The organism is Tardiphaga sp. 709 (assembly GCF_032401055.1).
Taxonomy (GTDB): domain Bacteria; phylum Pseudomonadota; class Alphaproteobacteria; order Rhizobiales; family Xanthobacteraceae; genus Tardiphaga.
Genome location: NZ_CP135529.1, coordinates 4904569 through 4960996, shown reverse-complemented (window position 1 = coordinate 4960996; position 56428 = coordinate 4904569). Strand labels below are relative to the sequence as shown.

General features: G+C 61.6%; 57 protein-coding genes (1 of these 57 cut by a window edge). 22 read left to right on the top strand and 35 right to left on the bottom strand.

What is annotated here, in order from left to right:
- The 13 genes from RSO67_RS24100 to RSO67_RS24040 form a co-directional block, all read right to left on the bottom strand.
- A protein-coding gene (locus RSO67_RS24100) for a methyl-accepting chemotaxis protein (protein ID WP_315840885.1) crosses the window boundary here: on the bottom strand, window positions 1-233 show its start. 1453 nt of this gene lie to the left of the window's left edge; the window shows 233 of its 1686 coding nt (coding positions 1-233); it begins with the start codon at window positions 231-233; its stop codon lies off the left edge, out of view.
- Between the two features lie 179 nt (window positions 234-412).
- Window positions 413-2101 (bottom strand): cache domain-containing protein, encoded by a 1689-nt coding sequence (locus tag RSO67_RS24095; protein ID WP_315840884.1) that lies wholly within the window; start codon window positions 2099-2101, stop codon window positions 413-415.
- Window positions 2102-2393: 292 nt separating this feature from the next.
- Window positions 2394-4073, bottom strand: coding sequence for a methyl-accepting chemotaxis protein (locus tag RSO67_RS24090; protein WP_315840883.1), 1680 nt, complete (start codon window positions 4071-4073; stop codon window positions 2394-2396).
- Window positions 4074-4272: 199 nt separating this feature from the next.
- Window positions 4273-5862, bottom strand: a complete 1590-nt coding sequence (gene serA / locus RSO67_RS24085) for a phosphoglycerate dehydrogenase (RefSeq protein WP_315840882.1) — start codon at window positions 5860-5862, stop codon at window positions 4273-4275.
- A 213-nt stretch (window positions 5863-6075) separates the two neighbouring features.
- Entirely contained in the window at window positions 6076-7248 is a 1173-nt protein-coding gene (locus RSO67_RS24080) for a phosphoserine transaminase (protein ID WP_315840881.1), read from the bottom strand.
- 79 nt (window positions 7249-7327) lie between these two features.
- The gene (locus RSO67_RS24075) at window positions 7328-7597 is read right to left on the bottom strand and encodes a hypothetical protein (RefSeq protein ID WP_315840880.1); all 270 of its coding nucleotides are present in this window, start codon (window positions 7595-7597) and stop codon (window positions 7328-7330) included.
- A gap of 248 nt (window positions 7598-7845) precedes the next feature.
- Window positions 7846-8028, bottom strand: a complete 183-nt coding sequence (locus RSO67_RS24070; protein WP_315840879.1) for a hypothetical protein — start codon at window positions 8026-8028, stop codon at window positions 7846-7848.
- Window positions 8029-8242: 214 nt separating this feature from the next.
- On the bottom strand, window positions 8243-8707 hold the full coding sequence (locus RSO67_RS24065) for a GNAT family N-acetyltransferase (RefSeq protein ID WP_315840878.1): 465 nt from the start codon (window positions 8705-8707) through the stop codon (window positions 8243-8245).
- The gene (locus tag RSO67_RS24060) at window positions 8704-9285 is read right to left on the bottom strand and encodes a glutathione S-transferase family protein (protein ID WP_315840877.1); all 582 of its coding nucleotides are present in this window, start codon (window positions 9283-9285) and stop codon (window positions 8704-8706) included. The genes RSO67_RS24065 and RSO67_RS24060 overlap by 4 nt, the downstream gene beginning before the upstream one ends.
- Window positions 9286-9390: 105 nt before the next feature.
- The gene (locus tag RSO67_RS24055) at window positions 9391-10227 is read right to left on the bottom strand and encodes an outer membrane protein (RefSeq protein WP_315840876.1); all 837 of its coding nucleotides are present in this window, start codon (window positions 10225-10227) and stop codon (window positions 9391-9393) included.
- Between the two features lie 153 nt (window positions 10228-10380).
- Window positions 10381-11250: an outer membrane protein gene (locus tag RSO67_RS24050; protein WP_315840875.1), complete on the bottom strand. Its 870-nt coding sequence runs from the start codon at window positions 11248-11250 to the stop codon at window positions 10381-10383.
- A 471-nt stretch (window positions 11251-11721) separates the two neighbouring features.
- Window positions 11722-13068, bottom strand: coding sequence for a phosphoglucosamine mutase (glmM, locus tag RSO67_RS24045; protein ID WP_089261706.1), 1347 nt, complete (start codon window positions 13066-13068; stop codon window positions 11722-11724).
- 250 nt (window positions 13069-13318) lie between these two features.
- The gene (locus tag RSO67_RS24040; protein WP_315840874.1) at window positions 13319-13516 is read right to left on the bottom strand and encodes a hypothetical protein; all 198 of its coding nucleotides are present in this window, start codon (window positions 13514-13516) and stop codon (window positions 13319-13321) included.
- A 123-nt stretch (window positions 13517-13639) separates the two neighbouring features.
- Here RSO67_RS24040 and RSO67_RS24035 point away from each other — a divergent pair, with 123 nt between their 5' ends.
- Entirely contained in the window at window positions 13640-14779 is a 1140-nt protein-coding gene (locus RSO67_RS24035) for an alpha-hydroxy acid oxidase (protein WP_315840873.1), read from the top strand.
- A 7-nt stretch (window positions 14780-14786) separates the two neighbouring features.
- On the opposite strand, the gene RSO67_RS24030 is transcribed toward RSO67_RS24035, so the two are convergent.
- The 10 genes from RSO67_RS24030 to RSO67_RS23985 all read right to left on the bottom strand — a co-directional run bounded on the left by RSO67_RS24030 (window position 14787) and on the right by RSO67_RS23985 (window position 24934).
- Window positions 14787-15488: an alpha/beta hydrolase gene (locus tag RSO67_RS24030; protein WP_315840872.1), complete on the bottom strand. Its 702-nt coding sequence runs from the start codon at window positions 15486-15488 to the stop codon at window positions 14787-14789.
- 124 nt (window positions 15489-15612) lie between these two features.
- Complete coding sequence (locus tag RSO67_RS24025) at window positions 15613-16242, bottom strand: hypothetical protein (protein WP_315840871.1); 630 nt, start codon at window positions 16240-16242, stop codon at window positions 15613-15615.
- A gap of 72 nt (window positions 16243-16314) precedes the next feature.
- A complete protein-coding gene (locus RSO67_RS24020) occupies window positions 16315-17160 on the bottom strand; it encodes a shikimate dehydrogenase (protein ID WP_315840870.1) in 846 nt (281 codons plus the stop codon).
- Window positions 17161-17302: 142 nt separating this feature from the next.
- Window positions 17303-19042, bottom strand: coding sequence for a SulP family inorganic anion transporter (locus tag RSO67_RS24015; protein ID WP_315840869.1), 1740 nt, complete (start codon window positions 19040-19042; stop codon window positions 17303-17305).
- Window positions 19043-19097: 55 nt separating this feature from the next.
- Window positions 19098-19385 (bottom strand): helix-turn-helix transcriptional regulator, encoded by a 288-nt coding sequence (locus RSO67_RS24010; RefSeq protein WP_315840868.1) that lies wholly within the window; start codon window positions 19383-19385, stop codon window positions 19098-19100.
- Between the two features lie 249 nt (window positions 19386-19634).
- The gene (locus RSO67_RS24005; protein WP_315840867.1) at window positions 19635-20141 is read right to left on the bottom strand and encodes a hypothetical protein; all 507 of its coding nucleotides are present in this window, start codon (window positions 20139-20141) and stop codon (window positions 19635-19637) included.
- An 11-nt stretch (window positions 20142-20152) separates the two neighbouring features.
- Window positions 20153-22216 carry an elongation factor G gene (locus RSO67_RS24000; protein ID WP_315840866.1) on the bottom strand — a complete coding sequence of 688 codons (2064 nt, stop codon included), beginning with the start codon at window positions 22214-22216 and terminating at the stop codon, window positions 20153-20155.
- 196 nt (window positions 22217-22412) lie between these two features.
- Window positions 22413-22883, bottom strand: coding sequence for a DUF992 domain-containing protein (locus RSO67_RS23995; RefSeq protein ID WP_315840865.1), 471 nt, complete (start codon window positions 22881-22883; stop codon window positions 22413-22415).
- 201 nt (window positions 22884-23084) lie between these two features.
- Complete coding sequence (locus RSO67_RS23990) at window positions 23085-23612, bottom strand: DUF992 domain-containing protein (RefSeq protein ID WP_315840864.1); 528 nt, start codon at window positions 23610-23612, stop codon at window positions 23085-23087.
- A 119-nt stretch (window positions 23613-23731) separates the two neighbouring features.
- Complete coding sequence (locus RSO67_RS23985; protein ID WP_315840863.1) at window positions 23732-24934, bottom strand: pyridoxal phosphate-dependent aminotransferase; 1203 nt, start codon at window positions 24932-24934, stop codon at window positions 23732-23734.
- A gap of 217 nt (window positions 24935-25151) precedes the next feature.
- Here RSO67_RS23985 and RSO67_RS23980 point away from each other — a divergent pair, with 217 nt between their 5' ends.
- From RSO67_RS23980 to RSO67_RS23965, 4 genes are all read left to right on the top strand, one after another.
- Window positions 25152-26402, top strand: coding sequence for a glycosyltransferase family 87 protein (locus tag RSO67_RS23980; protein WP_315840862.1), 1251 nt, complete (start codon window positions 25152-25154; stop codon window positions 26400-26402).
- Between the two features lie 181 nt (window positions 26403-26583).
- The gene (locus RSO67_RS23975; protein WP_315840861.1) at window positions 26584-27237 is read left to right on the top strand and encodes a glutathione S-transferase; all 654 of its coding nucleotides are present in this window, start codon (window positions 26584-26586) and stop codon (window positions 27235-27237) included.
- A gap of 140 nt (window positions 27238-27377) precedes the next feature.
- Window positions 27378-27551, top strand: a complete 174-nt coding sequence (locus tag RSO67_RS23970; protein WP_175367576.1) for a hypothetical protein — start codon at window positions 27378-27380, stop codon at window positions 27549-27551.
- Window positions 27552-27633: 82 nt separating this feature from the next.
- Window positions 27634-28797, top strand: coding sequence for a PQQ-dependent sugar dehydrogenase (locus tag RSO67_RS23965; protein WP_315840860.1), 1164 nt, complete (start codon window positions 27634-27636; stop codon window positions 28795-28797).
- Window positions 28798-28804: 7 nt separating this feature from the next.
- Here RSO67_RS23965 and RSO67_RS23960 read toward each other — a convergent pair whose 3' ends face one another.
- The gene (locus tag RSO67_RS23960) at window positions 28805-29161 is read right to left on the bottom strand and encodes a DMT family protein (protein ID WP_068731204.1); all 357 of its coding nucleotides are present in this window, start codon (window positions 29159-29161) and stop codon (window positions 28805-28807) included.
- Between the two features lie 260 nt (window positions 29162-29421).
- On the opposite strand from RSO67_RS23960, the gene RSO67_RS23955 reads away from it, so the two are divergent.
- From RSO67_RS23955 to RSO67_RS23945, 3 genes are all read left to right on the top strand, one after another.
- On the top strand, window positions 29422-29964 hold the full coding sequence (locus RSO67_RS23955) for a PAS-domain containing protein (protein ID WP_410001775.1): 543 nt from the start codon (window positions 29422-29424) through the stop codon (window positions 29962-29964).
- Between the two features lie 223 nt (window positions 29965-30187).
- Entirely contained in the window at window positions 30188-31042 is an 855-nt protein-coding gene (locus RSO67_RS23950; RefSeq protein ID WP_315840859.1) for a lysophospholipid acyltransferase family protein, read from the top strand.
- A 96-nt stretch (window positions 31043-31138) separates the two neighbouring features.
- Window positions 31139-32083 (top strand): aldo/keto reductase, encoded by a 945-nt coding sequence (locus RSO67_RS23945; RefSeq protein WP_315840858.1) that lies wholly within the window; start codon window positions 31139-31141, stop codon window positions 32081-32083.
- A 131-nt stretch (window positions 32084-32214) separates the two neighbouring features.
- Here RSO67_RS23945 and RSO67_RS23940 read toward each other — a convergent pair whose 3' ends face one another.
- Window positions 32215-33444 (bottom strand): DUF1501 domain-containing protein, encoded by a 1230-nt coding sequence (locus RSO67_RS23940; RefSeq protein WP_315840857.1) that lies wholly within the window; start codon window positions 33442-33444, stop codon window positions 32215-32217.
- Window positions 33441-34934: a DUF1800 domain-containing protein gene (locus tag RSO67_RS23935; protein WP_315840856.1), complete on the bottom strand. Its 1494-nt coding sequence runs from the start codon at window positions 34932-34934 to the stop codon at window positions 33441-33443. The genes RSO67_RS23940 and RSO67_RS23935 overlap by 4 nt, the downstream gene beginning before the upstream one ends.
- Window positions 34935-35056: 122 nt before the next feature.
- On the opposite strand from RSO67_RS23935, the gene RSO67_RS23930 reads away from it, so the two are divergent.
- Entirely contained in the window at window positions 35057-35260 is a 204-nt protein-coding gene (locus tag RSO67_RS23930) for a hypothetical protein (protein WP_315840855.1), read from the top strand.
- A 54-nt stretch (window positions 35261-35314) separates the two neighbouring features.
- On the opposite strand, the gene RSO67_RS23925 is transcribed toward RSO67_RS23930, so the two are convergent.
- The 4 genes from RSO67_RS23925 to RSO67_RS23910 form a co-directional block, all read right to left on the bottom strand.
- Window positions 35315-36787 (bottom strand): GGDEF domain-containing protein, encoded by a 1473-nt coding sequence (locus tag RSO67_RS23925; protein WP_315840854.1) that lies wholly within the window; start codon window positions 36785-36787, stop codon window positions 35315-35317.
- 175 nt (window positions 36788-36962) lie between these two features.
- Complete coding sequence (locus RSO67_RS23920) at window positions 36963-37658, bottom strand: glutathione S-transferase family protein (RefSeq protein WP_315840853.1); 696 nt, start codon at window positions 37656-37658, stop codon at window positions 36963-36965.
- Window positions 37659-37680: 22 nt separating this feature from the next.
- Window positions 37681-38391: a glutathione binding-like protein gene (locus tag RSO67_RS23915; RefSeq protein WP_315840852.1), complete on the bottom strand. Its 711-nt coding sequence runs from the start codon at window positions 38389-38391 to the stop codon at window positions 37681-37683.
- A 192-nt stretch (window positions 38392-38583) separates the two neighbouring features.
- Window positions 38584-39360, bottom strand: coding sequence for a DUF4394 domain-containing protein (locus tag RSO67_RS23910; protein WP_315840851.1), 777 nt, complete (start codon window positions 39358-39360; stop codon window positions 38584-38586).
- Window positions 39361-39513: 153 nt separating this feature from the next.
- Between RSO67_RS23910 and RSO67_RS23905 the strand changes: the two genes are divergently transcribed.
- Window positions 39514-40092, top strand: a complete 579-nt coding sequence (locus RSO67_RS23905) for a sigma-70 family RNA polymerase sigma factor (RefSeq protein WP_315840850.1) — start codon at window positions 39514-39516, stop codon at window positions 40090-40092.
- On the top strand, window positions 40089-40853 hold the full coding sequence (locus tag RSO67_RS23900; RefSeq protein ID WP_315840849.1) for an anti-sigma factor domain-containing protein: 765 nt from the start codon (window positions 40089-40091) through the stop codon (window positions 40851-40853). Before RSO67_RS23905 ends, RSO67_RS23900 begins: the two co-directional genes overlap by 4 nt.
- Before the next feature lie 90 nt (window positions 40854-40943).
- Here the strand turns inward: RSO67_RS23900 and RSO67_RS23895 are convergent, their stop codons facing one another.
- Window positions 40944-42134 carry a hypothetical protein gene (locus tag RSO67_RS23895; protein ID WP_315840848.1) on the bottom strand — a complete coding sequence of 397 codons (1191 nt, stop codon included), beginning with the start codon at window positions 42132-42134 and terminating at the stop codon, window positions 40944-40946.
- Window positions 42135-42613: 479 nt separating this feature from the next.
- Here RSO67_RS23895 and RSO67_RS23890 point away from each other — a divergent pair, with 479 nt between their 5' ends.
- The 5 genes from RSO67_RS23890 (at window position 42614) to RSO67_RS23870 (ending at window position 48176) form a co-directional block, all read left to right on the top strand.
- The gene (locus tag RSO67_RS23890; protein WP_315840847.1) at window positions 42614-43678 is read left to right on the top strand and encodes a hypothetical protein; all 1065 of its coding nucleotides are present in this window, start codon (window positions 42614-42616) and stop codon (window positions 43676-43678) included.
- Window positions 43679-43786: 108 nt separating this feature from the next.
- Window positions 43787-44179 carry an EF-hand domain-containing protein gene (locus RSO67_RS23885; protein WP_315840846.1) on the top strand — a complete coding sequence of 131 codons (393 nt, stop codon included), beginning with the start codon at window positions 43787-43789 and terminating at the stop codon, window positions 44177-44179.
- 40 nt (window positions 44180-44219) lie between these two features.
- Window positions 44220-47234 (top strand): excinuclease ABC subunit UvrB, encoded by a 3015-nt coding sequence (gene uvrB / locus RSO67_RS23880; protein WP_315840845.1) that lies wholly within the window; start codon window positions 44220-44222, stop codon window positions 47232-47234.
- A gap of 346 nt (window positions 47235-47580) precedes the next feature.
- Window positions 47581-47706 carry a hypothetical protein gene (locus RSO67_RS23875; RefSeq protein ID WP_283805439.1) on the top strand — a complete coding sequence of 42 codons (126 nt, stop codon included), beginning with the start codon at window positions 47581-47583 and terminating at the stop codon, window positions 47704-47706.
- Between the two features lie 26 nt (window positions 47707-47732).
- Complete coding sequence (locus RSO67_RS23870; RefSeq protein ID WP_315840844.1) at window positions 47733-48176, top strand: hypothetical protein; 444 nt, start codon at window positions 47733-47735, stop codon at window positions 48174-48176.
- Window positions 48177-48715: 539 nt separating this feature from the next.
- On the opposite strand, the gene RSO67_RS23865 is transcribed toward RSO67_RS23870, so the two are convergent.
- A complete protein-coding gene (locus tag RSO67_RS23865; protein ID WP_315840843.1) occupies window positions 48716-49525 on the bottom strand; it encodes an ABC transporter substrate-binding protein in 810 nt (269 codons plus the stop codon).
- 211 nt (window positions 49526-49736) lie between these two features.
- Here RSO67_RS23865 and RSO67_RS23860 point away from each other — a divergent pair, with 211 nt between their 5' ends.
- Window positions 49737-50441 carry a GrlR family regulatory protein gene (locus RSO67_RS23860; protein WP_315840842.1) on the top strand — a complete coding sequence of 235 codons (705 nt, stop codon included), beginning with the start codon at window positions 49737-49739 and terminating at the stop codon, window positions 50439-50441.
- A gap of 3 nt (window positions 50442-50444) precedes the next feature.
- Here RSO67_RS23860 and RSO67_RS23855 read toward each other — a convergent pair whose 3' ends face one another.
- Window positions 50445-51467: a S1C family serine protease gene (locus RSO67_RS23855; protein ID WP_315840841.1), complete on the bottom strand. Its 1023-nt coding sequence runs from the start codon at window positions 51465-51467 to the stop codon at window positions 50445-50447.
- A gap of 198 nt (window positions 51468-51665) precedes the next feature.
- Between RSO67_RS23855 and RSO67_RS23850 the strand changes: the two genes are divergently transcribed.
- Window positions 51666-52985, top strand: coding sequence for a dicarboxylate/amino acid:cation symporter (locus tag RSO67_RS23850; protein WP_315840840.1), 1320 nt, complete (start codon window positions 51666-51668; stop codon window positions 52983-52985).
- Between the two features lie 9 nt (window positions 52986-52994).
- On the opposite strand, the gene RSO67_RS23845 is transcribed toward RSO67_RS23850, so the two are convergent.
- Window positions 52995-53309, bottom strand: coding sequence for a (2Fe-2S) ferredoxin domain-containing protein (locus tag RSO67_RS23845; protein WP_315840839.1), 315 nt, complete (start codon window positions 53307-53309; stop codon window positions 52995-52997).
- Window positions 53310-53343: 34 nt separating this feature from the next.
- Window positions 53344-53523: a hypothetical protein gene (locus RSO67_RS23840; protein ID WP_089261775.1), complete on the bottom strand. Its 180-nt coding sequence runs from the start codon at window positions 53521-53523 to the stop codon at window positions 53344-53346.
- A gap of 147 nt (window positions 53524-53670) precedes the next feature.
- Between RSO67_RS23840 and RSO67_RS23835 the strand changes: the two genes are divergently transcribed.
- The 4 genes from RSO67_RS23835 (at window position 53671) to RSO67_RS23820 (ending at window position 56201) form a co-directional block, all read left to right on the top strand.
- Complete coding sequence (locus RSO67_RS23835) at window positions 53671-53946, top strand: hypothetical protein (protein ID WP_315840838.1); 276 nt, start codon at window positions 53671-53673, stop codon at window positions 53944-53946.
- A gap of 193 nt (window positions 53947-54139) precedes the next feature.
- Window positions 54140-54571 carry a nuclear transport factor 2 family protein gene (locus tag RSO67_RS23830; protein WP_068731173.1) on the top strand — a complete coding sequence of 144 codons (432 nt, stop codon included), beginning with the start codon at window positions 54140-54142 and terminating at the stop codon, window positions 54569-54571.
- A gap of 310 nt (window positions 54572-54881) precedes the next feature.
- Complete coding sequence (locus RSO67_RS23825) at window positions 54882-55589, top strand: hypothetical protein (protein WP_315840837.1); 708 nt, start codon at window positions 54882-54884, stop codon at window positions 55587-55589.
- Between the two features lie 171 nt (window positions 55590-55760).
- On the top strand, window positions 55761-56201 hold the full coding sequence (locus RSO67_RS23820; protein WP_089261783.1) for a hypothetical protein: 441 nt from the start codon (window positions 55761-55763) through the stop codon (window positions 56199-56201).
- Window positions 56202-56428: the final 227 nt, after the last annotated feature.

Sequence of the window (56428 nt, the reverse complement as noted above, 5' to 3'; positions counted from 1 at the left end):
AATTCAGCCATCGCGGCTTCCTTGGTGAGCTGGCCGGCGTCGACTTGCTTTTGCAGTCCGATCGCCACGCTGCGCGCGGCATCGACGAAGTGGCGAAGCTCCTCGATCCTTGAGGTCATCATCTCGCGCTGAACGAAATATCCCGCGAGAACGCCGGACGCGCACAGACCAAGCAACATGACACCCACCAGAATACCTAGCTTGGGCGTGATCGTCAGATTACTTATCTTCACAATGAGTTCTCCAAAAAAGGTCGCGGGGGCAAATACCAATTGAGGAGAAGAATACCGAACAGACCTTTTTTTGTTCTTTACAAACCAAACCCGCAAATCATCGAGCCTGTGATACTTGATGATGAGCAACGATTGCAGCGCTACAAGATCTCGCTCTCCGCGAGAGAAGAGGAAAGGCCCTACGCTGCGCGAACCTTCGCGAGGAATTCATCCACCGCCTTGCGCAGGATGCTGGATTGGCCGTCCAGCTCCTTCGCATTCGACAGCACCATGCCTGCCGCCTGCCCCGTTGCTTCCGCCGCTGCGCTGACGCCGCCGATATGAGCGCTGACCTCGCTCGAGCCAGCGGCAACCGACTGGATGTTGCGCGCGATCTCCTGCGTGGCCGACCCCTGCTCTTCCACGGCCGACGAGATCGTCGTGGTGATCTGGCTCATCTGCGCGATCGTACCGGTGATGGCGTTGATCGAGTTGACAGCCTCCTGCGTCGACGCCTGCATCGCTGCAACCTGCGCCGAGATTTCCTCGGTGGCCTTGGCCGTCTGGCTCGCCAGTGCCTTCACTTCCGACGCGACGACCGCAAAGCCACGGCCGGATTCACCTGCACGTGCCGCTTCAATGGTCGCGTTGAGCGCAAGCAGATTGGTCTGCGAGGCGATGTTGTGGATCAGCTGCACGACCTCGCCGATCTTCTCAGCGCCGCTGGAGAGCTGCTGCACCGTCGCATTGGTGCGCTCCGCATCGCCCACTGCCTTGCTGGCGATGTCGCTCGACGCCGCCACCTGACGCAGCACTTCGCTGACCGATGCCGATAGTTCTTCAGCCGCGGCGGCAACCGTGCTCACATTGTCAGATGAGCGCGCCGATGCCGCACCGACCGTCGATGCGCGCGAGCTCGCGTCGCTGGCCGTCGCCGTCATCGACTGCGCGGTGCTCTGCATACCGGCCGCAGCGGTGGAGACGGAACGCACGATGCCGTTGACGCTGCGCTCGAAATCATCGGCGAGGCTCTCCATCGCCGCACGGCGTTCGGCAGCAGCACGGGCCTGCGATTCCACCTCGATCTTGTCCAGCCCGCGAATGCGCACCGCATTGTCCTTGAACACCTGAACCGTTGCGGCCATGGCGCCGATCTCGTCGCCCCGATCGACGTCGGGGATCGCTTCATCCAGCGCACCATCGGCGAGACCGCGCATGCGCGCGCCAAGCCGGCGAAGCGGAATGGTGATGCTGCGGCCAATCATCCAGGCAAGCGCGCCGAGAATGACAATGACCGCGAGTGCCGCGATCATCACGGTGCGCGCACTCTCCCAGAGCTGTACCTGCAAGTCGTCGATATAGACGCCGGTGCCGATGACCCAGCCCCAGGGCTCGAAACCGACGACATAAGAGAGCTTCGGCTGCGGTGCGTCCTTGCCGGGCTTGGGCCACAGATAGTCGACGAAGCCAGCCTTCTGCTTCTTCACGACATCGGCGAATTCGACAAACAGCCGCTTGCCGTTCGGATCCTTGTTGCCGGAGAGATCGCTACCGTTCATCTCGGGCTTGATCGGATGCATCACCATGCGCGGCTGCAGGTCGTTGATCCAGAAGTAATCGCCATTGCCGTAGCGCAGTTTGCCGATACGCGCCGCTGCGGTCTTGCGCGCGGCCTCGTCCGACACGCCGCTACGCTGAATCGTCGCGTATTCTTCCTGCGCGATGCCGAGCGCCAGCTCCGTAAGATGGGTCAATTCGCTCTGGCGCTGCTGCTTGAGGGAGTCGCCGAGGGTGTTCAGCTGCATCCAGGCCAGCCCGGCGAGGCCAAGAAAGCTCAAGCCAATGATGCTGTAGAGGCGAAGGCCGATCGAAATTTTCAAACGATTCATGGGAAGTATCCCTGTAAGGCGCGCTGAAATAAGCGAGTCACCATCGCAGGGTGTAGTTTCGAGTTCGTGAAGTGGTGTGTAGTTCCGTTTTTGCAACCGCGGTTACAGGTTACCTCGAATGCGCTAAAAGTCCCGCAACAGGTAGCTATGCACCTATATGAACTATCATTGTGCAGATTTTAATTTGGTGGTGCAGCGATACGACGCAGCGGCCGAAGCTCAATCGTTCAGGCAAGTCCCAGCCTGGTAGCTCCCCGAGCACAGCGAAGCCGCGCTCGGGGAAGGATTTGACTCAGGCCGCCCTCACCTTGGTGAGGAAATCGTCGACCGCGGTGCGCAGCATGCCGGACTGGCTCTCGAGCTCCCGTGCATTCGACAGCACCTGCGATGCAGCCGAACCGGTTGCTTCGGCTGCGCTGCTGACGCCGCCGATATGATTGCTGATCTCGTTCGCACCGGCCGATACCGACTGAATGTTGCGCGCGATTTCCTGCGTCGCCGTCCCCTGCTGCTCCACCGCGACAGAGATCGTGTTGGTGATCTGGCTCATCTGCGCGATGGTGCCGGTGATGGCGCCGATTGATGCAACGGCCTCGCTGGTCGATGCCTGCATGGCGGCAACCTGCGCCGAGATTTCCTCAGTGGCCTTGGCGGTCTGGCTGGCCAGCGCCTTCACCTCCGACGCGACCACGGCAAAGCCGCGACCGGACTCGCCGGCGCGTGCGGCTTCGATGGTCGCGTTCAGCGCCAGCAGATTGGTCTGCGAGGCAATGCTGTGGATCAGCTGCACGACCTCGCCGATCTTTTCAGCGCCGCTCGACAGGATCTGAACGGTGGCATTGGTGCGCTCGGCATCGCCTACCGCCTTGCTGGCGATCTCGCTGGAGGCCGATACCTGACGCAGCACTTCACTGACTGACGCTGACAATTCCTCCGCAGCCGCCGCAACCGTGCTGACATTATCGGACGAGCGCGTCGAAGCTGCGCTGACCGTCGCGGCGCGCGAGCTTGCATCGCTTGCCGTCGCCGTCATCGACTGCGCGGTGCTCTGCATACCGACTGCGGCGGTGGAGACCGAGCGGACGATGCCCGTCACGCTGCGCTCGAAATCCGTGGCCATCGCCTCCATGGCGGCGCGGCGCTCTGCGGCGATACGGCCCTGCGCATCCGCCTCGACCTCTTCGAGCGAGCGGATACGCAGCGCATTGTCCTTGAACACCTGAACCGTCTTGGCCATCGCGCCGACTTCATCGCCGCGGCCGACGCCGGGAATTTCCTCATCCAGCGCACCATTGGCGAGCGACTCCATGCGCGATCCCAGCATGCCGAGCGGCCTGGTGATGCTACGGCCGATGAGCCACGCGATCGCACCCGCCACTGCGGCAATGGCCAGCATGGCCAGGCCGAGCGCCCAGATGATCGGCTTCAGATGGGCGTCGAGGTCATCGAGATAGGCACCGGTGGCAATGAACATGTTCCAGCCAGGAAGCGCCGCGGCATAACCCATCTTGCGCGACGGAACCTGCTCATTGGGTTTCTGGAATTCGTAGGTCAGAATCTTCGTGCCGTTGGCTGCGACGCCGTCGCGGAATTCACGCGTAATGGCAACGCCGCTGACCTTGACGTCCAGCCGGTTGGATCCCGCCTTGAAGCCCGGCAGATGAACCACCTCGCCGTCCATCGTGTAGATGAACAGATAGTTGCCATTGTCATAGGTCATCGGCTCGATGCGGCGCACCAGCTCGGCGGTTGCGGCTTCCTTGGTGAGCTTGCCTGCTGCGACATCTTTCTGGATGCTGGCCGCGACGTTGGTCCCGATTTCGACGATCGACTTCAGCTGCTCGGTTCGCGCAGAGAGCATCTCGCTCTTGACCATATAGGCGGCCAGAATGCCCGCGGCGCAGAGGCCGATCATGGTGACGGCCACCAGAACGACGAGCTTGTACGTAATACGGATATTGGCGAGCTTCACGGCTGTATTCCCCCGGGCGTGCGATTTTCGATCGCTGATTCCTCGGAGTAAAATGTATCGGGGTAGTGTTCCCAAATCCTTACACGTGCGGGCGGGGGCAACCTGCCGCGCCGACCTGAATGTGAAAATTTTCCGCACAACGAAAAATCCCCGCCTTTCGGGCGGGGATTTTGGCAATGTCAGTTCAGGTGAGGGACACTCAGAACGTCAGCGCCTTGGCCTGTTTCACCTGCGGCAGCGCCTGCACCTTGCTCAGCACATCGGCCGGCACAACGCCGTCGATCTCCACCAGCGCGATGGCGTCACCGCCCTGCTCGTTGCGGCCGAGATGGAAGGTTGCGATGTTGACCTTGGCATCGCCGAGCAGCGAGGCGAACTTTCCGATGAAGCCCGGCTTGTCCTCGTTGGTGACGTAGATCATCGACTTCCCGAATTCGGCATCGACGCGGATGCCCTTGATATCAACCAGCCGCGGCTTGCCGTCATGATAGACCGTGCCGGACACCGAGCGTTCCTGCCGTTCGGTGATAACCGTAACGGTGATCAGGCTTTCGTAATCGCTCTGCGCCGCGCGTACCACTTCATCGACCACCATGCCGCGCTCCTTGGCAACGGCCGGCGCGGAGACGACGTTGACGTCGCCGAGCATCGGCCGCAGCAATCCGCTCAGTGCAGCAGACGTCAGGGCCTTGATCTTCATTTCGGCGACCGCGCCTTCATAGGTGATCTGCACCTTGGCAATTCCGGTCTCGGTGAGCTGACCCGCGAACGAACCGAGCTTCTCGGCGAGTTCGATGAACGGCTTCAGCTTCGGCGCTTCTTCCGCGGTGATCGACGGGAAGTTGACCGCGTTGGAGATGGCGCCCGACAGCAGATAATCCGACATCTGCTCGGCGACCTGCAGCGCGACATTCTCCTGCGCTTCGGTGGTCGATGCACCCAGATGCGGCGTACAGATCACATTGGGATGGCCGAACAGCACGTTCTTGGTGGCCGGCTCCTCGACAAACACGTCGAAGGCAGCACCGGCGACATGTTTGGAGTTCAACGCATCGACGAGCGCCTGCTCGTCAACCAGACCGCCGCGGGCGCAATTGATGATGCGCACGCCGGGCTTCATCTTGGCGATCGCTGCGGCATCGATGATGTTCTTCGTCTTCTCTGTGAGCGGCGTGTGCAGCGTGATGAAGTCGGCGCGCTTGAGGAGGTCGTCGAGTTCGACCTTCTCGACGCCGATGTCCTTGGCACGCTCCGGCGACAGGAACGGATCGAAGGCGATGACCTTCATGCGCAGACCGAGCGCGCGGTCGGCCGCGATGGCGCCGATATTGCCGCAACCGATCACGCCCAGCGTCTTGCCGGTGATCTCGACGCCCATGAAGCGGTTCTTCTCCCACTTGCCGGCCTGCGTCGACGCATCGGCCTGCGGGATCTCGCGGGCGAGCGAGAGCATCAAAGTGATCGCATGTTCGGCCGTGGTGATCGAATTGCCGAACGGCGTGTTCATCACGATGATGCCCTTGGCGGTCGCCGCGGGAATTTCGACATTGTCGACGCCGATGCCGGCGCGGCCGATCACCTTCAGGCGTGTCGCCCTTTCAAGGATCTTCGCGGTTGCCTTGGTGGCCGAGCGAATGGCGAGTCCGTCATAGTTGCCGATGATCTCGGCAAGCTTGTCCTTGTCCTTGCCGAGGTTCGGCTGGAAGTCGACGTCGATGCCGCGATCCCGAAAGATCTGCACGGCGGCGGGAGAGAGAGCGTCGGAAATGAGAACTTTTGGGGCGGTCATGGATGTGATCCTCGAAATGGGAGCCAGTGTAGGCGCGACAAACGCAGCAGGCTCCTTCTCCCCGTACTCACGGGGAGAAGGTCGGGATGACGGGCCGCTTGCCGACCCGTGAATGCCGAAGTGAGGTGAACCGAGTGCCTTGCCCCTCACCCGGACATCGCGCTACACGCGATGTCCGACCTCTCCCCGCCCAGAGCGGGGAGAGGTTAAGAACTACGCCGCCTTGGCGAGCGAGGCCTTGGTTTCGGCGAAAGCCCAGTCGATCCACTGCGTGAGGATCTCGACGTCCTTGGCTTCAACCGTGGCACCACACCAGATACGCAGACCGGCTGGCGCATCGCGATAATGCGCGAAGTCGAAACCGGCGTTTTCCTTCTCGACAGCCGCGACCAGCTTCTTGGCGAAGTCAGCCTGCGCGTCCGGCGAGAGCGCGGTGATCGCGGAATCAATAACCTTCATGCACACCGACGTGTTGGAGCGGATCGCGGGATCAGCGGCCAGGAAGTCGATCCACGGCGTCTTCGCTTTCCAGTCGGCGAGCGCCTTGGTGTTGGCGTCCGCACGCGCGATCAGCGCCTTGAGGCCTCCAACCGACTTGGCCCAGCCGAGCGCATCGAGATAATCCTCGACGCACAGCATCGACGGCGTGTTGATGGTCTCGCCGACGAAGATGCCTTCGTTGAGCTTGCCGCCCTTGGTCATGCGGAAGATCTTCGGCAGCGGCCACGGCGGCGTATAGCTTTCGAGACGCGCAACGGCGCGCGGCGAGAGAACGAGCATGCCATGTGCAGCTTCGCCGCCGAGCGCCTTCTGCCAGGAGAAGGTGACGACATCGAGCTTCGCCCAGTCGAGCGGCTGCGCGAAAGCGGCCGAGGTGGCGTCGCAAATGGTCAGGCCTTCGCGGTCAGCCTTGATCCAGTCGGCATTCGGCACGCGCACGCCGGAGGTGGTGCCGTTCCAGGTGAAGACGATGTCCGAGCTCGGATCGACCTTCGACAGGTCGGGGAGTTCGCCATAGCCAGCATGCAGCTTGGTGACGTCCTTGAGCTTCAGCTCCTTGACGATGTCCGAGACCCAGCCCTCGCCGAAGGATTCCCAGGCGATGGTGGTGACGGGACGCGGCCCGAGCAGCGACCACAGCGCCATCTCGACAGCGCCCGTATCCGATGCCGGCACGATACCGATGCGGTAATCTGCGGGCACTTCAAGCACTTCGCGCGTCAGGTCGATCGCGAGTTTGAGCTTGTTCTTGCCGATCTTGGCACGGTGCGAACGACCGAGAGCTGCGTCAGAGAGTTTTTCGGGGGTCCAACCGGGGCGCTTGGCGCAGGGGCCGGAGGAGAAATGCGGCACGTTGGGCCGCGAAGCGGGCTTCGCTGCAGTCATATTCTATCCTTCCAGATAGCTAGCCTCCCGTTGGGGGGAGGTGTCCCGCTGGCGTGGATATGGGAACCAACCCGGAGCGTCAAGCGACTTCCGGGCTATCACGCGTGATTGATGGCGTGACGATATCGCCCGCCGCCGCGTGATCAGCCACGGACGGGGCATCCCCGGGCATCGCGAGATCGACTGACGATGGAGCTTCGGCTGGCATCAAAGGCACATCGTTCAGTAACTCGGAGGCATCGACTACGAGCTGCGCGGCACGGCGCCGGCTGCCGACTTTCATGACGCTTTGATCGTCGACCTTCACGACATAGTCGCTGCCGACCTTCTCGATCGAATAATTGCTCATGAGTCCTTCCAACGTCCCCGCGCACAGGGATACGTCGCCCGTCCCCGCACGTTCCGAAACAAATCCCATCAGCGCTTTGCTGGTTTACGGGTCATTAACCGGAACAACGAGGCGCACAGCCACATGATACCGGCGCTCCTCCTCGTTATTCACCGCTCAAGAGCGAACACGGGCGGTCAATGAAAAAGGCAGCGATCGCTGCCTTTGCGTTTGAGGTTGCAGCTCACTCGCTCTTGTGAGCGAAACGCCTATCGTCCGACCTTGCCGGGAAAACCCGGCGCATTCGGATTATCGCCAGGTAAGCCGCTCGGCGACGCGCCGGTGCCGATGCGTCCCGGCGTCGTCGTGTTCGGTGCGCCCGGCTGACTCGTACCACCGCCCATGCCTGTTGTACCCGTTGCGGGAGGCGGCGAGACATTCGGGCTCGGCATCTGTGTCACCGGAGCGCCCGTGATACCATCCGTGCCGGCCCCTGGGCGGAAGCGAATGTGGTCGAGGCCAGAAGCGAGGCAACGATGATGGCGGAAAGACCGAATCGGGATTGCATGGACAGCTCCATCATTGATTGATGCTGCTGATGATGATGGGCAACCGCTGGCCTCGTTCGTCGTTCCGACACCGCACGGCATCGTGATCGCGCGTGGCCTAGAAGCGGAACGTCATGCCGACATGGCTGTCGGCGAAACCGAGCCGCTTGTAGAAGCGCTGAGCATCGACCCGGGTCTGATGCGTCAGCAGCTCGACGAGTTTGCATCCCCTCGCCTGTGCCTCGCCGATGGCCCATCGCACCAGCAGTTCACCGATGCCCTGGCTGCGCAGCGTCGTCGACACACGAACATCCTCGATGAGCGCTCGCGAAGCGCCCTGCGAACTCAAGCCCGGCAGGATGCAGAGCTGCAGGCATCCGACCACGCTGCCGTCGCCGCCCTCTGCAACCATCAACTGGATATTTGGGTCACGTGCGAGTTTATCGAAGGCCTCGTAATAAGATTGCGGCAGCGGATCCTCGATACGCTCGCGGCCACGGCCGAGCGCATCATCGGCCAGCATCGCCACAATTGCAGTGACATCGTCGCGCTGCGCCGGCCGCAGTACGACCTTCGTGCTCATACGATGCCCAATGCCTTCTCGCTTTCGGCGATCCAGCGCCTGATCGACGCGTAACCGTCGAGATGAAAGCCGCCCTCATGGGCCACGCGCGTATAGGCCAGCAACGACACGTCGGCCAGCGAGACGCGATCTCCGACAAGGAAAGGTGATGTCGTCAGGTGATGCTCCATGCGAGCGAGTGCGAAATAGCCGCGCTTGAGCTTTTCGGGATCGAGATCCGAAATCGTCTTGCCGAGATAGACGATCTGATAGCGGCACACCGCGATATAGGGCTCGTGGCTGTATTGTTCCCAGAACAGCCATTCATCCATTTTGGCGGCGTCATAGGCGTCGGTCGGGATCAGATCGCTGCCACACGCGAGATAGCGGATGATGGCGTTGGATTGCGCAAGTGGGCGGCCGTCGTCGAGCACGACGGTCGGCACCTGACCGGCGCCGTTAAGCGCCAGAAACTCCGGCGTCCGGCTCTCGCCTTTGCTGGTATCGACATCGATCCACGCATAAGGAAGTTTGAGGTGATCGCTCACCCACTTCACCTTCAGGCAATTGCCGGAATTCAGATCGCCGTAGATTTTCATGATGACTGCCCCGCCGCAATGGACGGGGTAAAGCATCACCTGCATCGAGACATGTCAACAGCGAGACGTCCTGCAACGAGGAGACCGCGCCGCGACGTCGTCAGATCAGAACCTGTAGCCTACACCGGCGCGTACGGTGTTGATGGTGGTATCAATCGCGGATGTGAAGCGGATGTATTCCCATTCACCGCGCAGGAATAGACCCCCGACAAGATTGACGTCGACGCCAAGGCCCGCAGTGTATCCGTAGATCAGGCGGCTATATTGCCCGTTAACTTGCGTGAGCGGCGTCTTCGCACCGAGAAGGCTCGCCGGCGTTGTCGATGCGGGACCTGCCGTTTCCGTCTCGCGAATCGACACCGTTCTCACGGTATCGGCCTGGCCGAGCGCAAGACCGCCGAACATATAGGGCATGAAGCCGCCCCAGACGTAGCCGGCGCGTGCGCGGAAGGTTCCGATGTCATTGATGGTGATCGAGCTGGACGCCGATGACGTGACGGAATGGTAGTCCCCGTCCGACAACAGCATGTAGCGGCTCATGCTGCCTGACGAAGCGCCGCCGAACTTGCCGTGCAAGTAGCTCATTTCAAGGCCGATCACGACGTCGTCCCACTGGGAATTGTAACCGGCAAAGGCGCCATAGCCGTGACCGTGAGCGGACTGCTTCGTAAAGCTGAGCGGCCAACTCGACACGCCCATCTCACTCTCGATCAATGTGTTGGAGAGCAGGCCTGCAGTCATTGCTGAATTGGAGCCCGTGAACTTCTCGTCGGAAGTGCCGTATCCGGCCTGCCCGCCGACATAGAAGCCTTCCCAGGTCGGACGGTCGCGGCTCAGTCCCTCAGGGAACGAACCGCGCAGCGCCGGGAACTCCGGCATATCGGCGGCTTGAGCGGTTTGCACTGCGCCCAGCAGCGCTGCAGCGATCAGAAGTCTACGCATCACGACAATTCCTCAACTCACCGAACTGTCCCGATCATCCGCTGTTAACCTTAATCATTGGTTGCAATCATACCGTCCGCACAAAACAAAACGGCGCGGGAAGCTCCCGCGCCGTTAAGGTCTCTTAAGATAGTTGAGGCAATCCGCTTAGCTTTAGCCCTTGCGGATCAACGGCGGCGGCGCATAGGCCGGCGGGCTGTCGAGATTCCAGCGCACGCCGAGCTTCAGGTCATGCGAGGTGATGTCCTTGAACTGCATCGCCACACCGCGGGTGAAGCCGTCATAGGTCGAGACCGGTCCGGTCTGGCCATCGCCGAGGTTCATGTAGCTGTAGCCGAGTTCGACGGTCATTGCCGGATTGACCTTGTAAGCCAGGCCCGTGTGCAGGGCCCATGCGAAGTTCCACTTCGATGCTGCCGGTGCGCTTGCGTAGCTTGGGAACGGGCCGCCGATGAAGGGCACGCCGCCGGCGGAACCGACATTGATCGCACCGTTATCCGTGTAGTTCGCGATGTTGACGCGAGCCATGCCGACGCCGGCGCCGACGAACGGGGTCACGCACCACCAGGTGCCGAGATCGACGTAACCATTGGCCATCACCACCCATTCGGACTTGGTGGCGTTGTAGTTGTTCACGCCGGTACCGACGAGGCCGCTCGACGGGAACGTTACGTGATCGGTGCCCTTGAAGTTCGAATTGCCGCGATACTGGCCGGTGATGTCACCGCGGAACCAGTTATTGAACTGATAACCGACACCGAGCTGGAAGATGCCAGCCGTATCAAAGGCAGTGGTCTGCTGAAGCGAGAGGAGATTGGCGTTGCGACCGTCACCCATCTCGATGTTCTTGACGCGCTGATTGCTGAAACCGATATCGCCGCGCAGGTACCAACCACCGAAATCTTCGACCGGCGGCGGCGCATACATCTGAGGCGGTGGAGCAATGGGCATGTCGGCAGCGAAAGCAGCGGTCGACATCAGGGAAGCCGCGCCTGCGGCCAGAATGAATTTAACGCTACGCATTGGCTTCGTCCTTTTGGGCCAGTGAGACAACTAATGGAGGCCTCACACTCGAAAACTCACAATCGGACGATGACACCAACTCCTTAAGCGGCGCTTAACCCTAACTTTTAAGGTTGATATTTGGTGACGAAAATGCACGCAAATTCCATCAGGCCACTGCGTCGCCACAGTTACTAACAATGTCTTGCTATCAAAACGCGCTGCAATGCGCCGCGGCATCGCCAGGTGTTAACGAGGACTTACCTGCCAGGAGCCTTCGACTCTGACCGGATTAGAACCGAGGCTCCGGCTTTTTGTTGAGACGCGTTTTCTTGATGCGAACCGGTGCCCACTTCGCTCGAAAGCGCTCCAACGTGAGCTATCAAAATGCGGAAGAGCCGCCTCACCCGATAAATATTCGGACAAGACGGCTCTTCATGTCAGCTCGGCAGTTCGCGCTGGCGCCTCGGCCAGAGCGAACGAACAGGAAGCTTACGCTGCGGCCGCGTGGCCCAGCGCGTCAACGATGGAATCCACCACTTCCTCGACCATCACGCGGTCATCGCCCTCTCCCATCACACGGATGACCGGCTCCGTGCCCGACGGGCGGATCAGGAGACGACCATGACCATTGAGGCGCTGTTCGCCGGCAGCGATGGTGGATTTCACTTCCGCATCATCGAGCGGCTTGCCGCTGCGATAACGCACATTCTTCAGAATCTGCGGCAACGGATCGAACAGGTGGCAAACTTCCGACACCGGCCGACCGAGCTTGGTCACCACGGCCAGCACCTGCAGCGCGGCTACGAAACCGTCGCCTGTCGTCGCATGGTCCGACATGATGATATGGCCCGAGGGTTCGCCGCCGACATTGTAGCCGTGCTGCAGCATCTGCTCGAGCACATAGCGATCACCCACCGCCGTACGGATGAGGTCGATGCCCTGCCCCTTCAGGAAGCGCTCCAGACCGAGATTTGACATCACGGTAGAGACGATACCCGGCTTGGCAAGCCGTCCGTCTTCCTTCCAGCTCTGCGCAATAACGGCGAGCAACTGATCGCCATCAACCAGATGGCCACGCTCGTCGACCATGATCAGCCGATCGGCGTCGCCATCCAGCGCAATGCCGATATCGGCGCGCATCTCGCGCACCTTGCGGCTCAGCGCTTCCGGCGCAGTCGATCCGCATTCCTTGTTGATGTTGAAACCGTCGGGCTCGACGCCGATGGAGATGACGTCCGCGCCGAGTTCCCAGAGCGCCTCCGGCGCCACCTTGTAGGCGGCGCCATGGGCGCAATCGATGACGACGCGCAAGCCATCGAGGCTGAGATTTCGCGGCAGTGTACGTTTGGCGAATTCGATGTAACGATCATGCACCCCGTCGATGCGGCGCGCCCGACCGAGGCTGGCGCTCTGCGACAGTCTCTTGTCGAGATTCTCGTCGAGCAATTCCTCGATCTGCTTCTCGACATCGTCCGACAGCTTGTAGCCGAGCGGTCCGAACAGCTTGATGCCGTTGTCCTCGAACAGATTGTGCGATGCGGAAATCATCACGCCGAGATCGGCGCGCATCGACTTGGTCAGCATCGCCACGGCGGGCGTCGGCATCGGCCCGACCAGCAGCACATCCATGCCGACCGACGTGAAGCCTGCCACCATCGCATTTTCGATCATGTAGCCGGACAAACGGGTATCCTTGCCGATCACGACACGATGACGGTGTTCGCCGCGCTGAAACACAAGACCTGCGGCCTGCCCAACCTTCAGTGCCAGTTCCGGCGTGATCAAACCATTGGCGCGGCCGCGAATGCCGTCTGTCCCGAAATATTTACGGCTCATGGTAACCCCCAATGCCCTCGCGTCTTGCGCGAGGACTCAAAACCCTGTCTCAGGCGACTGACCCATTGGCAGCGCCATATATGTGACGGACTTATAAGGCTCGGGCCCCTAAAATCGCTTCAAAAAATATGATGAATCATTACCAAGGCCCGGAACACGTAATTAACGACAAGCCATTGATATTACTTATATACCGCACCTTTGATGTAACGCCTTCGAGAGAACGCCGGCTTACGGAACCCGGCCCAGCTCAGTCCTTTCGTTTGATATGCGCATCCGCCTTTGAATGGGCAGGCTGGGTCACACTGACCGGATCGGAGCCCGGAAAAGTCTCCTCCAACCCTTCGTCCAGCGCAACTTCCAGCTGTCGCTTTTCTTCGTCCGCAGCCGCCTTGCCTGGAGCCTTGCCGACCCCGTGGCCTGCTGGATTTGTCTTGGAGCCGGACATTCTGGCCTCCTTCAATTTCGACGACATCCCGATGACAAGGATGATATGGCGGACCGCCTAACCATGCTAGATGACACCGAAACAAGCAAATACAAGCAAAGACAAGAACGGCTGGGACATCTCATGAAGCATATCACCTGCATCGAAGATCTTCGCCTTGAGCATAAGCGCAACGTGCCAAAGGCGTTCTTCGATTATGTCGACCATGGCTCCTATAGCGAAGACACGTTCCGCGCCAATTGCGAGGATCTGCAAAAGCTGAAGTTCCGCCAGCGCATTCTGGTCGACATCGCCAATCGCGACACCTCGACGACCATCCTCGGTGAGAAGGCCACCATGCCGCTGATCTGCGCGCCGGTCGGCTCCACCGGCATGCAATATGGCGACGGCGAAATTCACGCCTGCCGGGCGGCGCAGGCGGCGGGTATCCCCTATACGCTCTCGACGATGTCAATCAATTCGATCGAAGACCTCGCCGAGAATGTCGAGAAGCCATTCTGGTTTCAGCTCTATGTCATGAAGGATCGCGGCTTCATCAAGGAGCTCATCGAGCGCGCCATCAAAGCGAGGTGCAGCGCGCTGGTGCTGACTGTCGATCTGCAAGTGATCGGCCAGCGTCATGCCGACATCAAGAACGGTCTGTCCGTGCCACCGCAGCTCTTCAATCTGAAGAATATGATCGACTTCGCCAGCAAGCCCGGCTGGCTGATGCGCACGCTGAAAGCCAAGCGGCGCAACTTCGGCAACATCGCCGGCTTCGTGAAGAACACCGACGATCTCGGCTCCGTCGCGCAGTGGACAGCATCGCAATTCGATGCGTCGTTGAACTGGAAGGATCTCGACTGGATCCGCAGCATCTGGCCCGGCAAGATCGTGATCAAGGGCATTCACGATATCGAGGATGCCCGCGAAGCCGTGAAGGTCGGCGCGCAGGCGATGGTCGTATCCAACCACGGCGGACGTCAGCTCGACGGCGCACCGTCGTCAATCTCGGTACTGCCGGGGATCGCCGATGCCGTCGGCTCGGAGATCGAAGTGATGTTCGACAGCGGCATCCGCTCGGGGCAGGACGTGATGCGTGCGCTCGCCCTCGGCGCGAAGTCCTGCATGATCGGCCGCGCCTATATCTACGGCCTCGGTGCCTATGGCGGCCCCGGCGTGACCAAGGCGCTGGACATCCTGCGCAACGAACTCAGCGTGACCATGGGCCTGTGCGGCGTGAATTCGATCGCCGAGATCGACAGGCACGTTTTGGTGCAGTAAGGCCTCGTCAGATCGCCGCGTCGATCCACGCGGCGATCGTATCGACGACTTTTTGCTCGATGCCGTAATAGCCGTGCGGAGACAGCGACCCGCAATCCGTGGACGAGCGCTGATCTCCGCCACTGACCCTGATGACCTTGACGCGCGGCGCGCCAGTCATCGCTGCTGCGATCTTGTCGGCGTCTTCCGGCGGTGCGACATTGCAGCGATCGTCTGAATTGGCGACGACGAGTGCGGGCACATTGACTCGTTCAGGATGCGCGTCGAACACCGTCTCGTGGCTGCCACCAAGGCGCGACACCGACTCAGTGAGCACGATACCCGCGATCTGACCATCACGCAGATTCGCTGCGCCGTTCATCGCCGCAATCGTGCCTTGGCTGGTCCCGAGCAGAAAGACCGGTCCCGGCGCCTGCGCATGAGCCGCAGCGACAAGATCGCCGACAAGTGCTGCATATTGCGGCGAGCTGCGCAGCCCGCGCAGGTTCTGATTGTCGAGGGCGTCAGGGATAAGCACCGCGAAACCCGCAGCATTCCAGAGCACGCGCGAACGGACGACGAAGTTGTTACCGTGCGCTATGTCGCCATCCCGGGTGATGCCTATATCGCCCGCTCCGCCAGGCAGCATTACGATGGTCGCGCGTGGATGCGATGGACTGACATAGAGCGCGCGCTGCTGATCCCCGCCATGAACAGGTAGGTTCAGCACGCGCTCTGTCGGAGCAAGTGTCTGCGCAGCAACGAATTGCAGCGCAGACAAAAACAGAGATGCGAGGATTAGGCACGGTGTGAGGAATGGCCTGCGCAAGAGCTTCTCCGCTGTTTCGAATTTCTCACATCGGCGGCGTCAGCCCATCCAGCCCGACATTGACCCGCGCCGTCTCGAACGTGCCGTCATCCTTCTTGGTGGCGCCCATGATGATGATCTTGGCGCCAGGCTTGAGTTCATCCTTGTTGCCCGGCACGAATGTCACGATCGGCGTGTCAGGCGTCACGGTCACTTTCTTTTCCCCGTCCTTGTACTTCACCGTCACCGTCTGGCCATCGGAGGCCTGGACCTTCTGATCGACGGTGGCATTGGTCATGCTGCTGTTGGGGCGCAGATCCCAGGGGCGCGAACCTTCGCCGGTGCCGCGCATCGCTTCCGGAAAGATATGGATCGCGATGGCCTTCTGCGACCCATCGGCCTGTGGCATGCCGGTCACGCCGATATAGGAGCCGGGCTTCACCTCGGCCATTGTCGTTCTGGCTATGCCGGTGACGGTGACATTGTCCGTCATCTTCACTTTGCGCTCATCGCCTTCGCGCGTCTTGATCGTCAACACCGCGCCATCGACGGCTTCGATGGCACCACGGATGCGCAGAGGTTGCGGCTGCTGCGCCGATGCAGCGGAGATCAGCAATGAACCAGCGAGAAGTGAGCCCGCGAACAAGCGAGCCGACGTCGATAAGATCTGAACCATAGGGGAATTTCCTTTGAAGGCAGCGCCCACCGCTGCAGATGGAAACCCCAAGGCCAAATGGCTATTCCCCGCTCACGCCACTGTGAGATCGGCCTCGACGAGGCGACGCAGTTCCGGCGTCACATCGGGGCGCTGCCCGAACCAGAGCTCAAAGCCGCGCACGGCCTGATACAACAGCATGCCGAGTCCGTCCGCCGTGCGGAGGCCCCGCGCGCGGGCGGCGGCGAGCAGCGGCGTATCGAGCGGCACGTAAACGAGATCGGCGACGACCGCCTGGTCAGGCAACAGATCGAGGTCGATGATCAATGGCGGCTGGCCGTTCATGCCGAGCGACGTGGTGTTCACCAGCAAGGATGCGCGCGGCAACATGCTGGTGACATTCTCCCACGCCAGCGGCACCACCTGCGAACCGAATTGTGCGGCCATCGCCTCGGCGCGATCGAGACTGCGATTGGCGACATAGACATGTTTGATTCCGCGTTCCAGCAGTCCGAACACCACTGCACGCGACGAGCCGCCAGCGCCGAGCACCAGCGCGTCATCGGCATGGTCCCAGTCGTGCGCGCAATGATCGAGATTGTCGATGAAGCCTTCAATATCCGTATTGGTCGCGCGCAGCGTACCGTGATCGTACCATAGCGTGTTGGCGGCCCCGACCGCGCGCGCGCGGCGATCCGGCGCGGTGAGTTTCAGCACGCGCTCCTTGTGCGGGATCGTCACGTTCGCGCCGATGTAACCATGCTTGGACAGGTTCATCACGAATTCGGCCACGCCTTCCGGTGGAATCGACTCGATACTGTAGCCGCCCGGAATATCCATGCTGCGCAGCCAGTGATGGTGGATCAGCGGCGAGCGCGAATGCGCGGCAGGCCAGCCGATCAAACAGGCGGCGCGGGGCTTGGTCTCGTTCGGCATCATTCATCCTTCGCTTCAAGCGGAAGCGTGCGTAGCATAAAAATCATGCAGGGGCTCTTAATCATCCGACAGTTTTGCGGCGCACAGCAAGTCCGACAACCATGCAGACGATCAATACTGCAGCTGCGAGCAATTGCCGATGCCATCAGCTCGACGCCTCCTGGATCGCTGCAGCGCGTCGGGTCTTGATCTCGCTGACGGCCGCTGCAACATCCGCACGGTATTTGACCAGCGGCGGTCGCGCGCCGTGGGTCAGCAGCGCCCGGCGCACGCCCTGCGAGGTGCCGGTGAGAATCACGCGGACGCCTTGTCGCTTTGCCTTCTCGGCAATGCCCTTGATCGCGTTCGCAGCAGTGGAATCCAGGAAGGGGACCGCGGCAAAATCGATCACGAAAGCCTTGTGGCGATCCGAGAAGCCGTCGAGCACCGAACCAATGGTCGAGGCCGCGCCGAAGAAGAACGCGCCGGTGATGCGATAGACCATCACATCCGGATCGCTCGCCAGTTTCGCATCGTATGGTGCGCGATCGCCATTGGCATCATCCGCGCGATCGGCAGCGACCAGCGGCCCATCAGTCTCTATCCCCGTGATCTCCGCCATGCGGTTGATGAACAGCACGGCGCCAAGCGCGAAGCCGACCAGGATGCCCTCGGTGAGATCGCGAAAAACCGTCAGCAGGAACGTCGCCAGCAGAACCAGCGCATCGCCCCATGACGAACGCAGCAGCGTGTTGAACTCATGCTTCTCCGCCATATTCCACGCCACCACCGCCAGCACGGCGGCCAGCGACGCGAGCGGAATATAGCTCGCCAGTGGCGCTGCGATCAGGATGAATGCCAGCAGGAACACAGAATGCAGCATGCCCGAGAGCGGCCCATGCGCGCCAGCCCGGACATTGGTCGCGGTCCGCGCGATGGTGCCGGTCACGCAGATTCCTCCAAACAAGGCTGCGCCGATGTTGGCAACGCCTTGCGCCACCAATTCGCAGTTCGACCGGTGCCGCCGCCCGGTCATGCCATCGGCAACAACCGCCGACAAAAGCGATTCGATGGCGCCGAGCAGCGCGAAGGCAATCGCATCGGGGAGGATAGCCTGCAATTTGGCAAGGGACATCGCGGGCAGCGTCGGCAACGGAAACGATTGCGGAATGCCCCCGAAGCGGGTGCCGATGGTTTCCACGGGCAGCGCCAACGAAGCTGCCGCGACGGCGCTCGCGACCACCGCGATCAGAATGCCGGGCCATGATGGCCGCAGCATCCTGAGCCCGACAATGATCACGAGCGAGACGATAGTGATGGCAACGGCCGCAGCGTTTACCGTCGGCAACGCGGAACCCAGGGCCTCCAGCTTGGGAATGAGATCTCCCGGCTCCTTGCCAGTCAGCGTCAACCCCAACAGATCCCTGATCTGGCTGGCGAAGATGATGACGGCGATGCCGGCTGTGAAACCGACCGTGACCGGATAGGGAATGAACTTGATGTAGGTGCCGAGCCGGAGATAGCCCGCCGCCATCAGAAAAATGCCCGACATCATGGTGGCGAGGATCAGTCCGTCGATCCCATGGCGGCTCACGGTGGCAGCCACCAGCACGATGAAGGCGCCAGCTGGGCCGCCGATCTGAAAGCGGCTTCCACCCAGCGCAGACACGAGGAAGCCGCCGATCACAGCGGTGACGAGGCCACGATCCGGCGACGTCCCCGAGGCAATGGCAATCGCCATCGACAACGGAAGCGCGACGATTGCCACCGTCAAGCCAGACAAGATGTCGGCGCGCAGATCGGCGATGCCGTAGCCTTCGCGCAGTACCGTGATCAATTTCGGCGTGAACAGTTCGGCGAAGGTCGGCTGATGCGACCCCCGCGCGCGATTTCTGGAAATGTCCATTCCCGACTCGCCCCTGTCACTCGCCGCGAATCTCGATCGAGGCCGCGGCCCGTTCTCAATCCGTCAGCTTTGGCTCTTCAAGTTTCGGTGGTGGACCGGGCTGTTTCAGCCTCACCCCTCGTCCGCCGGAATCGCTGCGAACGTTCTCGCCGATCAAATCGACGCCTGAGCGATCGAGGGCATCGACAACCTTGATCAGCGAATCCACCACGCCTCTGACGTTGCCATCACTCGCTTCCATGCGCTGAATCGTAGGCAGCGAGACGCCGGCCAGTTCCGCCAGCCGCTTTTGATCGATCCCCAGCAACGCCCGCGCTGCGCGCATCTGAAACGATGTGATCAAGCTAAGCTTCCTGTTTAGAGAGTCTTATATCAAATACAAAACGTCTTCAATGATGTTTAAAACATCATTGAAGACGTTTGAAATGGTATAGCGGGCAAGCGCAGAAGCGAGCGCAAGATTGCTCGGCGAAGTCAGCATTGTTCTGGATCGTCCCCCGCCAAGTCGTCACATCTTGTTCAAGAGCGATATCAGATGGGCAAGGGGCGTTCGGGATAGGCAGCCATATACTGGCGACCGGAAAACGTGCAGCTACGGACCGATCCCGGCCAGGTTCGCCAAGAAATCATCGACGGCGGTTCGGTCACCGAACCTGATCTTCGCGTTCGGGAATTGCGCGAACAGTGCCTGATGGCCGGCAAACGACGTGGGCGTCGATCGCTGCCAGTAGTCCTCCGCCCATCCGAGAAAGTCGGCATGCTCCTCGGCTGTCGCGCCGCGCAAGGGGCCACGCACGGCCAGACTGTCGCGGCAGACCTGCGGGCTCATGTCGAGCCAGATCAGCGCGGTCGCTCGCGGAAACGCGGCTTCCGCCAGCCAGCCATAGACGCCTTCGATGATCCAGTTCGGCTTGGCGGCAAGGGCAGCAACCCGCTCCTTTGCTTCCTCCTCGTCGCGCTTCGCACCGACCCTGTCCAGCCAATGGATATGATCGAGATCGGTCCGTTCGCCGCCGACGCGGCTTTCAAGCTGCCGCGCCAGCGTGCTCTTGCCCGAGCCGCTATTGCCGATGATCACAACCCGCGGTCCAAGCGTCATGGGCCACTGTACTAAGCTGCTACCCGATGCGCCGCAACGATCTGGTCGGCAGTGCGGCCCGAGACTTCGGCCATATGGTCGAAGCTGCGGGTGAAGCTGCCGGCACCGGCGGTGGCCGATCGGAGTTCAACGATCAGATCGCCGATCTCCGCTTCCGGCAACAGCGCGCGCACCGTGTCCCAGCCCGGCCAGTTGTCCCGGGTGTCGAAACCGAGGATCTGGCCGCGCCGTCCTGACAGGATGGCGTTGACCTTGGCCGTGGCCTCGGTGGGACAGACGATCTCCACCGTATGGATCGGCTCCAGCAGCACCGGCTGGCATTGCGGCAGCGCCTCGGTGAAACCGATGCGGGCAGCCGTCCGGAACGCCTGATCGGAAGAATCGACGCTGTGATAGGACCCGTCGGTGAGCGTCACCTGCACGTCGATGACGGGGAAACCGAGCGGGCCACGCTGCAGCCCGTCGACGACGCCTTCCTGCACCGCGGGAATGTAGTTGCGCGGCACCGCGCCACCGACCACCTTTTCCTGGAATGCAAAGCCTTCGCCGCGCGGCAACGGGCCAATCTCAAGCACAACGTCGCCAAACTGGCCGTGACCACCGGACTGTTTCTTGTGCCTGCCGCGCTGGGTGATCGGTTTGCGGATGGTCTCCTGATAGCCGATGACCGGCGCATGGGATTTGACGTTGATGCCGAAGCGTTCGTGCAGACGCTCCATCGCCACGCGCAGATGCATCTCGCCCTGCCCCCACAACACCACGTCATGGGTCTGCGCGTTATTGACCACCGCAAGTGACGGATCTTCCTCGGTCAGCCGCAACAGCGCCTGGCCGAGCTTGACGTCGTCCTTGCGATCGGCCGACGCCAGCGCCATAGCCAGCACCGGCGACGCAGCCACGACATTCACCAGAGGCGCCGGCACGGTCTTGCCGGTCGAGATCGTGTCGCCGGTCCTGACATGATCGAGCTTGCCGAGCGCGACGGTCTCGCCCGCTTCGGCCGATGCGCGCTTGCTGTCATGTCCGCCGCTCGCCGAAAGAATGCCGGAGACGCGCCCGCTTTCGCCGGGCGAGGACAGCAATGTTGCACCATCATCGAGATGACCACTCAGCAAGCGCGCGTAAGACAGCTTGCCGCCATGCTGCAGATGGCTGCTCTTGAACACGTAACCGATCGCATCCTTGCTGTCGGGCACGCCGAGACGCTTCGCCGTCTCGGCCACGCCGGGTGCCTCATGGCGTAACGCCTTCATCAGCCGCAGCACGCCGTTCTCGCGCATCGCCGAGCCCAGCAGCACCGGACAGATCAGGCCTTCGCGCAATTCGCGCGCGAGATCGTCGAACACCGCGTCGGCCGGCGGCGCGATGTCGTCAAGCAACTGCTCCATCAGCGCGTCGTCGTGATCCGCAAGCTTCTCCAGCATGGAGAAACGCGCTTCCTTCTCGCGGTCGAGATCGCCGCCTTCGAGCTTGATGACCTCGGACGCCTTATGCTCGCGGTAGACGAAAGCGCGCTCCAGCGCTAGATCGACGAAACCGGCGACCAGGTCGCCGTTCCAGATCGGGATCTGCCGCAGCACCAGCGGCACGCGCGAGGCCGGCTGCAATGTGGCTAGCGTCTCGCGCACACGCTTGTGGGCGCGGTCGATCTTGTTGAGAAACAGAAATCTGGGAATGCCCAGGTCTTCGAGTTCGCGCAGGATCAATTGCAGCTGCGGCAATTTTCGCGCATCTGCCTCGCAAACCACGATGGCTGCGTCGACGGCGGGCAATGCCGCGCGCATGTCATGTGCGAACTCCACCGAGCCCGGACAGTCGATGAATGTGTAGCTGTCGCCCATGAAAGTGGTAGTGGCCGCGGTGAGGCCGACGCCCATCTTGTGGGCTCTGGCTTCCGCATTGGCATCGCCGATACTCGTACCGTTATCGACGCTGCCGGCCCGCGGGATCGCCCCGGTACGGGCCATGATCGCTTCAAGCAGTGTGGTTTTTCCGCTCTGGAAGGGGCCCACCAGCGCAATGCACCTTGCGGCATTGCCTTGTGGACCGCGGGGACTTCTCAGGTCTTGTCCCATTGCCGCCTCCTTGTCTGGAGCTCGGCCCGTGATTGGGTCGGCCATCGATGCTCGACCCGGTCCGGACATTTGGCAAGACGGAAACGTCGCTGCGATGCGGCAGGCACAATCAAATGTGGTGGGATCGCGATACGAAAAATCCGGCTCCGCATATGGCGAAGCCGGATTGGACGCGTTCAAGCGACCGTTGTGGCGATCAGCGGCCTGGGCGCAGTTCCAGGCTTTCGAGACCGGCGGCAACATTGAGACCGGTCGAACCCTGCAGGCTGAGCGGCTGCAGCGCGATCGAATTCTGCGAACCGCCCACCAGCACGTTGGCGCCGAGGCCGACACCGAACGAGGCTGAACCCTGTGCGCCGGCATAGTTGCCGGACAGATCGCCCTGACCGGCATAGTTCACCGGTGCGAACACGGCCCATGACAGTGCGGTTTCCTGGGTGATGCCGAGATCGATACCCACCTTACGGATGGTTGCGACATAAGGCTGATCCGGACGGCCGGTACCGGTAAGGACGCAGCCGAGATTGGTAACCGACCCAACGACGAAACCGACACTGGCGCCGCCGCGGCAATTCAGGACGCCGAGTTGAACGGGCTGCTGGGCTTGCGCGCTGAAGGCAACGAAGGTCGAGGCGGCAAGGCCGAGAAGGAGCGAAAGGCGGCTCATCGAGTGATCTCCGGGTGAACGGTGTGATGCAGGGATCCTTGACGCGGAGGCTTCAATCACATCCGCGTCAACTGAACTATCCATAGCCAATGATACCGCTCAATGACAGCGCCACGCATGTGGCGCGCGCAACAAAAAAGGCCCGCTCGCGCGGGCCTTTTCGTTAACCTTGCCGATCGCTTACACGATCGCAGCAATCACTTAGCGGTGGCTACGATGACCACGCTTGTGGCGACGATGACCGCTGACCGGACCGGTCGCTTCCAGTTCGAGCTGAACGATGCCGCTGGCGACGTTCAGACCGGTCTGGCCCTGCACCGAGATCGGCTGCAGCGAATAGGTGTTGCCCGGACCGCCAACGAGGAAGTTGCCGCCGAAACCGAGGCCAACCGATGCGTTGGTACCAACGCCGCCGTAGCTGCCGGCCAGTGCGCCGCGCGGCACGCGGGTGGTCGGAGCGAATGCAGCCCACTGCACCGTGGTGTTTTCGGTGAAGCCGAGATCAAGGCCGAAACGGCGGATGTTCGCGACGTAACCTTCGGCGCGGCCACCGGCGCTCTGGAAGACGCAATTGAGGTGCGCATTCGAACCGACCACGTAGCCGACGTTCTGGCCGCCACGGCACTCCAGCACGCCAACCTGAACGCTGCCAGGCTGCTGTGCATTTGCGGTCGCAACCGACGCCGCAAAGGCCACGGCCGTCAGGCCGAACATCTTGGAAAGTCGCATAGTGTTACTCCACCTTGGGGATTTTGATAGCGGGGGGACAAGAAGGAAGCGCCGTGTCGAAAACAAGGCGCTTCCTGGAATAAGCCCCGAAATCGTCAAAAGTTTCGGGGCAGGTTTTGTTACCGAAGATTTCCGCAGAAGCGCTGGATGCGCTTGCAGGCATCTTCGAGATCGGACGTTTTCGTCGCGTAGGAGATGCGGAATGCCGGGCCGAGGCCGAAGGCCGAACCCTGCACCACCGCCACGCCTTCGGTTTCCAACAGTTCTGTGACGAAGTCTTCGTCATTGGCAATAACCTTGCCCGAAGGCGCAGTCTTGCCGATGGTGCCGGCGCAGGACGGATAGACGTAGAACGCGCCTTCGGGACGCGGGCAGTTGATGCCCGAGGCCTGATTCAACATTGCCACCACGAGATCGCGACGCTCCTTGAACACGGCATTGTTCTTCGGGATGAAGTCCTGCGGACCGTTGAGCGCTTCGACGGCTGCCCACTGCGCGATCGACGACGGGTTCGAGGTCGACTGCGACTGGATCGTCGCCATTGCCTTGATGAGCTCGGCGGGACCACCGGCGTAACCGATGCGCCAGCCGGTCATGCAGTAAGCCTTGGAGACGCCGTTCACGGTCAACGTGCGATTGAACAAAGACGGTTCGATCTGTGCCGGCGTGGTAAACTCGAAGTCGTCATAGACGAGGTGCTCATACATATCGTCGGTCATCACCCAAACGTGAGAATGCTTCACGAGGACATCGGTGAGTGCCTTGAGCTCCGACTTCTTGTAGGCGGCGCCCGTCGGGTTCGACGGCGAGCACAGGATGATCCACTTGGTTTTCGGCGTGATCGCCGCTTCCAGCGCGGAAGCCTGCAGCTTGAAGCCGAATTCTGCGGTGCAGACCACGGACACGGGCGTGCCGCCGGCCAACGCCACCATTTCCGGATAGCTCACCCAATACGGCGCCGGGATGATGACTTCGTCACCCGGGTTCAGCGTCGCCATCAGCGCGTTGTAGAGCACCTGCTTGCCGCCGGTGCCGACGATGATCTGGTTCGGCTTGTAGGTCAGGCCGTTCTCGCGCTGAAACTTGCCGATAATGGCTTCCTTCAGTTCGGGAATACCGTCCACGGCGGTGTACTTGGTCTTGCCGGCCTCGATGGCGTGAATCGCTGCCAACTTGATGTTCGCCGGGGTGTCGAAATCGGGCTCGCCCGAACCAAGGCCGATGACGTTGCGGCCGGCTGCTTTCAGCGCACGTGCTTTATCCGTCACCGCGATCGTCGCGGACGGCTTCACACGGTCGAGCGCAGCGGACAAAAACGACATCATCTTCTCCTGAGAAAGGTCGCTGACCCGCGGTCGGCGACGTCAAAATGGCTGATCCTGCTGGGATCGGCGCACCCTAGTGCGTGCGACGTTGCATCGCAAGAAGCTTGGGCAAAAACACATCTGGAAGTGATGCAATTCAGCAAGCGTTAAACGGGGGCCGGTAGCGTCAACCGCACGCCGCAATCGACGATTTGAGCCAAAATGCACCCTTAGAATGATCCGGATCTGGCAGCACATTGAAAGCGGCGCATGGCTGACCCTCGAACGCGTGCGGGCTTACAGCCTGATCGTGCTCGCTCTGGGCATATTGGCCGTCGCCGGCTGGATTGCGGTCTCGGATGGCGTGATCGACCGCAACGGCAAGCCGATCGGGACCGATTTCTCAAGCTTCTATACCGCGGGAGCGCTCGCCCTCGAGGGCAAAGCCCACGATAGTTATACGGTAGCGGCGCACTACGCGCGCCAGCAGCAACTTTTCGGCAGCGATACCCCCTATTACGCCTGGTTCTATCCGCCGATTTTTCTGCTGGTCGCAACTCCGCTGGCAATGCTCCCCTACCCGTTCGCGCTTGCTATCTGGCAGGGCGGCAGCTTCGTATTCTACCTGTTCGTGATCTCGGCGATCCTGAAACGAGCTGCCCTGCCTGATGCGGTCCATCGCTTGTGGCTCCCGGTAGCGATGGCGTTCCCAGCGGCATTCATCAATCTCGGTCATGGTCAGAACGGCTTTTTGACCGCGGGCCTGTTCGGCAGCGCCCTGCTCGCTCTTCCGCAGCGCCCTTATCTTGCAGGCATCCTGTTTGCGCTGATGGCCTACAAGCCGCAATTTGCCATTGTCATTCCGCTGGCGTTATTCGCGGCGGGCCAGTGGCGATGCATTGCTGCAGCAACCATCACCATCATCGCTCTCACGTGTATCACGACCGCCTTGTTCGGCATCGACTGCTGGATCGCTTTCGCATCCGTTACCGAGACATCGCGTCAGCTCCTGCTCGAACAGGGACAGGTCGGATTCGAGAAACTGCAGAGCGCATTCGCGGCAATACGGATGTGGAGGGGAAATATCCTATCCGCGTATCTCGTCCAGGGCATCGTCTCGATCGCCGTGATTGCCAGCGCAGTCTGGGCGTGGCGCGTCGCACGTGACGCAAATCTCAAGGCCGCAATCCTGTTGATCGCAACCCTTCTCGCTTCGCCGCACGTGCTTGACTACGATCTGATGCTTCTCGGTCCAGCCATTGCATTCATGATCGTAACCGGCTTCAGCACAGGATTTCGCGATTATGAGATCAGCCTGCTCGCATTGACCTGGATCATGCCGCTGCTGACGCGCAGCATCGCCGGCGCCATCGAACTGCCGCTCGGCTTTCTGGTGATGGTCGTTTTCTATATCATCGTGGTGCGGCGCGCACTCGCTAATAACAGCACATCGCAGCACCTTCACACACAGATCGCGGCAGCGTGATCTTCCATTGCGGAATGCTGCCTGACATACATTTTTCTCAATCCAGACTGCCGCAGCCGTTTTCGACTTTTTCCATTCCTTGGGCCTTGCGACAGGCTCGCATCAGCATCATTGTCTAACCGCGATACGCGTTGGCCAATCGCGCAGTTGCCTTGACCTGAAATGAATTGAACATCTGCGAATGTACAAACTCTATTCGATGCAGCGCTCTGGCAATAGCTACAAGGTTCGCCTTGCGCTGGCGTTCCTGGACGCGCCTTATCGCGCCATCGAAGTGGACATTCTGCGCGGCGAGAGCCGTACCCCGGAATTTCTGGCCAAGAATCCCAGCGGCCAGGTGCCGCTGCTCGAGATTGCCGAAGGCCGCTATCTCGCCGAATCCAACGCCATCCTCTGGTATGTCGCCATCGGCACGTCTCTGGCGCCGGAATCGCGGATGGACCGTGCCGAAGCCATGCAGTGGATGTTCTTCGAGCAGCACGCGCTGGAGCCGAATCTCGGTGCTGCCTATTTCTGGCTATGCCTGGTGCGCGGTGGTCGCGACCTGCAGACCCACGCGCTGGAAGACTGGATGGAGCGGGGCTACGCCGCGCTGCAGGTGATGGAGAATCACCTCAAGATCCATGACTTCTTCGCCGCGGGCCAGCTGACCATCGCCGACATCGCGCTGTACGGTTACACCCACGTCGCCGAGAAGTGCGATTTCGACCTGTCCAGCTTTCCGTCGATCCGCCGCTGGCTGCGACTGGTGGAGACCCAGCCGGGCTTTATCACCATGGACTGGCATCCGACATCGTCGGAATACGATACTTTGGACGTAGTCGCCGACGCTTAGGTCCTGAAATAGCGGGCATAAACGCCGTGAATGCCATTTTCCTGCCATAGTTACGGCCAATCCCGCCCAAATCTCGCCTGCCGCAGCTGCGAATTTGTAGCACGCGGGTGATTCGCCCGCGATTTGAAGGATTTACGGCCATGATACGGTCGCTTCGCGTGGGTGCAGGATTTCAGGCGCGCCCCACGTCCATCGCATCCACCCGGTTGACCCACGCCGTCGCGGCGTCGCTCGCGGTTGGTTGTCTGTCGCTCTGCGTCATTCTCGCCCTCACCGTGATGTCGATCCCGGTGGCGAGTGCGATGCCGCTCTGACGGTCCCCACAACTCATAAACACTCAGCCGCGATGCCGCGCATCGCTTATGCAACCTGCGACTCCGTGATGGAGCCATACCGATGAAAAGGCCCGTGATCTGGGTCACCGTCACGTTGACGGCGGCTATCGTCGTGACCGCGAGCCTTCTGATCGCCACGACCACCCGTGGCGAAAATACCTCGTTCGGCTCGTCGGCCGGCAGGCTCGAAGTACAGACCGTCGCCTCCGGCCTCGCTTATCCATGGGCACTGGCGTTCCTGCCCGAGGGCCGCATGCTCGTTACAGAACGGCCCGGTCGCATCCGTATCGTCTCGCCGCAGGGACAGTTGTCGCCTGCGGTGAAAGGCGTGCCCGAGGTGATGGCCGTCGGCCAGGGCGGTTTGCTCGATGTCATCACCGACAAGAACTACGCGCAGAACACCACGATCTACTTCTGCTACTCGGAACGTTCGGGCAGCGGCGGTCGCACCGCCGTGGCGCGCGGCAAGCTCATCGACGGCGCTGCGCCGCGCCTCGACGACATGAAGGTGATCTTTCGCCAGGACGGCCCGCTGTCGTCGGGCAATCACCACGGCTGCCGTATTGTTCAGGCGCCTGACAGCAACCTGTTTGTTACACTCGGCGAACACTATAGCGGCCGCGATCAGGCGCAGAGTCTCGATAATCATCTCGGCAAGCTGATCCGTATCGCGCCGGATGGATCTGTGCCGAAAGACAATCCATTTGTCGGCCGCGACGGCGCCAGGCCGGAGATCTGGAGCTACGGTCATCGCAACCAGCAAGGCCTCGCCATCAATCCGGCGACCGGTGAATTGTGGGAGACCGAGCACGGGCCGCGCGGCGGCGATGAAGTGAACATCATCGACAAGGGCAAGAATTACGGCTGGCCTGTGATCGGCTACGGCATCGACTATTCCGGCGCGAAGATCCACGAAACCACGTCGAAGGCGGGCATGGAGCAACCCGTGAAATACTGGGTGCCGTCGATCGCCCCGTCCGGCATGACGTTCTATACCGGCGATCTCTTCCCGCGCTGGCGCGGCAGCCTGTTCACCGGCGCGCTGGCCGGCCAGATGCTGGTACGGCTACAGCTCAACGGAAACACGGTCACGTCCGAAGAACGCGTCCTGCAAAATCTCAACGAACGCATCCGCGACGTCCGGCAAGGACCGGACGGCGCACTGTGGCTGCTGACGGATAGTTCAGCGGGACGGATTCTGCGGATCACGCCGGCTGGAAAGTAAGCGGTCGTTACGACCACTTGTGGAAAATGAAGAACGCCCCGAGCGCGATGAAGGCAAAGCCCAGCGCGTGATTCCAGCCGAGCGGCTCCTTCAGATACAGCACCGAAAATGCAGCAAACACGACCAGCGTGATGACTTCCTGCATCGTCTTCAATTGGGCGGCATTGTAGACCTCGCTGCCCCAGCGGTTGGCGGGCACCGCCAGCCAATATTCGAAGAAGGCAATGCCCCAGCTCACCATGATGACGAGGGGCAACGAGTGATCCTTGAATTTGAGATGGCCATACCAAGCGAAGGTCATGAAGATATTCGAGGCCAGCAGCATCAAAATCGGCAGCAGCAGCGGCGGAATGGTGAAGGGCATTCGATCGGGGTCCTTTTAAATACCGGCGCTAACATTCAGGGGCCGGCGCCGGTTCCGGTGGCATCGATAGCATTTGAAGCGAACAAGGGGAAAATGATGCCGGGCTCTTCACGCGCCGTTAGCTATACCGCCGGGAAATTGTGGGCCTTTTTGCAACCAGAGGCCAACCTGCGTTTCTTACCTTTGTACGGACACAGGTACAGCCGATGCAGTACGATTGGCGACTGATTCTCGATCCGGGAATTGAAACGGCGATCATTGTGATCGCAGCCGTTGGAATCACTTTGGCAATCCGCCTCTTTCGGCTGCGACGCGCGGCCCGGGCCCGCGAGAATGAGCAGCAAGCCACCGCCCAGCGTCTTTCGGCTGCGCTCGACCGGATCGATATCGGTATCGTGCTTCTCAATGCCGACACCCGCGCCGAATTCATCAACCGCGCCTTCCGCGACTACTTCACGCTCCCCGACGAGAAGGCCGACAGCAAGCCGCCGCTGATCGCGCTGATGTATCACGCGCGCGATATCCACGCTTACGCCCTCCCCGACGACGAGGTCGACAGCTTCATCGCCAGGTGCGTCGAGATGATCCGCGCCGGCACTTCCACGCCGACGACGTTGCGCCTCTCCAATGGCCGGGTGCTGCGGCTGAGTTGCGCCGTGCTGCCCGATGGCGGACGGATGCTGAGCTACACTCCGGTGACCGACCTCATTCGTCACACTGACGACCTCTCCGAGCGCGACTATTATCTGGCGCTGCGCGAGGGCGACGTGTTCGGCTCCCACCGGCTGGATGCAGCCGAATAGGGCGTAACGCCACCTGTGGATATCCCGGGTTGTCATGGCGATGTCACTCGCCCCGGCTAGGCTCCCCATGCAGCCGGTTGCTTCCCCCCGTCGCCAATCGGGTGCTTCCCCAGCGGTCTCCGTCAGTTGCCGCGCTGACCGGGACCGCTTCTTTTTGCCTTGGTTTCTTTTAATTCATGCAACTGACTTTGCCTGCGGAAGTCGGCCCCGGTATAACAAACCCATGATCCGTTTCGCCGCCGTCCTGCTCTCCTTGACCATGCTGACGCTGCTGCTGGCGCCGTTTCAGCTGATCGCACTGGCCTTCGGCCTGCGCTGGCAGCAGAGCATTCCGCATCTGTTTCACCGTATCCTTTGCGCGCTGATCGGCGTGCGCATTCACGAGGTCGGCAAGCGGACGACGGACACGCCGGTATTGATCCTCTCCAATCACGTCTCATGGCTCGACATCATCATCATCGGCGCCAGGGCGCCCGTGGTGTTCGTCGCCAAAAGCGAAGTTGCCAAATGGCCGGTGTTCGGCTGGCTTGCCAAATTGCAGCGCACGATTTTTGTCGAGCGCGAACGCCGCCAGAAGACCGGCGCGACGGCGCAGGAAATCGGCAACCGCATGCTGTCCGGCGACGCGGTGGTCCTGTTCGCGGAGGGCACTTCCAGCGACGGCATGCGCGTGCTGCCGTTTCGCTCGGCACTGGTCGGCTCGGTGCATCACGCGCTCGGCGATTCCACGCATCACAAAGAGATCACGGTGCAACCGATGTCGATCGCCTATGTCGGCTTCGGTGGATTGCCGGTCGGCCGCGCCTTTCGCGAAAACGTGGCATGGTATGGCGACATAGATCTGATCCCGCATTTCATCGGCATCCTGTCGTCGGGCGCCATCGACGTCGTCGTAAGCTGGGGCGAGGCCGTCGCCTATGACATGTCCGCTGATCGCAAGACCATCACGCGTAACGCGGAAAACGCCGTGCGGCGCATGACATCCGCAGCCCTGCGCGCCGGCCCGCCGCGGAAGACGCCGACCGCCCTGCCCGCGCCCGAAGCTCAACCGCCCGAGTCCGCTTCCGCCATCGCCTGAGCGCCCGCGCGACTGCCATGATGCAGAGCGTCTTGCTGCGTGACGAGGCGCGCGCCATAACCTTGGTCCGCGCTTCCCTCACAAGGCACACTCATCATGGAAATCCGCAATCTCGGCCGCTCCGGCCTTCGCGTCTCCGCCGTCGGTCTCGGCTGCAACAATTTCGGCCAGCGCACCGATCTGGAGACCGCGCGCAAGGTCATCCACAAGGCGATCGATCTCGGCATCACTTTGTTCGACACCGCCGACATCTATGCCGGCATGGGTGGCTCCGAGACGGTGCTGGGCGAAGTGCTGGGCGATCGCCGCAAGGACATCGTGCTGGCGACGAAATACGGCAAGCCGATGAGCAATGACGGCAGCAAGCAGGGCGCCTCGCGCCGCTACATCATGAGCGCCGTCGAAGCCAGCCTGAAGCGGTTGAAGACCGACTATATCGATCTGTATCAGCAGCACGATTACGATGCGCTGACGCCCATCGAGGAGACGCTGCGCACGCTCGACGACCTCGTCCGCCAGGGCAAGGTGCGCTATATCGGCAATTCCAACTTCCCGGCCTGGCGCATCGCCGAAGCCGAGATGGCCGCGCGCCAGATGGGCGTTGCGCCTTTCGTGTCGTGCCAGGACGAATACAGTCTCGTCGTCCGCGACATCGAGAAGGACCTGCTGCCGGCCGCGCAGCATTTCAATCTCGGCCTGCTGCCGTTCTTCCCGCTCGCCGGCGGCATGCTGACCGGTAAATATGCCGGCCTGAAGAACGTCCCCGCCGATACGCGCTTCGGCAAGACCACCTATATGCAGGAGCGCTATCTGAACCCGCGCAACATCGCCTTGGTGGATCAACTGCAGGCCTTCGTCAGCGCGCGCGGCCATTCGATGCTTGAGCTCGCCTTCTCGTGGCTCGCCGCCCGCCCGCAAGTCTCCAGCGTCATCGCCGGCGCATCATCGCCCGAGCAGATCGAGCAAAATGTGAAGGCGGCGCAGTGGAAGCTGACGGCGGAGGAGATGATGGAAATCGACAGGATTACGTTGGCAACGTAGCCCAGCAACGCGCGTCACTACAATTTCTGTCATGGCCGGGCTTGTCCCGGCCATCCACGTCTTGACCACTGTCGATTTAGCAAAGGCGTGGATGCCCGGGACAAGCCCGGGCATGACGAGTTCTTCTGTAGCTACCCCACCAATCCCTTGGCCGGCTTCACCAGCGCACTGTCAGGAAACACCTGCTCGGCCAGTGCACGCTCGCTGATGCCGAGATGATCGTGGAGCACGCCCTTGAAGATCGCACGCAGATCCGTGGTCGGGGCGAGATCACGGGCTTCATAGAGTTTGCCATTCGCAAGGCCCGGCCAGTCCGCAATCACCCGGCCGCCCTTGATCGCGCCGCCAGCAAGCAGTGCAATCGTGCCGGTGCCGTGATCGGTGCCGGCGGTGCCGTTGATCTTGGCGGTGCGACCGAATTCGGTGGCGACCACGACAATGGTGTCCTTCCAATGCGGCCCAAGCCCGCTCTCGAATTCCGCCAGCGCGCCATCGAGACCGCCGAGCAATTGCGCGAGACGTCCGACCGGCCCACCCTCTTGTGCATGGGTATCCCAACCGTCGAAGGCCAGTGCCGCGATGCGCGGTCCGTCATCCGCGGCCATGAGTTTCGCTGCGCCGCGTGCGACCTGACGCATCGCTGCCACGGCATTGCCGCCGCCCTTCGGTTTCATCTCGTCGCCAACGGCGATCTTGTCGAGCTTCAGGCCCTGCGACAGTGCCGTCGCCAGCGCGGGATCGCGGTCCTGATAGAGTTGCATCAGCCGCATCGCCGTATCATCGGCCGCATTGGGCAGATTGACCGGCGCCCAGCCGACGGTCGGCGCGGCGCCGCGCAGCACCAGCGGCGTGGTCGGTCCGATCGCAAGACCCGACGAGACGCGCTCGCCACGCGGTAGCGCTTCGATCGCGCGGTTGAGCCAGCCGGACTGCACGCGGCCGGGGCCAGCATAGCCGCTCTCCAGCACGTCCTGGCCGTCGAAATGCGAGCGCTCGCGATAGGACGTCGCCACCGCATGGACCACGGCCGCTTTCTTGTCGCGATACATCCGCGCGAATTCCGGCATCGCCGGATGCATGCCGAAGAACGAGTCCAGCGCGATGGCCGCGTTGGGTCCGTCCTTCGCCAGCGCGATCGAGCCGTGCAGGCCCGCGTAATCGGGATCGCCGAGCGGCGCGACGGTGGCGAGGCCATCGAGCGCGCCGCGCAGGATGACGACGACAAGGCGCGGATCGCGCGCGTCCGCAGCGCGCGCGAACTTCGGGATATAGGCCCAGGCGGCAAAGGCTGCGCCTGACAGCAAGAGCGAGCGGCGCGTCGTGCCGAGCGAGGCCCGGCTTTCACAGCAGTCCATCATCATCTCCTCTGGAATTCCGGCGACATCAGCAGCAGCGTCAAGGCCTGTTGCCGCGTCTCCGCGCGCGCGATCGTCTGTCGTGTTTCGGATGAGGCCGCCTCGCCGGCGACCACGTCGAGCATCTCACGCGGATCGATACTGTCGGGAATGCGCGACGAAACCTGTGCCGCGAGATCGAGCCGCAGCTTCATGCCTTCGGGCACCGCCCAGGCGGCATTGCCGTCCGGAAAACCGTTCGGCCCCGGCGGTGTCCAGAACGGCTGGCCGAGCGTCTGCAGCCCCGCAAAGTAACGGCCAGGATCTTCCGGGATACGTGCCAGCAATCGACCGGTGGAAATCAGATATTCATAGGGCGTGCGCAGCTTGGCCATTGGCATCTGCCAGGCCTCATTGGAATCGAGCAGCGCCAGCGCCAGCGCCTTCAGATCGCCGTCGGTCTTTGTGAACACGCCTTCCAGCCGCGCCAGCAGTGCCGGCGGCGGCGCATCAGCCACGAAATGCTGCGCGAATTTCCTGGCGATGAATTTCGCCGTCGATGGATGGCGTGCGAGATCGGCGAGCGCGGCTTCGCCCTGCGTCACCCCGGTGTCGTCATAGGTCTTGTCCAGCAATTGCTGCGGCCCGGGCTCATGCGCATTGGCGTTGAAAGCGAAGCTGCCGGGGGTGCCGATCTTTCCTTCACGGCCGGCAAAGGTCCAGCCGGTGATGATCCGCGCCAGCGACGTCACATCGGCCTGTGTGTAACCACCACCGACACCGAGCGTATGCAGTTCCATGATCTCGCGCGCGAGATTCTCATTAAGTCCGCGCTTGCCCCTCTCACCGGCTTTTGAATTCGGGCCGATCGACTGCTGGTTGTCGAGAAAGAACAGCATCGCCGGATGCTGTTCGACGGCTTTCAGCATGTCGGCAAACTTGCCGAGCACGTAAGGGCGGATCGCCTCGCGTTCGAATGAGCCAGCCCACATCCGCGCCGGGTCGCCCTTGCTGGCCGAGATGCAGAAATGGTTCGACCAGAACACAACGAGGCGTTCGACAAAGCCACCCTCGGTAATGGTCGCGCGCTGGATCCGCGCCAGCGCTTCTGCACGATAGGTCTTCTGCACCACATTGGGCGGCAGCGCGACGGCCGGCGGGGGCTTCGCCGCATCGGGCTGCACTGTCATGGTGGTGTTGCCGGTCATGGCTGGCGCTTCCGGCTTCTTGTCCATCGCGGCCGGGCTCGCTTCTACCGGAACGAGTGCCGGCGTCTTCAGCGCCGCCTCGCGCGCCGTCTTCACCTCGAGCTGATAGGCAAACATCGCCTGCCCCAGTTCCGTCGTCGATTGCAGGCCGGGCAATTCCAGCAGCGCCGCATTGGGGCGCGCGAGCTCGGCTTTCACGAAGCCGCGGGGATCGGAGGCCGCATTGACGATATCGCCGGAGGCGCCGCCCCGCGCGCCGAAGCCGAATCGGTTCAGCGCAATCAGCGCACCTTGCGGGTCGCGGGCCATCGGGTTTCCCTCACTCTGCCTTCGTCCTATGATGCATTGGAACATCAAGGGCGACACCCCAGATATACGGGTGGAACAGATGAACCCGGCATGAAAATCGCGCTGAAATTTGGGCTGCTTTCATGAATTATCGGACAGAAACTGCACAGCCGCTCAGCCGCCGCCTCACCTGTTCGGACTGCGGGACTGAATTCGGCTGCGACCTGTCGGGCAATTGCTGGTGCGCCGAGGAGACCGCAAAACTGCCGATGCCGACCACAGGCGGCGACTGCCTGTGTCGCGACTGCCTGCGCGCCAAGGCAGCGGCAGCGCATGCCACGACCTGACGGACGTGCCTGATCCACGTCGCGCGCGATTGCGCACCGGCTCGAGCAGCTTGCCTACACCATTCCCGCGCTGCGCCGGTCGCGATCGGGTTGCGCATAGTAGCTGCGTTTGGCTTGCAGCATTTCCATATCGGCGCGCTTGACCACCGCTTCGAGCCGCTCGCCGGTCCGGCTGGTGGCAATCCCGGTGGAGAGGCTCAGCGTCAGATCCGGATAGTATTGGTTGTTGACCTCGATCAGCCGCGCCAGCGAGGCAAGCACAGCTTCGCCGCCGGCAGCATCGACTCCAGGCAGCAAGATGGCGAATTCGTCGCCACCGATCCGCGACACCGTCGCTGGCTTTTCGACCAGTTCGCCAAACACCTCGCCGGCACGGCGCAGCAACCCGTCACCTGCGGCATGGCCAAGATCGTCATTGGCAGCTTTCAGCGCGTTGAGATCGGCAACGATCACGGTGACCGGTTGCGATCCCTTGCGTTCGAGCCGATTGAGCTCGTCAACGAAGAACGAGCGGTTCGTGGTGCGCGTCAATACGTCGTGGGTGCCGAGATATTCCAGATAGGCTTCCGCCTTCTTGCGCGCGGTGATGTCGGTCAGCGCGACCTGCACCTGTGACCAGTCGCGCTCATGCCCCGGCAACACCGAAAACTGCAGCAGCAGATGAAGCTTGGTGCCGTCGAGCGCGTAGTTGACGACCTCACGCTGCTGGAACAGCTTACCCTCCCAGAGGTCGATCAGTTGTTCGCGGAAATGCGGCTCCATCTCGTCTCGAAACACATCCGACAATTGACGGAGCAATGTGTCCTTGTCGGGCGCACCGAACAATTCCAGCGTACGACTGTTGACGTCGAGCACACGGATTTCGCTCATGCAGCGCAAAACGAATTCCTCGTGCACATCCGTGAACACGCGAAAATCCTCGATACCCCGCGCGCGAACGTCGTCCACCAGGCGCTTGACGCCGCTGAAATCCTCGACCCACAGCGATACCGGCGAATGCGCGAACAGGCCGAACGCATAATTCTCGCTCTCCGCGAGGCGACGACGCGCGCCTTCGCGCTCGGTCACATCCTCGATGGCGATCATCACGCGATCCCAGCGCTCTTCATGCCCAGGAAGAACAATGCCGTGCAGCTGAATGTCGAGGCGCTCGCCCTTCAGCGTGTAGTTGACGGTATGGCTGGAAAAATGATTCCGCCCGCTCCAGAGCTGCGCCAGTTCCGACACGTGGCTCTTGAACGTATCGTCGCGCATCACCAGACCGAGGCTGAGCGTCAGGTGAGACAGGTCGCGCGCGCCGAACAGTGACAGCGTCTTGCGATTGACCTTGAGAATGCGGATGTGCTGCGAGCACTCGCGAACACGTTCGGGATTGGCGAGCAGGAACGTCTCGATATCGTCGACCCCCTGCGCCTGCCACTGCTCGAACAGCGCCTTCACATCGCTGTAGTCCTCGATCCAAAGCGAGACCGGGGCAAGATCGAACATCACGGCATCATCGGCGAGATTGGTAGGCGGAACGGACATAGAGACCTTGGCACGTGGGACAGTGTGAATCGTTGCGGTATTCCCTTATAGCGAGAGTTTACGGGAATATCCTCGCATTTTCAGGAATGCACCAAGCACACTACCGGGAACAAACGCTGGTATGCGGATATGAATACCAGCGATCGCTCCATTCATCGCCCCTAGATAGTGGAACTCAAACCGGATAGCCGGTGGAGTTCCGTGCCATGCCGTTAAAAGCATCAAGCATTTTTTCGCGCCACGCATAGATCGCATCGTCTTCCGCCAGCAGCTTGAACGGCGAGACCGCGCGCGCCCACTGGAACGGACCGAACACGATGTAGTCGGCATAGTTTGGCGCGGCGCCGCCAAGGAACGGCTGTGTCTTCAGGGTGAGACGCATCGGATCAAGCGACTTGCGGAAGGCATCGACGCCCGTGTCGCGATTGGACGCGACCTCTTCCAGCGACTTCTTGAACCGCGCTTCGCGGCTCTCGCGGAAATAGACCTGATCGACCGGACGCAGGTGACCATGAATATCCGCGACGATGAACGGGAACATGCCAGCGACCACGACGGTGTCGCCCCACCAGTTCAGCATCCGCCCCATGGCGCGGCCGCCCTCGCCGCCGAACAGTGACGGACGATCCGGATAGGTGTCTTCGAGATAATTGGCGATCGCCCAGGAATCGCTGACTGCGTGCTCGCCATCCAGCAGCACGGGCACCTTTTCAGACTGGTGCGGCTTGATCGCGTCCTTATCGGTGAAACGCCAGGGTACCGACGTCGCTTCGAGGCCCTTATGCGCCAGCGCCATCCGGATGCGCCAGCAGAACGGGCTGAAGGGACGATCTTCTTCTGTGCCGACCAATTCGAACAGTTGCAGCGCCATGATTGCTTCTCTTAATTCCGGTCTAATTCTTCACGACAGCGGATGTCTGGCCGAACAGCAGCTTGCGCTCTTCCTCGGTGCGGATCGGCGGCTGCCCGAAATTGGGATTGACCTCTTTGGCGATCTCATAAGCGCGCTTGACGGCGGGACGCTCGGCGATGGTTTCGAGCCAGCGCTTGAGATGCGGGAAGTCGTTGATGTCCTGGCTCTGGTTCTTGTAGGGCACGATCCAGGGATAGCTCGCCATATCGGCGATCGAATAGTCACCGGCGATGAATTTGCGATCCGCCAGGCGTTTGTTGAGCACGCCATAGAGACGGTTGGTCTCGTTCACATAGCGATCGATGGCGTAAGTGATCTTTTCCTGTGCGTAGTTGCGGAAGTGATGGTTCTGTCCGGCCATCGGCCCGAGGCCGCCCATCTGCCAGAATACCCACTGGATCGCGTCATAGCGAAAAGCGAGATCGCCCGACAGGAACTTCCCGGTCTTCTCGGCGAGATACAGCAGCATCGCGCCGGACTCGAACACCGAGATCGGTTTCGAGCCGCTCTTGGGCGCATGATCGAGCAGCGCCGGAATGCGGTTGTTCGGCGCGATGGCCAGAAACTCGTCCTTGAATTGGTCGCCCTTGCCGATATTCACCGGGATGACCTTGTAGGGCAGCCCCGCCTCCTCAAGAAAGATCGTGATCTTGTGGCCGTTCGGCGTGCTCCAGTAGTAGAGGTCGATCATCGGGTGTTCCTGCGCGTGTTGGATGGCATGCATCCGAACTGAATGCGGTTGCATCGAGTTCGCCAGAACGACCAAGTGAAGTCAATGCCGGCGGAGCACGGGAATGCAGATCCGCTCTGCAGAACGTGAATGCCGCGCTCCCACGGAATGCGGCATTCGTTGGTGATGTTGCGTGAAATCGCAGCGTGCGACTTACATCCCCGTGATGGCGATATCCGTCACTTTGCCGGTGACGCCCAAGATCTTGGCAGCTTCGGTCGCCTTGCCGGTGGCGAGATCGACCGAATAGATCGTGCCGTCGGCCATCAGCCAGGCTTCGTTCTTGCTGCCGTCCGACCAGATGTCGAAGGCGACAGTCGCCGGCTTGATGCCGAGTTTGCCGACGGCGCCGAGGATGCCGTCATTCGGCGGCGCCTGCTTGACCAGCGCGCCGATGGTGCCGTCGATGTTGAACAGCGCCGTCTCCTTGGTGCCCTTCACCGAATTGGTATAGGCACCGGCGATGACGTTGGGCTTCTCGCCCTTGTGCATGTCGGTCTCGGCATATTTGTGATCGCCGTCCTTCGTCACCTTGCCGTCGTCGACATTGGCGCGCAGGCTCATGCCGTCCGAGCCCATCACGCGCAGACGATCGGCCACGGGGTTGAAGTCGACGGTGGCAGTGACGCCCTTGGCCAGCATGGTGTCGAGCTTCGACTTCACCGTCGCCTTGCCGTCCGCGGCAATGGTGACCACGGTGCCGTCATCGACCAAGCCATAGAGCATGCCATCGGCCGGCCGGACATCGATGCCGACCAGCGCGCCGGAAATACCAGTGACCTTGACGGACCCGGTCGCCTTCTTCTGCGCGGTGTCGACCGTCGCAATGGTGTCGCCGCCGACCAGGGCTGCGACTTGGGCGGCATTAGCGACGGCCGCGGGGATCAGCAGCAGCGCGGCGGAGGCGGCGAAAAGCGAACGAAATGACATAAGTGGCTCCCTGTGTTTCCGCGATCCCCTCGGGACCGACACAAGGACTACCGGCAGGCCCTCCCGACTGGATGCACGCCCCTGAAAATAAATTCATTTGGGTGCATCCAATTGCGCGCGGCAAAGGTAGACTGACCATGCAAGGGCATGGACATGACTGGGAATGGCACCATTACCGAGACCCGGCGCGACGAAGCGGGCCTCGGCCACGCGCGCGAGGCGCAGCTGTCGGCCGCGCTGGCGCGCTGCGCAGCCGGCGATCGCACGGCTCTGCAGATGATCTACAATAGCGAAGCCCCGAAGATGATCGGCGTCGCTCGCCGTATCCTGTTCCGGCAGGATCTGGCGGAGGAAGCCGTGCACGATGCCTTCGTGCGGATCTGGGGTGCGGCCGCCTCGTTCGATCCGCATCGCGGCTCGGCGCGCGGCTGGCTCTATGCCGTCGTGCGCAACCGCGCGCTCAGCATTCACCGCAACGAGCATCGCTATGATGCATCCGACGACAGCGCGCTCGATATCGACTGCGAGGGGACCGTGACGCGGATGCCCGAGACATCGGCGCTGCGCAAATGTCTCGAGCGGATCGACCGGCCGCGCCGCGATGTCGTGGTGCTGGCCTATGTCCATGGCATGAGCCATGGCGAACTGGCCGGACGGCTGAAGGTGCCCTTAGGCACAGTGAAGAGCTGGGTCCGCCGCAGTCTGTTCTCGCTGCAGGAGTGCATGGGATGAGCATGCACGACGACAATACGCGTTCCACCGACGATCTCGCGGCCGACTATGTGATGGGTCTGCTGGAAGGCGCGGAGCTTGCCGCTGCCGAAGCGCGCATGACCGACGATGCGGATTTCGCCAGGGCGGTCAGCACCTGGCGGGAGCGATTGGCCGATCTCGACGCCACGGCCGAAACGCTCGCCCCCAGTGCTGCGCTCTGGGACCGCATCGCTGACTCCACCAGGGTCAAACCTGCGATCCCGCTGCCCGGCGCCCGCGCAGCGCTACGCGGCGCAACGCTGTGGGACAATATCAGCTTCTGGCGCAGCACCGGGATCGGCGGGGTGCTCGCGGCCTTGATGCTTGTGGTGATCCTGATCGGCGCGCTCGCAACGTCGCGCCAGCTGCGCCGCGAACTGATCGCCCTGGCGCAGCGCAAGCCGATCTATGTCGCCGTGCTGGTCAACGACGCCACCAGGGAAACCGGCGCCATCGTCAACACTTTCTCCGACGGCCGCGTCGAGCTGATCCCGCTGCGCCCGATCGACGTCCCCGCCGGCCGCACGCTGCAGGTCTGGACCCTGTGGGATCGCGACATCGGCCCGAAGTCCATCGGTCTCACCGGACAGTCGCGGACATTGCAGCTCGATCTGGAAGCACTGCCGGATACTGTGGCAGATCAGTTGTTCGAGATCACACTGGAGCCCGAAGGCGGCTCGCCGATCGGAAGACCGACGGGGCCGATTTTGTTCAAGGGGAATGCAGCAAGGGCGTTGTAAGGGCCTCTCGCCAAGAACTAGCGGGACGAAATGTTTAACAATGCTGACAGTTCGTCCTGCTTGACGTCATCCGTTGGCGCAAGGCGATATCTATTGCTTTTTAGGTTCACCGAGTGCCCCTGTGGCATCAGGCTCTCGGCCCTGAGGAACAACGTCTTTCGGCGAGCTTGTACCGATTAACGGCGACAGCACAGGTTGACGGGCAAGCCGGGAAGAGGTCGGCACTTCGGCGCTATAGGTTCTCTTTAGCTGTTTGGTGTTCCAATTCACAATCAGAGATTGTTTGGCCGCCAACTCGAACGAACTTGTCATGACATTACTGCAGTTCGCGAGCAGATTCTCGCACGACCGCCAGATCAGACGCGAAACAAGAAGGAAATGCGGCTGATAGGCCTCGATTGAACCAACAGAATAATTCATGCGCCACACGAAATCTCGCCAGAGCGCTAGGTTTCCGTTGCCATTGCTCAATATCGACTTCGCGTAGGCTTTCGTGGTGCAGTCCATCGGATAGCCGGTTTCCACCGGTCGGTAGTTGATGGGCATCGCTTCGGCGGATCCCTCAACATCGCCACAGATCTTTGTAAGATTATCCGTAATGACCCACATATTCATCTCAAGCGCGTCACGGTACAACGGGAGCAACGTCAGGACGGGACCTGCACTTGAAAAACTCAAATTGAGCAGATCGTCGACAATGGTGGTGGCCTGACTGACGGCTTTATTGGCAAAAATAGCTGCTTTTGCAGACGCTGAGATCACCGGAAGCTCACCTATGAGCTTGTCACGAATGCTTGCGAGTTGAGCGTTACTTCTTTCATTGAACAATGAACTCAATGCGAGCCTGTACAATGCATAATCGAGGCGAGCCATCTTCTCATCGAAGAATTGGCACACCGCCGGTTCGGGAAATGACGTCGCTTCATAGCTGCCTATCTTTGTAACGGCAGCCTCTATCCATTTTTCGTTCTTTGAATTGGTGTAAAGACACGCATAGCTTTCATAAGCTATTGCCAGAGCAGATTGCAGATTCCCGGCTATTGCAGACTTATCGATCTCATTGTGGCTACCCTGTCGGGCAGCAGCCAATAAAACGCCGATCAGCATGTATGATCGAAACAAGCGATGACTTTTAGTATGTGCGACGAAGAGGACATAATCCTCGACATCTGCAATGACACCGCCTCGTCGATTGATCTCCGCGCACCCCGTCAGCATCGACGCCACCAGAACAAGCGCCGTCATTCGCGCAGTAAAGCGCGTCGCGAATCCTGAAAACATGATCGCCCCCAAGCAAATCTTCGATTTGTAATGAGGTGAAGCTCGCCAGATTCGCGGCACATCCCGTAGTTGATATTTATCAGGGCATTTCTTTTGATTGATTTATCCACATCAATCGCTTTTGGGTTGAGTGTCCATTCGCGCACCTGGCGCAGCACGGCGGCGCCCGTTGCTTCGTCGAGATACCGACTGTCGCCGAAAATCGTCGCCGACCAGCTGTTCGAGAAATCACCCTGGAGCCCGAAGGCGGCTCGCCGATCAGGCGAACGACCGGCTCGATCCTGTTCAAGGGCAATGCGGTGCGGCCGCTATAGCAGTCGCATTCGCCCTCCGATCCTTCGCCTGCTTATTGAACGTATCAGCCACTGCACTCGACAAAGGCGTGGCATCGCGGCAGGACATATAGTCTCCTGAAGCTGGTCCTGTTGACTCGATTGATCCCACTTGCGGCGTCGAATGGCGCATTGCGGAGATAGTGCATGCGATATTCGACCGATGATCTGCGCGCGGCTGTCACAGCCGGCGTGCTTCCTTCCACGCAGCTCGACGCCCTGCTGGCTTTCCTCACGGCGCGTGTGCCGGAGCAGCCGGCGGCCGGGCCCAAATTCGATGTCGTGCATTTGCTCTGGTATGCCGGCGCGCTGGTGGTGATATCAGCCATGGGGCTGTTCTCGACGCTGGCGTTTTCGCAAATGGGCGGACCGGCGCTGACCGCCACTGCACTTGTCTATGCCGGCCTGTTCACCGCCGCCGGGAACTATCTCTGGACGGTCAAGAAACTGCGCACACCGGGTGGTCTGCTGATCGCGGTCGCCGTGGCGATGACGCCGCTCGCCGTGTTCGGCATACAGGATGCCTACGGCGCCTGGACCGAGTTCGGCAAGCCGGCGGCGATGCGCGACTTCTATGTCTGGATCAAGGGCAGCTTCGTCTTCATGGAGCTTGCAACCATCGCTGCAGCCATCGTGGCACTGCAATTCTATCGCTTTCCCTTCATCGTCTTCATCATGGCGGTCGCACTGTGGTTCCTGTCGATGGACGTCGTGCCCTGGATCACCGGTGCGGGCTACGGCAACTGGGAAATGTCGCGCAAGATTTCGGTCTGGTTCGGCCTCGGCATTCTGGTTGCTGCGGTGATCGTCAACCTGCGCCAGCGCAGCGGCGATTTCGCATTCTGGCTTTATCTGTTCGGCGTGCTGACATTCTGGGGCGGCATCACCGCCACGTCGAACGGCACCAATCTCGACAAGGCGCTATACTGCCTGCTGAATGTCGGCTTCCTGCTGATCTCGGTCGCCTTGTCGCGGCGGGTGTTCGCGGTGTTCGGCACCATCGGCATTGCCATCTATCTCGGCGACCTCGCCGAGAAGATCTTCAAGGATTCAATGCTGTTCCCGTTCGCGCTGTCGCTGATCGGCATCGGCATCATTGCGCTGGGGCTGTATGTCCATCGCCACCAGCGCGACATCGGCACCTGGGTCGATGCGCGCCTGCCTGAATCGCTCAAGCGCCTGCGGGCGGAACCGGTCGCCGGACAGGCTTGACGAGGCCGGCCCTGCAGACGGGAAGCAGGGCGGCAAGCCTCGTCCCTTGAATCCACCATTCCGTTCAGGCATCCTTGCAATCAAGAATAGTATTCAAGGGAGGCTGCCATGGCGTTGTCGCGTCGGACCGTTCTGTTGTCGCTGGCCCTGTCGCTCGCCGTCGTGCTGCCAGTCAGCGCTGCCAGCTTCCTCGTCAGGCTCGATCCCGACAAGGATGGCACCGTCGACATGGCCGAGGCCAAGGCCGCCGCCGGCAAACTGTTCGACCTGCTCGACCGCGACAAGGACGGCACGCTGGACGCCAGGGAGCTACGCGGCCGCATGAGCAAGAGCGAATTCGCAGCGGCCAATCCGGACAATGACGGCACGCTCGACAAGGCGGAATATCTCGCCGTGGTGGAAACCCGGTTCCGCGCGGCAAACCCCGATAATGACGGCACCATCGACGCCAGAGAATTCGCCACGCCAGCCGGCAAGAAGCTGTTGAAGCTGCTGAAATAGGGCCCTTTTATCGTCACCGGACTCGCCCCATATTCCGCCCATGGCGAAGAAACCCGACTCTCCGAAAAAGCCCACAAAATCAATCAAGACACCCGCCGCCAAGCCTGGCGCCGGCCGTCCCGACGTCAAGCCGATCGGGCCCGCGCTGGCGGAATTGCTGAATCCCGCAATTAATCGCGGCGATGCCGGCATGGGCTCGGGCACCGGCTTGCAGCCGCCGCCGAGTAATTCCTTCGAGCGCCGCTCCGGCGGCGAGGCCGCGGTGCATCGCGCGCGCAAATCCACGCCGAAGAAGTTCGAGGGCGACGAGGGCATGCGCCCGACGCCGCTGCAGCCGTTTCCGCAGCCGGTTGTCGCGCCCTATGCGCCGCGGCTGAGCGAGCAGAAGGGTCTCGAGGAGGCGCCGCAGGCCAATTACAACACCTCGGCGGCGATCCCGACGCTGGATCCGGAACTGGCCAGGCAGCTCGGCTACACCACCGAGGAGGACGACGCCGCGGCAATGGCGCGCCCGCCGCGCAACAAGATGGAAGCCTTGGGCGTGCAGGCCACCGCCGATGCGCTGGAAGCGCTGGTGCGCGATGGCCGCCCGGAATTCAAGGACCAGAAAGTGTGGACGCCGCACCGTCCGCCGCGTCCGGAGAAATCCGAAGGCGGCGTGCGCTTCGAGCTGAAGTCGGAATATGAGCCGAAGGGCGACCAGCCCACCGCGATCAAGGAACTGGTCGAGGGCATCGAGCGCAACGACCGCACGCAGGTTCTGCTCGGCGTCACCGGCTCCGGCAAGACCTACACAATGGCCAAGGTGATCGAGGCCACGCAGCGCCCGGCGATCATTCTCGCGCCGAACAAGACGCTGGCCGCGCAGCTCTATGGCGAGTTCAAGAACTTCTTCCCCGACAACGCGGTCGAATATTTCGTCAGCTATTACGACTACTACCAGCCGGAAGCCTACGTTCCGCGCACCGACACCTATATCGAGAAAGACTCGTCGATCAACGAGCAGATCGACCGCATGCGCCATTCGGCGACGCGCGCCCTGCTCGAGCGCGACGACGTCATCATCGTGGCGTCGGTGTCGTGCATCTACGGTATCGGCTCGGTGGAAACCTATACCGCGATGACCTTCGCGCTGAAAAAGGACGAGCGCATCGACCAGCGCCAGCTCATCGCCGACCTCGTAGCGCTACAATACAAGCGCACGCAACACGATTTCACCCGCGGCACCTTCCGCGTGCGCGGTGACGTCATCGACATCTTCCCGGCGCACTATGAAGACCGCGCCTGGCGCGTGAACCTGTTCGGCGACACCGTGGAGAGCATCGAGGAGTTCGATCCGCTCACCGGCCACAAGCAGGACGAGCTCGAATTCATCAAGATCTACGCCAACTCGCATTACGTGACGCCGCGGCCGACGTTGATCCAGGCGATGAAATCGATCAAGGAAGAGCTGAAGTGGCGGCTCGACCAGTTGCACAATCAGGGCCGCCTGCTGGAAGCGCAGCGCCTCGAGCAGCGCACCACCTTCGATCTCGAAATGATGGAAGCCACCGGATCGTGCGCCGGCATCGAGAACTATTCGCGCTATCTCACCGGCCGCCGGCCCGGCGAGCCGCCGCCGACTTTGTTCGAATATGTGCCGGACAATGCGCTGGTCTTCGCCGACGAGAGCCACGTCACGGTGCCGCAGATCGGCGGCATGTTCAAAGGCGACTTCCGCCGCAAGGCGACGCTGGCGGAATACGGCTTCCGCCTGCCCTCCTGCATGGACAACCGCCCGCTGCGCTTCGAGGAATGGGACATGATGCGCCCGCAATCCGTCGCGGTGTCGGCGACGCCGTCCGGCTGGGAGCTGCAGGAATCCGGCGGCGTGTTCGTCGAGCAGGTCATTCGCCCCACCGGCCTGATCGACCCGCCAATCAATATCCGCCCGGCGCGCACCCAGGTCGACGATCTCTTGGGCGAAGTCCGCGCCACCGCGGCCCAGGGCTATCGTTCCCTGATCACCGTGCTCACCAAGCGCATGGCCGAAGACCTGACAGAGTTCCTGCATGAGCAGGGCATTCGCGTGCGCTACATGCACTCGGACATCGACACCATCGAGCGCATCGAGATCATCCGCGACTTGCGCCTTGGCGCGTTCGACGCGCTGGTCGGCATCAATCTCCTCCGCGAAGGCCTCGACATTCCCGAATGCGCGCTGGTCGCCGTGCTCGACGCCGACAAGGAAGGCTTCCTGCGCTCGGAGACCTCGCTGATCCAGACCATCGGCCGCGCCGCGCGTAACGTCGACGGCCGCGTCATTCTCTATGCCGACCAGATGACCGGTTCGATGACGCGCGCCATCGCCGAAACCGATCGCCGCCGCGAGAAGCAGGTCGAATACAACACGCTGCACGGCATCACGCCGGAGAGCGTGAAGAAGTCGATCGGCGACATCATGAACTCGGTCTATGAAGGCGACCGCGTGCTGGTGGATATCGGCGGCGGCATGGCCGAGGACGCCATCACCATCGGGCACAATTTCGAAGCCGTGCTGGCCGATCTGGAAGTGCGGATGCGCGAGGCCGCGGCCGACCTGAACTTCGAGGAAGCCGCGCGCCTGCGCGACGAGGTCAAGCGCCTGCGCGCCACCGAACTCGCCGTGGTCGACGATCCCACCGTCAAGCAGCGCGGCGTCGCCGCGCGCGGCGGCGCCTATAAGGGCGAGAAGAAATACGGCGACGCCGCCAACCTGCCCGCGCGTCTCGACAAGGCCGCGCAAGGCAAGGCACGCGGCAAATACGGCAAGAGTTCATCAGCGGGCGGCGCATCGTCGAAAGTGCACAAGCCGGGGCTCGACGAGATGGGCATCGCGAACTGGCATGAAGTGAAGCCGGCTCGCGGCAAGGAAGTGCAGCGCCCGCGCAAGCCGACACTGGACGAGATGGGACCCGGCACCGAGAGCAAGATCTTCCAGCCGAAGAATTCGCGCGAGTCCGGACCGGAGTTTGGACCGGCGCCAAGATCAACCGGCGGCGCGCCGGGGCATCGGGGCGGGTGGAAGAAGAGGTAGCTACGCTCTTCTCCTGGCCACACGAACGGACCGCAGTGTCCCCTCTCCCCTCGCGGGAGAGGTCAGGGAGGGGCGCAGCCGCGAGTGAAGGCCGATGTAACCGCGCTTCACGCATCGCATTGAACGACGAGCATCTCGCGGCGACCGATCCCGCGCCTGACCGCGGCCGTCGAGCCCCACCGCACAAAATATCAGAAGGGCTACTTATCCACGTTATCCTAGTTATCCACCATATCGGTGGGAATCGGGTGTAACGGCACGATTCCCTTGCGTGGAGTCCGCAAATCACCGACAGATTCTCTACCCCCTGATTGTTCTCCATGAATTTCAAATGGAGAGCTGTGACATGCCCGAACCTACTAAGTTTGAAGTTAAGTTCATTGGCCTGAGTATTTCCGCTGAAGGTGCGCTCGGTATTGTGGCCGCCGTTGTCGTGTTCTTCGGGGCCATCGCGTTCTACAAATACCTATGAAACCGCGAGAACAGACGGTCGCCTTGGTGAAAGAGCTGACCCAGTTGCGGGGGCGAATAATCACCTCGTATGCCCAAGTAGAATTCCTGCTCGCCGACTTCTCGGTGAAGATTAACGTCGATTTCCCTTATCGAATAAAGGACCGCATCAAAGCAGCGAAGAAAATCGTCGAGCGGCCCGAGTACGCGTCCTACCGCGAAGAGATGATCAAGATTTGCGACGAACTGTTGGAGTATGACGAGGCAAGACACCTCATGGCACACGGCATGGTGAAATTGACCGCCGACCCTCAGGGCAATCACGATATCGAGTTCAGGCTGTACCGGCAGACTCGCAAAGAAACATTCGAGCTTGTCGAGGTACATTCCAGCGTTGCTCGGATGAGGGCAGCCGCCAATGAGATCACGGCCTATGTAGGTCGCGCGGTTGACCTGTTCCGGCGCATTTACAAGGAAATGAAATTGGAATGACCACTTATTCTTTAGGATGCGCTGCATCCTCGCAATTAATATTGACACAATTCCTATAAGACTATATGCTCCTCCTCGTCCTGTTCATGAGGGGCGCTTCTCGAGGGCGCTTTCGGAGTGGAGCAGGATACGGCGCCTGCGGACGTGCCTCGCAAGCACGGACTCGGGAGGTCCGGGGTCACCGTCCTGGCCCACTACGGGGCTGCGCCGGAAACGGCTGGACGGGTGCGGGTGAAGGCAGGCGAAAGCCTGTCCGGAACGGAGGACTTATTAGTCCTGCCCAGTACCCGGAAGCACGGTCCCTGGAACAGAAATCGCCGTGATGGAGCGCCGCAAGGCGTTGCGCTGCAGAAGGCGAGGCGTCGCAGCCGAGCCGGATGTGGCGACACTACCCAAGGTGCGCCTTGCGGCGCTCCATTCCCCTCAGTTTTCGAGGGGACGACCACAGCTCACCTCGGGGCTTTCGCCCGCGAGAACGATGTCGCGTGGCTGTTTGACATGTACATCCGAGCGAACGACGGCGGGCTTCTCCCGCGTCGTTACTTCCCAGCCGGCGGCGCGACGTCGGCGACCTGGCCGCTGCGCTTCAGCGCCTCGGCGACGAAGCCCGAGGCCTTCATCTCCTCGACAAAGGCGGCAAGATAGGCAACACCAGCCGTGCGCGGTCTGTCGGCGATGCGCGGCATGGCCATCGCCTGCTGGATCTCCTGGAAATGCCCGGACATCACGCGCATTTCCGGATGGTCCTTGGCATAGGCATCGAGCTGCTGGCGCACGCCGGCGGCGGCATCGAGCTTCTCGTCGAGAAACTTCTTGATCATCGCGCTGCCGCCGCCGGCATCGGCGCGCAGCACGGTGGCGTGCTTGATGGTGCGGGTGAGATAGAGGTCATAGGCCGAGCCGAGGCCGACCGACATTCTGACGCCGTCCTTGTCGACGTCGTCGACACTCTTCAGCGGCGAATTCACCGGCACCATGTAGGTGCCCTCGATGATCACATAGGGCGCGGTGAAGATGATCTCCTGCGCACGCACCGGCTCGATGGCGATAAAGCCGACATCCCAGGCGCCGGCCTTGGCGCCTTCGAACACCTTGCCCGCGGCCTCGTAAGGCACGTAGTCCACGGGGACGCCGAGGCGCTTGGCGAGTTCGGCGGCAAGATCCGCCGAGACGCCGCGCGGCGCGCCGTCGGGGCCCTTCTGGGCCAAGACACTATTGCCGTAATTGATCGCGGCGCGGAGCTTTCCGGTGGGGGCGAGATCGCGCAGCACCTCTGGCGACGGCGCCGGCTGGGCGAAAGCCGGGAATGCAGCAGTCATGAACAGCACCATCCATCGTAAAACACGCATCATTGGCCTCCCCGATTTCGGCGCGACCATGCCCGCAAACCCGCCGCGCGACAATCGGCGACCAAGGCTTCGACGAGAGCGTGATCAGCCCGGCGCGACCAAGCTCCGTTCGTCACGCGACGGGATGGCTGATATGCCCGGCCGAGAATGCCTGTTATCGCAGTGCGCGAGCGTCTACACTCATGCCCGTTGGCGCAGTGGGGCTCGATCGGTGTTCGACGGTTTTTACAAATGCGACTACCGGGCGGGCGACGTGGTCGGCCGCAGCGTCATGTATTGCAAGGACGGCCGCATGCTCGGCGGCAACACCGCTTTCGCCCATGTCGGCACCTATGAGGAAGCCGACGACGGCATCCATGCGGTGATCCACGGCCAGCGCCATCATGTCGGTTCGCAGTTTCGCACGCTCTATGGCGACGACGACGGCTCGATCCAGGTGCGTGGCATCCACGACGGCAAGAACTACAGGTTCACGGGCGGCGACGCGCAGGGCAAGGGGCCGGCCTTCGAGTCCGTGATGACACGGCTCGACGAAGAGGACTTCCCGGACACCGGCACGGTGGGCGATGGCGGCATCGCCAACGGGCTGTATTCGCTGCACATGAAAACCCTCGACGGCGTCGAGGACGGGCTGACCGGCGTGATGCTGCTGTTCGACGGCCGCATTCTGGGCGGCGACGCCCGCTTCTATTATCTCGGCGCCTATGGTTCGGCCGGCGGCCGCTGGAAGGGCGAGATCGTCAATCAGGAGCACACGCCCGCAGCCGGCGGGAGCTCGCTCTTCGCCGGCTACGAAGTGGGCATCGGCTTTTCCGGCAGCTGCAGCGACGGTTGCGCGGCATTCGAAGCCACCGCCCTCGCCGGCAAACGCAGCCTGCGCCTGAAGGCCGAGCTGTCGCTGCTGCACAAGGCGTGATGGTTAGGCGCGCGCCAGCACCCTGCGTTCGACGGGATGAATGTCGATGGCACGCAGGCGGCCCATCCGCAGCACATCGATCTCGATCGTCCGATCGATACGGTCGCGATCAAGAATGCGGATCAGGTCATCGACGCCATTCACCGGCACGTGATCGAGACTGACGACGACATCGCCCGGCAACAGGCCAGCCTTGAACGCCGGACCGTCGGGATCGATCTGGTCGATCAGCGCGCCCATGGTGTTCTCGATGCCGGCGAGCACCGCATGGCGGCGCGGGATCGGCGCGGTCTGGCCGGACACGCCGATGAAGGCGCGGCGGACATAGCCGTGACGGATGATCTCCGACAGCACGAACTGCGCGGTGTTGCTGGCGACCGCAAAGCAGATGCCCTGCGCGCCCTGGATGATCGCGGTGTTGATGCCGATCACTTCGCCACGCGACGACACCAGCGCGCCGCCCGAATTGCCGGGATTGAGCGCGGCATCGGTCTGGATCACGTCCTCGATATTGCGCCCGCTCACCGAGCGGATCGAGCGGCCGAGCGCCGAGACGACACCGGCGGTGACGGTGGATTCGAAGCCAAGCGGATTGCCGATGGCCACAACAAGCTGGCCGCGCTTCAGGTTCTTGGAATTGCCGAGGCCCGCATAGCGCAGGTCGCGCGCGTTATCGGCCCGCAGCAAAGCGAGATCGGTATCGGGATCGGCGCCGAGCACGCGGGCATCGGTGACGACGCCTTCAGTGTCACGCAGGCGAATATGTCTGGAATCGCCGACGACATGGCTATTGGTCAGGACGAGGCCGTCGGGCGAGATGACGATGCCGGAGCCCAGCCCGCCGCGTTCGCGGGCATTCGGCGTCCTCGCTCCGGTCTCGACGCGCACGACCGCGGGACCGACGCGTTCAGTCACATCGATGACAGCGTTCGAATAGGCATCGAGCAGCGCGGCATCGTTCTGCACTGCGGCAACGGCGGGTGTGGCGGAATCGTCATCTAACGGATGTGCGGTGATATCAAGCATGGCGATGCTTCCTTTGACATTTAAATGGCCCCGGCGCGCACCACTGCAAGTGCAGCATGCGCAGTGGACATGGCGGGGCTGCATCGCGCCTTGGCCTCAGTTCTGTTCAAACCGTGACTTTACGCCGCAGCTCAGCGCACCTATGTTTTGCGCGCGGCTGTCGATGGTGATGAGCGCTTTTCAAGGGACGAAACCACGATGGCCAAGCAACCCTGGTATCGCATTCTCTATATCCAGGTGCTGATCGCGATCGCGATCGGCGTCACCGTCGGCTACTTCTATCCAGATGCCGGCAAGGCGCTGAAGCCGCTCGGCGACGGCTTCATTGCCCTGATCAAGATGATGATCGCGCCGGCGATCTTCTGCACCGTGGTGCACGGCATCGCCTCGATCGGCGACATGAGCAAGGTCGGCCGCATCGGTGGCAAGACGCTGCTATACTTCGAGACGGTCTCTACCCTGGCGCTGCTGATCGGCCTCCTGGTCGGCCACTTCCTGCAGCCCGGCGCCGGCTTCAATATCGATCCCTCCACATTGGACGCAAAATCCGTCGCCAGCTATGTCAGCCGCGCCAAGGAGGAAAGCTTCGTCACCCATCTAATGGGAATCATTCCGACGTCCTATTTCGACTCGCTGGCCAAAGGCGATCTGCTGCAGGTGCTGCTGGTCGCGATCCTGTCCGGCTTCGCGATCTCGCATATGGGCAAGCCCGGCGAAAAGATTGCCGAAGGCGTTGATCTCGCCGGCAAGATGTTCTTCCGCATCATCGGCATGATCGTGCAGCTCGCGCCCATCGGCGCCTTTGGTGCAATGGCTTTCACCATCGGCTCGTTCGGCCTCGGGGCCCTCGTCAATCTCGGCTATCTGATCTTCACCTTTTATCTGGCGTCGCTGCTGTTCGTGCTGCTGGTGCTCGGCGGCATCGCGCGTGCCTTCGGTTTCTCGATTCTGCGTTTCATCGGCTATATCAAGGACGAGCTGCTGATCGTGCTCGGCACCTCGTCGTCCGAGACCGTGCTGCCGCGCATGATCACCAAGATGGAAGCGCTGGGCGCATCGAAGCCCGTGGTTGGCCTCGTCATCCCGACCGGCTACAGCTTCAATCTCGACGGCACCAATATCTACATGACGCTGGCGACGCTGTTCCTGGCGCAGGCCACCAACACGCATCTCACCGTCGGCCAGATGGCGGCCGTGCTCGGCGTGGCGATGCTGACGTCGAAAGGCGCATCGGGCGTCACCGGCGCGGGCTTCGTGACGCTGGCCGCAACGCTGTCGATCATCCCCGATATTCCGATCACCGCACTGGCCATTATCGTCGGCATCGACAAGTTTATGAGCGAATGCCGCGCGCTCACCAATCTGATCGGCAACGGCGTCGCCACCATCGTCATCAGCCGCTGGGAAGGCGAACTCGATCGCCATCAGCTCCACGAGGCGCTGCTGCATCCGATCGATTTCGGCGAAGAGATGGAGCGCCGGCCGCTGGACGAACTGCCGGCAAAATCGGCAGCCTGATCGCCCTGTCTAGGGCACGCGATCCGGCATCAGCGTCGCCGCCGCCTCTGCGCTGGCGTCCGCACCTGACAGCAACAGATACTGCCCGTTCTGCAACGTCGCGGCGCTCGCCACGACGGCGGCGCGCTTAGGGCAGATGCCAAGGCAGCTCGTCAGCACCACGCGTGGACTTTTTACGTCCTGCTGCACGCTGCGGCGTTTCAAGTCCGACTTGAGCGATTTGCGCAGTGCCTTGCCATCATCAATTCGACCAAGGCATTTCTTGCAGACGAGGACGGGCGACGCGCGGCGCAAGCGCGCTGTGACGACGGGTTTACTGGCCATTGCTCTTATATAGAAACCGCCTGCTGCATTGCGATCACCCCGAGCGCCGGTTGCTGGTGTTCTGCGTGAGATTGCCGTGCGCCGCCTGCTCGCGAATATTGTGCTTCTCGTCGTCGCGATGACCCTTGGTGTTATCGAGCGTGACCTTCGGCGCGCTGCCTGGCCCCTTGTCGCTACAGTTATCCTCGGGAACGGGCTGGATGTGCTTGGTCATCGGGAATCTCCCCTTGCAGGTCGAGGGCAACGCAGCCGCCCAAACTGCGTTCCTTAACCAGGCTCCGGCACATGAAATCGCCGCCCGCCGTTGAACCTTCTGGCGCCGTTGTTTGACGCATAAAATAATGTTGAGTGGGGGCGCTGCATGAAAATCGCGTTGCTGATCTTGCTGGGTCTGGTTCTGGGGTTGCTCGGTGGAGCGGCCGTGGGGATCGGAGCCGGTGTTGCCTGGGTCGAATTGTTCAAGACCAGCAATTTCGAGGGCTATAGCGCCATGTTGGTGTTTTTCACCTTCATGCCCATTGGCGCACTCCTCGGCGCCGTTGGCGGAGCCCTTCTGTTTGGCATCATGGCCGCCCGCAACGGCGACATCGCCGTCGAACGCCTGCCCCTGCAGGATCGCGATCAATCCTACCGGTAAGGTTATGCCGGCCGCATAATGCAGCTTAACGTTTTGGTGAGCAGCTCCTCACCAAGAACATTTGTGCATTGCAAAATAATCCGTTGAATTTTAGCGAAATTATATTACTTCAGCTATCAAGCAATTTGTGCAGACCGCCCGGGCAACGTTGCCCCGGCGCGCAAGTGTTTCAACCATTTTCAGGACTATCCCAATGACAGAGCATAGCCTCTGGCGTTTCTCGCGCGCGTTGCATCGCGCCATCAATGAACGCCAGCTCGACCACCTCACTGACATCATCGACGACAATATCGAGTGGGCGGTCTACGGGCCGATCGACATGTTTCCGTTTCTCGGTGCGCGTCACGGCAAGGCCGCCGTCCTCGATGTCTGCAAGCAGATCGCCGACAATGTGCGGGTGCATCGCTTCGAGCGTGAGTCGATGATCCTTGGTGACGAGTCTGGCTCCGCAATGATGCGCTTCTCGCTGACCGCGCTGGATTCGAACCGCCCCATCAGCCTGCGGCTGGCGCAATTCGCTCAGTTCAAGGCCGGGCGTCTGACCAGCATGCGCGTGGTCGTGGATACGTTCGACCTGGTCGAACAGGCATTGGGCCGGCCTATCCATCTGCCGAAGATCGCCTGAGCGGCACGGCGATTGCCAATCGCCACGTCCATCCCCAGCGAAATGTTGCGACGCCACAATTCCGCCGGGCCTGATGGTATTATGTGCCAATCGATCCGCGATCTTGCTGGGCAGTGGCACGATGGCTTCAATCAAACCGACATATTGGGCGCTCGTCACAGCACTCGGCGGAACCGCGTTGGCTTTTCCGGCTCACGCGCAGAATCCGTGGCGTGGTCTCGTCGATGTTGCGCCACCTCCCGGTGAAATAGAGTCGGTCGACACCACCCCCACTCCTCCTGCAAATACCCCGGAACCCGACTGGAGCCTCTTGAACGCCGACGATTCGCCGACGGCGAAGGCATCGCTCCGCGAGAAGCGCTCGTCGCTGATCGTCGGCAGCCCGTCGTCCAGCTGGACCAACAATGAGAGCAACGGCGCGTCCGCACTCTCGGTCAAGCAGTCGGTCACGCCGTTCTGGGATACGCGCGTCGGCGCTGACATCAATGTCGCGCGGCAGACCGCGCCGCGCAGCGCAGCCGATGCCTACCGCAACCAATTCGGAGACGGCACGGCGCAGGCTCAATCGGGCGGCGCAGCCTGGGCGGCCGCGACTGCTCCCGGCGTGGGTTCGATCTGGGACAAGACAGCAATCGAAGCGCGCGTCGATCCGGGTGCGGATCAAACCAAACTTGGCACTTCGCTCAGCAAGTCGGTACCCATTGCCGGCGATCAGTATTCACTGACCCTGCAGAGCGGCTACAACGTCATTCAGCAAGGTAATATTCCGGCCATTGGCTATAACGGTCGCCCGACGCGCAGCTATGAGACCGACCAGCTCGCGCGCTTCAACATCACCGATACCGGCACCAGCTTCATCGCCGGGCAATCGCTCGCAACCACCGACGACAAATGGCTGCGCAAGTTCGGCGCCGAGCAGAAGCTGTTTGGCGGCGTCAACGTCTCCGGATCGATCAGCGAGACCCCGCAGGGCGTCACCAACAAGACGTTCTCTGCCGGCTTCAAGCATAGCTGGTAAAGTAAGTTTTAATACACTTTGCCAGATGATTGCCGGCAAAGATCGGCGCCCTGCCGCATATTCGCCGCGATCTCGTCAAAATCCACTGCGCAGATGTACACGTAAATTTGTCATGCGGGGGACCGCGCTCGCTCATTGTGAAGTTCACTTCACACAAACAAGGAAGAGCTGATGAGTGCCATTCGTTCAGAACAGACAGAAGCCAAAGATGACGACAGCAACCTCGCCGCTGTGTCTGAAGTCGAAGCGGGCATCCGCGACTTCGTGCGCAACGATATCGCTTACCTCCGTCGTCCGGTGCCTGGCATGGTGAACAATTCAAGTGAAACCACCACCGGCACCGAAGCGCCGCTGGAAGCGACGACCGAAGCGACCGTCAACAGCGTCAATTCGCTGATCCAGCGCGTCGCCGGCACCTCGCTCGGCGAGATCGAGAAGCTGGTTTCCGAACTGGAGAGCCTCCGCGACCTACTCCACGCCGAAGGCCAGCGCGTTCAGCGCGAGATCTCCGGCTATGCCCAACTCAGCCAGGCCGCGATGAAGTCGACCCGCCTGATCGCCGACAATGTCGCTCAGTGGAAGCGTACCGCTGACGGTCTGCGTCACGACTGATCGGCACTAGACCGCCCGAATCAAAAGCCGCCGCCCGAAAGGGCGGCGGTTTTTTCGTGAGCCCGTTCAATTGAACTTTATTCGTTTTGTTCCCGACCAACGGTTACGCAGCACCTGCGAACTACTTTTGGGGGAATCGATCCGTGGAGACCATTCGGCCGAACAAAACCGATCCCATTCCGGCGCGTAACAACGCACCTGCGATGGGGACCATTATCTTGCGTTTT

Bases quoted from the DNA above. Each gene is read 5' to 3' on its own strand.
- RSO67_RS24095 (WP_315840884.1), bottom strand. From the start codon at position 2,101: ATGAATCGTTTGAAAATTTCGATCGGCCTTCGCCTCTACAGCATCATT.
- serA (WP_315840882.1), bottom strand. From the start codon at position 5,862: ATGACCGCCCCAAAAGTTCTCATTTCCGACGCTCTCTCTCCCGCCGCC.
- RSO67_RS24080 (WP_315840881.1), bottom strand. From the start codon at position 7,248: ATGACTGCAGCGAAGCCCGCTTCGCGGCCCAACGTGCCGCATTTCTCC.
- RSO67_RS24075 (WP_315840880.1), bottom strand. From the start codon at position 7,597: ATGAGCAATTATTCGATCGAGAAGGTCGGCAGCGACTATGTCGTGAAG.
- RSO67_RS24070 (WP_315840879.1), bottom strand. From the start codon at position 8,028: ATGCCGAGCCCGAATGTCTCGCCGCCTCCCGCAACGGGTACAACAGGC.
- RSO67_RS24065 (WP_315840878.1), bottom strand. From the start codon at position 8,707: ATGAGCACGAAGGTCGTACTGCGGCCGGCGCAGCGCGACGATGTCACT.
- RSO67_RS24060 (WP_315840877.1), bottom strand. From the start codon at position 9,285: ATGAAAATCTACGGCGATCTGAATTCCGGCAATTGCCTGAAGGTGAAG.
- RSO67_RS24055 (WP_315840876.1), bottom strand. From the start codon at position 10,227: ATGCGTAGACTTCTGATCGCTGCAGCGCTGCTGGGCGCAGTGCAAACC.
- RSO67_RS24050 (WP_315840875.1), bottom strand. From the start codon at position 11,250: ATGCGTAGCGTTAAATTCATTCTGGCCGCAGGCGCGGCTTCCCTGATG.
- glmM (WP_089261706.1), bottom strand. From the start codon at position 13,068: ATGAGCCGTAAATATTTCGGGACAGACGGCATTCGCGGCCGCGCCAAT.
- RSO67_RS24040 (WP_315840874.1), bottom strand. From the start codon at position 13,516: ATGTCCGGCTCCAAGACAAATCCAGCAGGCCACGGGGTCGGCAAGGCT.
- RSO67_RS24035 (WP_315840873.1), top strand. From the start codon at position 13,640: ATGAAGCATATCACCTGCATCGAAGATCTTCGCCTTGAGCATAAGCGC.
- RSO67_RS24025 (WP_315840871.1), bottom strand. From the start codon at position 16,242: ATGGTTCAGATCTTATCGACGTCGGCTCGCTTGTTCGCGGGCTCACTT.
- RSO67_RS24020 (WP_315840870.1), bottom strand. From the start codon at position 17,160: ATGATGCCGAACGAGACCAAGCCCCGCGCCGCCTGTTTGATCGGCTGG.
- RSO67_RS24015 (WP_315840869.1), bottom strand. From the start codon at position 19,042: ATGGACATTTCCAGAAATCGCGCGCGGGGGTCGCATCAGCCGACCTTC.
- RSO67_RS24005 (WP_315840867.1), bottom strand. From the start codon at position 20,141: ATGACGCTTGGACCGCGGGTTGTGATCATCGGCAATAGCGGCTCGGGC.
- RSO67_RS24000 (WP_315840866.1), bottom strand. From the start codon at position 22,216: ATGGGACAAGACCTGAGAAGTCCCCGCGGTCCACAAGGCAATGCCGCA.
- RSO67_RS23995 (WP_315840865.1), bottom strand. From the start codon at position 22,883: ATGAGCCGCCTTTCGCTCCTTCTCGGCCTTGCCGCCTCGACCTTCGTT.
- RSO67_RS23990 (WP_315840864.1), bottom strand. From the start codon at position 23,612: ATGCGACTTTCCAAGATGTTCGGCCTGACGGCCGTGGCCTTTGCGGCG.
- RSO67_RS23985 (WP_315840863.1), bottom strand. From the start codon at position 24,934: ATGTCGTTTTTGTCCGCTGCGCTCGACCGTGTGAAGCCGTCCGCGACG.
- RSO67_RS23980 (WP_315840862.1), top strand. From the start codon at position 25,152: ATGATCCGGATCTGGCAGCACATTGAAAGCGGCGCATGGCTGACCCTC.
- RSO67_RS23975 (WP_315840861.1), top strand. From the start codon at position 26,584: ATGTACAAACTCTATTCGATGCAGCGCTCTGGCAATAGCTACAAGGTT.
- RSO67_RS23970 (WP_175367576.1), top strand. From the start codon at position 27,378: ATGATACGGTCGCTTCGCGTGGGTGCAGGATTTCAGGCGCGCCCCACG.
- RSO67_RS23965 (WP_315840860.1), top strand. From the start codon at position 27,634: ATGAAAAGGCCCGTGATCTGGGTCACCGTCACGTTGACGGCGGCTATC.
- RSO67_RS23960 (WP_068731204.1), bottom strand. From the start codon at position 29,161: ATGCCCTTCACCATTCCGCCGCTGCTGCTGCCGATTTTGATGCTGCTG.
- RSO67_RS23950 (WP_315840859.1), top strand. From the start codon at position 30,188: ATGATCCGTTTCGCCGCCGTCCTGCTCTCCTTGACCATGCTGACGCTG.
- RSO67_RS23945 (WP_315840858.1), top strand. From the start codon at position 31,139: ATGGAAATCCGCAATCTCGGCCGCTCCGGCCTTCGCGTCTCCGCCGTC.
- RSO67_RS23940 (WP_315840857.1), bottom strand. From the start codon at position 33,444: ATGATGATGGACTGCTGTGAAAGCCGGGCCTCGCTCGGCACGACGCGC.
- RSO67_RS23935 (WP_315840856.1), bottom strand. From the start codon at position 34,934: ATGGCCCGCGACCCGCAAGGTGCGCTGATTGCGCTGAACCGATTCGGC.
- RSO67_RS23930 (WP_315840855.1), top strand. From the start codon at position 35,057: ATGAATTATCGGACAGAAACTGCACAGCCGCTCAGCCGCCGCCTCACC.
- RSO67_RS23925 (WP_315840854.1), bottom strand. From the start codon at position 36,787: ATGTCCGTTCCGCCTACCAATCTCGCCGATGATGCCGTGATGTTCGAT.
- RSO67_RS23920 (WP_315840853.1), bottom strand. From the start codon at position 37,658: ATGGCGCTGCAACTGTTCGAATTGGTCGGCACAGAAGAAGATCGTCCC.
- RSO67_RS23915 (WP_315840852.1), bottom strand. From the start codon at position 38,391: ATGATCGACCTCTACTACTGGAGCACGCCGAACGGCCACAAGATCACG.
- RSO67_RS23910 (WP_315840851.1), bottom strand. From the start codon at position 39,360: ATGTCATTTCGTTCGCTTTTCGCCGCCTCCGCCGCGCTGCTGCTGATC.
- RSO67_RS23905 (WP_315840850.1), top strand. From the start codon at position 39,514: ATGACTGGGAATGGCACCATTACCGAGACCCGGCGCGACGAAGCGGGC.
- RSO67_RS23900 (WP_315840849.1), top strand. From the start codon at position 40,089: ATGAGCATGCACGACGACAATACGCGTTCCACCGACGATCTCGCGGCC.
- RSO67_RS23895 (WP_315840848.1), bottom strand. From the start codon at position 42,134: ATGTTTTCAGGATTCGCGACGCGCTTTACTGCGCGAATGACGGCGCTT.
- RSO67_RS23890 (WP_315840847.1), top strand. From the start codon at position 42,614: ATGCGATATTCGACCGATGATCTGCGCGCGGCTGTCACAGCCGGCGTG.
- RSO67_RS23885 (WP_315840846.1), top strand. From the start codon at position 43,787: ATGGCGTTGTCGCGTCGGACCGTTCTGTTGTCGCTGGCCCTGTCGCTC.
- uvrB (WP_315840845.1), top strand. From the start codon at position 44,220: ATGGCGAAGAAACCCGACTCTCCGAAAAAGCCCACAAAATCAATCAAG.
- RSO67_RS23875 (WP_283805439.1), top strand. From the start codon at position 47,581: ATGCCCGAACCTACTAAGTTTGAAGTTAAGTTCATTGGCCTGAGTATT.
- RSO67_RS23865 (WP_315840843.1), bottom strand. From the start codon at position 49,525: ATGCGTGTTTTACGATGGATGGTGCTGTTCATGACTGCTGCATTCCCG.
- RSO67_RS23855 (WP_315840841.1), bottom strand. From the start codon at position 51,467: ATGCTTGATATCACCGCACATCCGTTAGATGACGATTCCGCCACACCC.
- RSO67_RS23850 (WP_315840840.1), top strand. From the start codon at position 51,666: ATGGCCAAGCAACCCTGGTATCGCATTCTCTATATCCAGGTGCTGATC.
- RSO67_RS23845 (WP_315840839.1), bottom strand. From the start codon at position 53,309: ATGGCCAGTAAACCCGTCGTCACAGCGCGCTTGCGCCGCGCGTCGCCC.
- RSO67_RS23840 (WP_089261775.1), bottom strand. From the start codon at position 53,523: ATGACCAAGCACATCCAGCCCGTTCCCGAGGATAACTGTAGCGACAAG.
- RSO67_RS23835 (WP_315840838.1), top strand. From the start codon at position 53,671: ATGAAAATCGCGTTGCTGATCTTGCTGGGTCTGGTTCTGGGGTTGCTC.
- RSO67_RS23830 (WP_068731173.1), top strand. From the start codon at position 54,140: ATGACAGAGCATAGCCTCTGGCGTTTCTCGCGCGCGTTGCATCGCGCC.
- RSO67_RS23820 (WP_089261783.1), top strand. From the start codon at position 55,761: ATGAGTGCCATTCGTTCAGAACAGACAGAAGCCAAAGATGACGACAGC.